44 protein-coding genes, 18 tRNA genes and 7 rRNA genes (2 of these 69 running past the window's edge) are annotated in these 57,671 nt (G+C 38.5%); 2 read left to right on the plus strand and 67 right to left on the minus strand.

The window, feature by feature from the left end:
* The 14 genes from rpmG to NGI30_RS09215 form a co-directional block, all read right to left on the minus strand.
* Positions 1-116, minus strand: partial view of a 50S ribosomal protein L33 gene (gene rpmG / locus NGI30_RS09150; RefSeq protein ID WP_251518575.1) — the 5' portion only. It extends 28 nt beyond the left edge of the window; 116 of the gene's 144 nt are visible here — the first part of the coding sequence; the start codon lies at positions 114-116; the stop codon falls past the left edge of the window.
* A 129-nt stretch (positions 117-245) separates the two neighbouring features.
* The gene (locus NGI30_RS09155) at positions 246-809 is read right to left on the minus strand and encodes a sigma-70 family RNA polymerase sigma factor (RefSeq protein WP_251518573.1); all 564 of its coding nucleotides are present in this window, start codon (positions 807-809) and stop codon (positions 246-248) included.
* 75 nt (positions 810-884) lie between these two features.
* Entirely contained in the window at positions 885-1,406 is a 522-nt protein-coding gene (locus NGI30_RS09160) for an NYN domain-containing protein (RefSeq protein ID WP_251518571.1), read from the minus strand.
* On the minus strand, positions 1,403-2,152 hold the full coding sequence (gene rlmB / locus NGI30_RS09165) for a 23S rRNA (guanosine(2251)-2'-O)-methyltransferase RlmB (protein WP_251518569.1): 750 nt from the start codon (positions 2,150-2,152) through the stop codon (positions 1,403-1,405). Before rlmB ends, NGI30_RS09160 begins: the two co-directional genes overlap by 4 nt.
* A gap of 4 nt (positions 2,153-2,156) precedes the next feature.
* Positions 2,157-2,546 carry a Mini-ribonuclease 3 gene (locus NGI30_RS09170; RefSeq protein ID WP_251519072.1) on the minus strand — a complete coding sequence of 130 codons (390 nt, stop codon included), beginning with the start codon at positions 2,544-2,546 and terminating at the stop codon, positions 2,157-2,159.
* Between the two features lies 1 nt (position 2,547).
* Positions 2,548-3,948, minus strand: a complete 1,401-nt coding sequence (cysS, locus tag NGI30_RS09175) for a cysteine--tRNA ligase (protein ID WP_251943451.1) — start codon at positions 3,946-3,948, stop codon at positions 2,548-2,550.
* Complete coding sequence (gene cysE, locus NGI30_RS09180) at positions 3,932-4,582, minus strand: serine O-acetyltransferase (protein WP_286009868.1); 651 nt, start codon at positions 4,580-4,582, stop codon at positions 3,932-3,934. The genes cysS and cysE overlap by 17 nt, the downstream gene beginning before the upstream one ends.
* Positions 4,583-4,882: 300 nt before the next feature.
* Positions 4,883-6,340: a glutamate--tRNA ligase gene (gene gltX / locus NGI30_RS09185; RefSeq protein WP_251518565.1), complete on the minus strand. Its 1,458-nt coding sequence runs from the start codon at positions 6,338-6,340 to the stop codon at positions 4,883-4,885.
* Between the two features lie 345 nt (positions 6,341-6,685).
* A complete protein-coding gene (locus NGI30_RS09190) occupies positions 6,686-7,744 on the minus strand; it encodes a PIN/TRAM domain-containing protein (protein WP_251943453.1) in 1,059 nt (352 codons plus the stop codon).
* Between the two features lie 121 nt (positions 7,745-7,865).
* Complete coding sequence (gene radA / locus NGI30_RS09195) at positions 7,866-9,236, minus strand: DNA repair protein RadA (protein WP_251518563.1); 1,371 nt, start codon at positions 9,234-9,236, stop codon at positions 7,866-7,868.
* A gap of 281 nt (positions 9,237-9,517) precedes the next feature.
* Positions 9,518-11,986 (minus strand): ATP-dependent Clp protease ATP-binding subunit, encoded by a 2,469-nt coding sequence (locus tag NGI30_RS09200; RefSeq protein ID WP_251943455.1) that lies wholly within the window; start codon positions 11,984-11,986, stop codon positions 9,518-9,520.
* A gap of 14 nt (positions 11,987-12,000) precedes the next feature.
* Positions 12,001-13,011, minus strand: coding sequence for a protein arginine kinase (locus NGI30_RS09205; protein ID WP_251943457.1), 1,011 nt, complete (start codon positions 13,009-13,011; stop codon positions 12,001-12,003).
* On the minus strand, positions 12,998-13,555 hold the full coding sequence (locus NGI30_RS09210; protein WP_251518557.1) for a UvrB/UvrC motif-containing protein: 558 nt from the start codon (positions 13,553-13,555) through the stop codon (positions 12,998-13,000). The genes NGI30_RS09205 and NGI30_RS09210 overlap by 14 nt, the downstream gene beginning before the upstream one ends.
* 16 nt (positions 13,556-13,571) lie before the next feature.
* A complete protein-coding gene (locus tag NGI30_RS09215) occupies positions 13,572-14,033 on the minus strand; it encodes a CtsR family transcriptional regulator (RefSeq protein WP_251518555.1) in 462 nt (153 codons plus the stop codon).
* 157 nt (positions 14,034-14,190) lie between these two features.
* On the opposite strand from NGI30_RS09215, the gene NGI30_RS09220 reads away from it, so the two are divergent.
* Complete coding sequence (locus tag NGI30_RS09220; protein WP_251943459.1) at positions 14,191-15,405, plus strand: NupC/NupG family nucleoside CNT transporter; 1,215 nt, start codon at positions 14,191-14,193, stop codon at positions 15,403-15,405.
* A gap of 63 nt (positions 15,406-15,468) precedes the next feature.
* Here NGI30_RS09220 and pdxT read toward each other — a convergent pair whose 3' ends face one another.
* Positions 15,469-16,035 carry a pyridoxal 5'-phosphate synthase glutaminase subunit PdxT gene (gene pdxT, locus NGI30_RS09225; protein ID WP_251518551.1) on the minus strand — a complete coding sequence of 189 codons (567 nt, stop codon included), beginning with the start codon at positions 16,033-16,035 and terminating at the stop codon, positions 15,469-15,471.
* A gap of 1 nt (position 16,036) precedes the next feature.
* Entirely contained in the window at positions 16,037-16,924 is an 888-nt protein-coding gene (gene pdxS, locus NGI30_RS09230; RefSeq protein WP_251518542.1) for a pyridoxal 5'-phosphate synthase lyase subunit PdxS, read from the minus strand.
* A gap of 98 nt (positions 16,925-17,022) precedes the next feature.
* Between pdxS and pdxR the strand changes: the two genes are divergently transcribed.
* Positions 17,023-18,399, plus strand: a complete 1,377-nt coding sequence (pdxR, locus tag NGI30_RS09235; protein ID WP_251518540.1) for a MocR-like pyridoxine biosynthesis transcription factor PdxR — start codon at positions 17,023-17,025, stop codon at positions 18,397-18,399.
* Positions 18,400-18,878: 479 nt separating this feature from the next.
* On the opposite strand, the gene rrf (NGI30_RS09240) is transcribed toward pdxR, so the two are convergent.
* From rrf (NGI30_RS09240) to rnmV, 51 genes are all read right to left on the minus strand, one after another.
* Positions 18,879-18,993: ribosomal RNA gene (gene rrf / locus NGI30_RS09240) — 5S ribosomal RNA — on the minus strand.
* A 77-nt stretch (positions 18,994-19,070) separates the two neighbouring features.
* Positions 19,071-21,992 (minus strand): 23S ribosomal RNA (locus tag NGI30_RS09245).
* A gap of 163 nt (positions 21,993-22,155) precedes the next feature.
* Positions 22,156-22,232: transfer RNA gene (locus tag NGI30_RS09250), tRNA-Ile, on the minus strand.
* A 106-nt stretch (positions 22,233-22,338) separates the two neighbouring features.
* A 16S ribosomal RNA gene (locus tag NGI30_RS09255) occupies positions 22,339-23,888 on the minus strand.
* A 139-nt stretch (positions 23,889-24,027) separates the two neighbouring features.
* A tRNA-Ala gene (locus tag NGI30_RS09260) sits at positions 24,028-24,103 on the minus strand.
* Between the two features lie 13 nt (positions 24,104-24,116).
* Positions 24,117-24,190, minus strand: a tRNA-Pro gene (locus NGI30_RS09265).
* A 26-nt stretch (positions 24,191-24,216) separates the two neighbouring features.
* A tRNA-Arg gene (locus NGI30_RS09270) sits at positions 24,217-24,293 on the minus strand.
* Positions 24,294-24,305: 12 nt separating this feature from the next.
* Positions 24,306-24,394 (minus strand) — tRNA-Leu (locus tag NGI30_RS09275).
* Positions 24,395-24,401: 7 nt separating this feature from the next.
* Positions 24,402-24,476, minus strand: a tRNA-Gly gene (locus NGI30_RS09280).
* A 14-nt stretch (positions 24,477-24,490) separates the two neighbouring features.
* Positions 24,491-24,563 (minus strand) — tRNA-Lys (locus NGI30_RS09285).
* A 6-nt stretch (positions 24,564-24,569) separates the two neighbouring features.
* A tRNA-Thr gene (locus NGI30_RS09290) sits at positions 24,570-24,645 on the minus strand.
* Positions 24,646-24,658: 13 nt separating this feature from the next.
* Positions 24,659-24,734, minus strand: a tRNA-Val gene (locus NGI30_RS09295).
* Between the two features lie 8 nt (positions 24,735-24,742).
* A 5S ribosomal RNA gene (rrf, locus tag NGI30_RS09300) occupies positions 24,743-24,857 on the minus strand.
* A gap of 77 nt (positions 24,858-24,934) precedes the next feature.
* Positions 24,935-27,856, minus strand: a 23S ribosomal RNA gene (locus tag NGI30_RS09305).
* A gap of 163 nt (positions 27,857-28,019) precedes the next feature.
* Positions 28,020-28,096, minus strand: a tRNA-Ile gene (locus tag NGI30_RS09310).
* A gap of 106 nt (positions 28,097-28,202) precedes the next feature.
* Positions 28,203-29,752 (minus strand): 16S ribosomal RNA (locus tag NGI30_RS09315).
* 139 nt (positions 29,753-29,891) lie between these two features.
* A tRNA-Ala gene (locus NGI30_RS09320) sits at positions 29,892-29,967 on the minus strand.
* 13 nt (positions 29,968-29,980) lie between these two features.
* A tRNA-Pro gene (locus tag NGI30_RS09325) sits at positions 29,981-30,054 on the minus strand.
* 26 nt (positions 30,055-30,080) lie between these two features.
* Positions 30,081-30,157 (minus strand) — tRNA-Arg (locus tag NGI30_RS09330).
* A 12-nt stretch (positions 30,158-30,169) separates the two neighbouring features.
* Positions 30,170-30,258, minus strand: a tRNA-Leu gene (locus NGI30_RS09335).
* A gap of 7 nt (positions 30,259-30,265) precedes the next feature.
* Positions 30,266-30,340 (minus strand) — tRNA-Gly (locus NGI30_RS09340).
* Between the two features lie 14 nt (positions 30,341-30,354).
* Positions 30,355-30,427: transfer RNA gene (locus tag NGI30_RS09345), tRNA-Lys, on the minus strand.
* A 6-nt stretch (positions 30,428-30,433) separates the two neighbouring features.
* Positions 30,434-30,509: transfer RNA gene (locus tag NGI30_RS09350), tRNA-Thr, on the minus strand.
* Positions 30,510-30,522: 13 nt separating this feature from the next.
* Positions 30,523-30,598 (minus strand) — tRNA-Val (locus tag NGI30_RS09355).
* Positions 30,599-30,611: 13 nt separating this feature from the next.
* Positions 30,612-30,726, minus strand: a 5S ribosomal RNA gene (gene rrf / locus NGI30_RS09360).
* Together the 16S, 23S and 5S rRNA genes with 18 tRNA genes alongside form the textbook arrangement of a ribosomal RNA operon.
* Positions 30,727-31,153: 427 nt before the next feature.
* On the minus strand, positions 31,154-32,641 hold the full coding sequence (gene lysS / locus NGI30_RS09365) for a lysine--tRNA ligase (RefSeq protein ID WP_251943461.1): 1,488 nt from the start codon (positions 32,639-32,641) through the stop codon (positions 31,154-31,156).
* A gap of 350 nt (positions 32,642-32,991) precedes the next feature.
* Positions 32,992-33,477 carry a 2-amino-4-hydroxy-6-hydroxymethyldihydropteridine diphosphokinase gene (gene folK / locus NGI30_RS09370; protein WP_251520992.1) on the minus strand — a complete coding sequence of 162 codons (486 nt, stop codon included), beginning with the start codon at positions 33,475-33,477 and terminating at the stop codon, positions 32,992-32,994.
* On the minus strand, positions 33,477-33,842 hold the full coding sequence (gene folB, locus NGI30_RS09375) for a dihydroneopterin aldolase (protein WP_251520994.1): 366 nt from the start codon (positions 33,840-33,842) through the stop codon (positions 33,477-33,479). The genes folK and folB overlap by 1 nt, the downstream gene beginning before the upstream one ends.
* Positions 33,820-34,623 carry a dihydropteroate synthase gene (gene folP, locus NGI30_RS09380; RefSeq protein ID WP_251520998.1) on the minus strand — a complete coding sequence of 268 codons (804 nt, stop codon included), beginning with the start codon at positions 34,621-34,623 and terminating at the stop codon, positions 33,820-33,822. Before folP ends, folB begins: the two co-directional genes overlap by 23 nt.
* Before the next feature lie 179 nt (positions 34,624-34,802).
* Entirely contained in the window at positions 34,803-35,735 is a 933-nt protein-coding gene (gene cysK, locus NGI30_RS09385; RefSeq protein ID WP_251521001.1) for a cysteine synthase A, read from the minus strand.
* 139 nt (positions 35,736-35,874) lie between these two features.
* Positions 35,875-36,756, minus strand: coding sequence for an Hsp33 family molecular chaperone HslO (gene hslO, locus NGI30_RS09390; RefSeq protein ID WP_251521004.1), 882 nt, complete (start codon positions 36,754-36,756; stop codon positions 35,875-35,877).
* A 169-nt stretch (positions 36,757-36,925) separates the two neighbouring features.
* On the minus strand, positions 36,926-39,028 hold the full coding sequence (gene ftsH / locus NGI30_RS09395) for an ATP-dependent zinc metalloprotease FtsH (RefSeq protein WP_251943464.1): 2,103 nt from the start codon (positions 39,026-39,028) through the stop codon (positions 36,926-36,928).
* A gap of 310 nt (positions 39,029-39,338) precedes the next feature.
* The gene (hpt, locus tag NGI30_RS09400; RefSeq protein ID WP_251521010.1) at positions 39,339-39,878 is read right to left on the minus strand and encodes a hypoxanthine phosphoribosyltransferase; all 540 of its coding nucleotides are present in this window, start codon (positions 39,876-39,878) and stop codon (positions 39,339-39,341) included.
* 1 nt (position 39,879) lies between these two features.
* Positions 39,880-41,163, minus strand: coding sequence for a tRNA lysidine(34) synthetase TilS (gene tilS, locus NGI30_RS09405; RefSeq protein WP_251943466.1), 1,284 nt, complete (start codon positions 41,161-41,163; stop codon positions 39,880-39,882).
* A 192-nt stretch (positions 41,164-41,355) separates the two neighbouring features.
* On the minus strand, positions 41,356-41,754 hold the full coding sequence (locus tag NGI30_RS09410; RefSeq protein ID WP_251521016.1) for a S1 domain-containing RNA-binding protein: 399 nt from the start codon (positions 41,752-41,754) through the stop codon (positions 41,356-41,358).
* Positions 41,755-41,854: 100 nt separating this feature from the next.
* A complete protein-coding gene (locus NGI30_RS09415) occupies positions 41,855-42,253 on the minus strand; it encodes an FtsB family cell division protein (protein WP_251943468.1) in 399 nt (132 codons plus the stop codon).
* A 20-nt stretch (positions 42,254-42,273) separates the two neighbouring features.
* Positions 42,274-42,537, minus strand: coding sequence for an RNA-binding S4 domain-containing protein (locus NGI30_RS09420; protein ID WP_251521022.1), 264 nt, complete (start codon positions 42,535-42,537; stop codon positions 42,274-42,276).
* Positions 42,528-43,727 carry a MazG nucleotide pyrophosphohydrolase domain-containing protein gene (locus NGI30_RS09425; protein ID WP_251943470.1) on the minus strand — a complete coding sequence of 400 codons (1,200 nt, stop codon included), beginning with the start codon at positions 43,725-43,727 and terminating at the stop codon, positions 42,528-42,530. The genes NGI30_RS09420 and NGI30_RS09425 overlap by 10 nt, the downstream gene beginning before the upstream one ends.
* The gene (locus tag NGI30_RS09430; protein WP_251943472.1) at positions 43,727-45,265 is read right to left on the minus strand and encodes a polysaccharide biosynthesis protein; all 1,539 of its coding nucleotides are present in this window, start codon (positions 45,263-45,265) and stop codon (positions 43,727-43,729) included. Before NGI30_RS09430 ends, NGI30_RS09425 begins: the two co-directional genes overlap by 1 nt.
* Positions 45,255-48,767 carry a transcription-repair coupling factor gene (mfd, locus tag NGI30_RS09435; RefSeq protein WP_251943474.1) on the minus strand — a complete coding sequence of 1,171 codons (3,513 nt, stop codon included), beginning with the start codon at positions 48,765-48,767 and terminating at the stop codon, positions 45,255-45,257. The genes NGI30_RS09430 and mfd overlap by 11 nt, the downstream gene beginning before the upstream one ends.
* Entirely contained in the window at positions 48,764-49,336 is a 573-nt protein-coding gene (gene pth, locus NGI30_RS09440) for an aminoacyl-tRNA hydrolase (RefSeq protein ID WP_251521035.1), read from the minus strand. Before pth ends, mfd begins: the two co-directional genes overlap by 4 nt.
* Before the next feature lie 251 nt (positions 49,337-49,587).
* Positions 49,588-50,250: a 50S ribosomal protein L25/general stress protein Ctc gene (locus tag NGI30_RS09445; RefSeq protein ID WP_251521038.1), complete on the minus strand. Its 663-nt coding sequence runs from the start codon at positions 50,248-50,250 to the stop codon at positions 49,588-49,590.
* Positions 50,251-50,379: 129 nt separating this feature from the next.
* Positions 50,380-51,345 (minus strand): ribose-phosphate diphosphokinase, encoded by a 966-nt coding sequence (locus NGI30_RS09450; RefSeq protein ID WP_251521053.1) that lies wholly within the window; start codon positions 51,343-51,345, stop codon positions 50,380-50,382.
* Positions 51,346-51,395: 50 nt separating this feature from the next.
* Positions 51,396-52,751 carry a bifunctional UDP-N-acetylglucosamine diphosphorylase/glucosamine-1-phosphate N-acetyltransferase GlmU gene (gene glmU, locus NGI30_RS09455; RefSeq protein ID WP_251943476.1) on the minus strand — a complete coding sequence of 452 codons (1,356 nt, stop codon included), beginning with the start codon at positions 52,749-52,751 and terminating at the stop codon, positions 51,396-51,398.
* Positions 52,752-53,356: 605 nt separating this feature from the next.
* Positions 53,357-53,686 carry a septation regulator SpoVG gene (gene spoVG / locus NGI30_RS09460; RefSeq protein ID WP_251521070.1) on the minus strand — a complete coding sequence of 110 codons (330 nt, stop codon included), beginning with the start codon at positions 53,684-53,686 and terminating at the stop codon, positions 53,357-53,359.
* 68 nt (positions 53,687-53,754) lie between these two features.
* A complete protein-coding gene (locus tag NGI30_RS09465; protein WP_251521073.1) occupies positions 53,755-54,129 on the minus strand; it encodes a RidA family protein in 375 nt (124 codons plus the stop codon).
* A gap of 18 nt (positions 54,130-54,147) precedes the next feature.
* Positions 54,148-54,972, minus strand: a complete 825-nt coding sequence (purR, locus tag NGI30_RS09470) for a pur operon repressor (protein WP_251521076.1) — start codon at positions 54,970-54,972, stop codon at positions 54,148-54,150.
* A gap of 17 nt (positions 54,973-54,989) precedes the next feature.
* The gene (gene ispE / locus NGI30_RS09475) at positions 54,990-55,838 is read right to left on the minus strand and encodes a 4-(cytidine 5'-diphospho)-2-C-methyl-D-erythritol kinase (RefSeq protein WP_251521079.1); all 849 of its coding nucleotides are present in this window, start codon (positions 55,836-55,838) and stop codon (positions 54,990-54,992) included.
* A 428-nt stretch (positions 55,839-56,266) separates the two neighbouring features.
* The gene (gene veg / locus NGI30_RS09480; RefSeq protein WP_251521082.1) at positions 56,267-56,530 is read right to left on the minus strand and encodes a biofilm formation stimulator Veg; all 264 of its coding nucleotides are present in this window, start codon (positions 56,528-56,530) and stop codon (positions 56,267-56,269) included.
* A gap of 99 nt (positions 56,531-56,629) precedes the next feature.
* Positions 56,630-57,523 (minus strand): 16S rRNA (adenine(1518)-N(6)/adenine(1519)-N(6))-dimethyltransferase RsmA, encoded by an 894-nt coding sequence (gene rsmA, locus NGI30_RS09485; protein WP_251943981.1) that lies wholly within the window; start codon positions 57,521-57,523, stop codon positions 56,630-56,632.
* A protein-coding gene (rnmV, locus tag NGI30_RS09490) for a ribonuclease M5 (RefSeq protein ID WP_251521084.1) crosses the window boundary here: on the minus strand, positions 57,520-57,671 show its final stretch. 400 nt of this gene lie beyond the right edge of the window; the window shows 152 of its 552 coding nt (coding positions 401-552); the start codon falls outside the window, past its right edge; its stop codon occupies positions 57,520-57,522. Before rnmV ends, rsmA begins: the two co-directional genes overlap by 4 nt.

Raw genomic sequence — 57,671 nt, forward strand, 5'->3', positions numbered from 1 at the left:
TCATTACATCTCGAACAATATTTTTTCAATTGAAGTCTTGATGATTGATTGTTATGCTTCGGAACATTGTAATTTCGATTGCCACATTTATCACAGCTTAGTGGTACTTTCTTCATTTAGTCTCACCTTACTCATTATAATACCAATCTACTATACAGAACATTGAAGTTAATTGTCAATTATCATTAATAGTGTGATATGGTCTATTTTTTCATTTTATAGTAATGTCTTCAATCATTTAAAAATCACTTATGATATTTCAAATGATGTTTCATTTTCATTTTACAACGTTGAAGTGCATTGTAAACAACTTTCACTTTAACATTCAATAATTGTGCAATTTCTTGGGGTTTGTAATCCTCCAATGTGTAAGTAATCACTGCCTGTTCCAATTGAGTAAATGAGACAGTTAGTGCTTTAATTTGGTGTCGCATTTCATCGCTTATGACATTATTTTCTAAAATACATTCTGACTTTTTATAATTATAACTCACTACAAAATCATTGACTAACATATCCTGACGATGTAACATCGCCATTTTCTTACGAATGTAATCATTTTTTACCGCTTTCACGATGCGATTAACGTAATGTTCAAATGGCGTAGGTTGCGAAAAGTCAAATTTCTTTAATGCACGAAAGAGTTTCAGTAATATTTCTTGGTATAAATCTTCTCTGTCGTTTGCATGTATTGAATAATTTCTTAAAGCTTGTTTAATCGCCGGCGTAACGGTTTCTATAATTTGTTCAATGTCGAAGTTTGAAACAGTGGTTTGTGAAGTGCAATCTTGGGTGTTATTCTTGGCCATTACTTTGTCCTTTCATCGATGTTAAATCAAGGATACAAAGTTTATTTACCAAAAATCAATGCTTCAAAATGGTGATTATTCGTCTGTACCACGTCTGAGTTTTTCAAATTCTTCTAATATCTCATTTGAAAGTTCTATACGTGTCCGTGGCTTATTTTCATTGAAACCTTCCAGTTTTTTAGAAACAGAATCTTCGCTCTCTTTTAAGTCTCTCCACATTTCTCTTGAAGAAATGCGATAGGCACCTGAGCCAAATATCGCATGTTGTTCGCTCATGTCACTCGTAACGACGGTAATATGTCGCGTATGTTTCTCGTACAAGTCATATACATAACGTTCGATATAACTATCAGCTGTTTCTTTTTCTTTCGTGAATATAACCTTCACACCATGATACGTATATTCTGAATGGGCCCCAGCTTGTTCATAAGCATCAAAGACACATACAACTTCATCTGCTATGACTGCACTGTAGTTAGCAATCGCTGTGAGGAGTTGTTCTCTCGCTTCTTCAAGATTCTCTTTAGACAGTTGACTCAACTCTGAAGATTGACCAATCATGTTATAGCCATCAATGATTAAGTGGCGTTCTTTCATGAGTCTGCTCCAATCTCATTGCGCTTACGATAGACCTCATACATCATAAGACTTGCTGCCACAGAGGCATTTAAACTATTAACATGTCCAATCATTGGAATCTTAATGTGGAAATCACATTTATCTTTAACGAGACGACTCATTCCTTGGCCCTCACTGCCAATGACAATCGCAAGTGGCATACCTGCATCAAGCTCTCTATAATCAGTAGCATTATCCGCTTCTGTACCAGCGACCCAGTACCCGTGGTCTTTTAAAGTGTCTATCGTTTGAGCCAAATTCGTTACACGTACTACCGGTACATGTTCTATCGCACCTGTCGAAGCTTTAACAACCGTTTGAGTTAATGCGACCGAACGTCTCTTAGGGATAATCACGCCATCCACACCTGATGCGTCAGCCGTTCTTAAAATAGATCCTAAATTATGTGGATCCTCTAACCCATCTAATATTAATACTGTAGATAATTTATCCTTATTTTTCTGGGTTTCGATAAACTCATCAAAATCAGCGTAATCATAAGGTGCAATATAAGCTGCAATACCTTGATGGGGTGCATCTGATAAGTTATCTAACTTTGATTTTGGTACGTTTTGGACAATGATATTTTCATTTTTCGCTTTTTTCAAAATGTCATTAATCTGGCCTTTTTTAATGCTGTCTTGAATTAAAATTTTATTGATTGTATGCCCCGTGACAATTGCTTCCTTAACGGCATGACGACCGACAATTATAATATCTTCCACAGTATCACTTCCTTTCATTTACATATTGAACGATTGTTTCTAATAAAGCATTTAGGCGCTCTTGTTGCCCTTCTAAATATAAAAATCCGATAACCGCTTCAAGCCCTGAACTCTTTCTATAAGTTTGAATGTCGGTGTTCTTAGCTTTCGTATAACTTTTTGCGTTTCTGCCACGTCTAACAATATCAAGTTCATGTTCTTTAAACCATTCCGCCTCTAACAGTTGTTCTAATGTCTGAGCTTGACTCTTCGCTGAAACATAACGTTTCGCTTCTTGATGTAATCGGTTAGGTTTCGCTTGTAATTTAGTAACAATATAGGCTCTCACATGTTGATCTAAAACGGCATCTCCCATATAGGCTAAAGTCAATGGGTTAAGAAGTTTAATGTCCATATTAGCCACGTTTAAACCTCACGCCTTGAGGTGTATCTTCTAGAATAATATTTTGCTCTTTTAACTCATCACGAATAACATCTGCACGTTCAAAGTCTTTACGCTTTCTCGCATCTTCGCGTTCTTCGATAAGTGCTTCAATCTGCTCATCTAATAACACATCATTTTCTTTGCTTTTAAGAGGGACGCCTAATACGTCGCTGAAGATTTGATACACTTCTTTAAAACGATTAATGACACGCGTAGATGTTGTATTTTCTAATACGTATTTATTCGCTAATTTCGCTAAGTCGAACCATGCAGTGATTGCATTTGCAGTGTTAAAGTCGTCATCCATCACAGTTTCAAATTGCTGAAGTATTTGATCGATGGACTCAATATATTCCTCTTGATTTTCAATATCTGTCGCAATTTCTTCACGTTCTTCAATCGCTTTATAACTATTTCTAACACGTTCTAAACCACTCTTAGCCGCATCTACCAATTCCATATTATAATTAATAGGACTGCGATAATGAACACTAATCATAAAGAATCGTAATACATCTGGGTCTATTTCTTTAATAATGTCATGAACTAAAACAAAGTTGCCTAATGATTTACTCATTTTCTCATTATCGATGTTGATGAAACCATTGTGCATCCAATAGTTAGCAAATGGGGCATGGTTATGTGCTTCTGATTGAGCTATTTCATTTTCATGGTGAGGGAATTGTAAGTCCGTTCCACCTGCATGGATATCGATCGTAGCACCCAGTTCATGGTACGCCATTACCGAACATTCAATATGCCAACCGGGTCTACCTTGACCGAATGGGCTGTCCCAACTAATTTCGCCTTCTTTCGCTTTCTTCCATAGCGTAAAGTCTAAGGCGTCTTCTTTTTGTTCACCTTGCTCGATGCGAGCGCCTACCTTTAAATCATTTAATGACTGATGACTTAACTTACCATAATCATCAAATTTACGCGTTCTAAAGTAAACATCACCACCGCTTTCATACGCATAACCTTCATCGACTAATTCCTTGATAAATTTAATGATTTCATCCATATGATCCATTACACGAGGGTTGGATGTTGCTTTTTTCACATTAAGCGCACCGACATCTTCGTAAAATGCTTTAATATAACGGTCAGCAATCGTATTTACTGATTCGTTCAATTCCTTTGAACGCTTAATCAATTTATCGTCAACGTCTGTAAAGTTTGATACGTAATTCACTTCATAACCTTTATATTCAAAATATCTGCGGACAACATCATAATTAATAGCTGGCCTAGCATTACCAATATGAATATAGTTGTAAACTGTTGGACCACAGACGTACATATTCACTTTACCTTGTTCCATTGGTTTAAATGGTTCTTTTTGTCGTGTTAACGTATTATATAATGTAATCATCTTGTATCTCTCCGTTTCTTGTTTTCTCCAATTGTCTTTCCAGGTGTTTGAGTTGTTCGTAAATTGGATCTGGTAAGTTTCGATGATCAAATGTTTTACCTATACGTTTGCCATCTTGTTTCACAATGTGGCCTGGAATTCCGACAACAGTTGAATAATTGGGAACTGATTTTAATACTACTGAATTAGCTCCGATATTAACATTTGAATCAATTTTAATATTACCTAATATTTTCGCCCCTGCTGCAATGAGTACATTATCCCCAATATCAGGATGACGTTTACCCTTTTCTTTACCTGTACCACCTAATGTAACACCTTGATAAACCGTCACATTGTCTCCGATATTACAAGTTTCACCGATGACGACCCCCATGCCGTGATCGATAAATAATCGTTTACCTATTTTTGCGCCAGGATGTATCTCAATCCCTGTAAAGAAACGAGATATCTGTGAAATGAGTCTTGCCATCACAAATTTCTTCTTTTTATATAACTCATGTGCGATTAAATGACTCCAAACTGCATGTAATCCTGCATATGAAGTAATAACTTCAAATGTTGTACGTGCCGCCGGGTCTTGCTCAAACACCATGTTCACATCGTCTTTGATTCTTTTTAAAAATTTAAACACGGACAATCCCCCTTTTTATAAAAAAAGCACCTCTAACTCACTTGTTAGAGGCGCTTTCGCACGGTTCCACTCTTATTTCAAAATAAGTCTTCACCACATGCTACGTATACATGTAGTTCAAACTTAAATTACACTCATCAACATTATTTAACTTTATAAACAAAGGTGCATTCAGCAATGTTAGTGATGTGCTCGCAGCAACCGCACACTCTCTTTACACTAGGCATTACATACTATTCCTCTGTATTTCAATTTAATCATAAGTGGTATAGTGTTATTTTTCAAGTTCTAAATATGCACTTATTTCACATATTGTTGTAAACGTGACAACACTTTTTCTTTACCTAATACTTCGATTGTATTTGGTAATTCTGGACCATGCATTTGACCAGTTACTGCAACACGGATTGGCATGAATAATTGCTTACCTTTAATGCCTGTTTCCTTTTGTACTGCTTTGATTTCTTTTTTAATTTCTGCAGCTTCAAATGGTTCTAAAGCTTCTAATTTACTATATAGATGTGTCATTAATTCTGGCACTTGTTCACCGTTTAATACTTCTTGTTCATCGTCTCCTAATGTTTGATCGTCGCGGAAGAATAATTCAGATAAAGGTACGATTTCTCCAGCATAACTCATTTCTTTTTGATAAAGTGCAACAAGTTTACGACCCCAGTCTAGGTCTTCTTCTGAAGGTTCAGCTGGTAACAACTCAGCTTTAATTAAATGAGGTAATGCTAATTCAAATACTGTTTCAGTATCTTTTTGTTTCATATATTGGTTGTTAACCCATGCTAATTTTTGTTTATCGAAAAATGCTGGCGATTTAGAAAGACGTTTTTCGTCGAATATTTTAATAAATTCTTCTTTAGAATAGATTTCATCTTCGCCTTCTGGTGACCAACCAAGGAGTGTAATAAAGTTAAATAATGCTTCTGGTAAGTAACCTAAATCGCGATATTGTTCAATGAATTGAAGGATTTGACCATCACGTTTACTTAACTTTTTACGTTCTTCGTTAACAATTAATGACATGTGAGCAAATCTCGGTACTTCCCAACCAAATGTTTCGTAAATCATCATTTGTTTTGGTGTATTTGAAATATGGTCATCACCACGAATAACATCGGTAATTTCCATATAGTGATCATCGATTGCTACGGCAAAGTTATACGTAGGGACGCCGTCTTTTTTAACAATGACCCAGTCACCAATATTATCTGAATCGAATGAAATTTCACCTTTAACCATATCTTCAAATTTATAAGTTTTATCTTGAGGCACACGGAAACGGATTGATGGTTTACGACCTTCCGCTTCAAATTGTTGACGTTCTTCTTCAGTTAAATGTGCGTGCTTTCCACCATAACGAGGCATTTCGCCACGTGCGATTTGTTCTTGACGTTCCTCTTCTAATTCATCTTCTGTCATATAGCATTTATATGCTTTATCTTCGTCTAATAATTGTTGAATTAATGGATTATAAATTTCTGCACGTTCTGACTGACGATAAGGGCCATATCCTTTATCTTTATCTACAGATTCATCCCATTCGATACCTAACCATTTTAAATTTTCAAATTGTGAAGATTCACCATCTTCTAAATTACGTTTACTGTCTGTATCTTCAATTCTGATTACGAAATCTCCATCATAGTGTTTTGCGAATAAATAGTTAAATAATGCAGTTCTAGCATTACCAATATGCAAGTATCCAGTTGGACTTGGGGCATATCTAACTCTTACACGATCGCTCATTCTGTTCACTCCTGTTTAAAAATTTATTAATTAATATATAGATGTCATCTTTATCATATCATTTAAAAAATAGACATCACCAAAAATATACTTAGTCAATCTCATAAAGTAGCAATTAAGCCTTTTTTACATTGACTTTAGTAGTTATTTCCTCGCCTAATAATCATACCACAGCCTGCCATTTTTTAAAGTGCCATAAAGCACTCCTCTTTAATTCATTGGGTATATTAATCGGTTATGTTTCAAAATACACCTTTAAAATTTATTTATCTATTGTAGCATTTTCAACAAGGAGATGATAATACCGCAGTTGTTATCGATTTTGAAACGGTGACACATATTTAACTATTGCGTCATTTTAGCAAAGATAATTCGACCTGAAGAAGACTGTAATAAACTAATAACTTCAACTTCTACTTGTTCTCCGACGTATTTTTTAGCATGATCTACGACAACCATCGTGCCATCATCTAAATAACCAACTGCCTGACCGGCCTCTTTACCTATTTTAGTTAATAATAAAGTAAAGCAATCACCTTGGTGTACATTCGGTTTAATCGCTTCTGATAAATCGTTAACGTTCAAAGCTCTTATCCCTTGCACGTGGCATACTTTATTAAGATTAAAGTCTGTAGTAATAATATGTGCTTTGTATTGTTTCGCAAGTTTGATAAGCATTGCATCAATATCGCTATGCGTAGAAGTTGGATGTATCACTTGTGTTGGATAATCAATGTCATATAACTCATTCAGCAAATCTAAACCACGCTGACCCTTTTCTCGCTTCACACTATCTTTAGAATCCGCTATTACTTGTAGCTCATTAATCACTCCTTGAGGAATGAAAAGCACCCCATCGATGAAACCACATTCGATGATATCTAAGATACGCCCATCAATAATTGCACTCGTATCTAGAATCTTAGGAACTGCATGGCTCGCATTTGTAGACATAGAACGCGCCATTTTTTCAGGTAAAAATAACAACATTTCATCTCGTTTACGTAACCCAAATTCAAAACCAAAATAACCTAATATAATCGTTACAATAATGGGTACAAAATGATTTAATACATGATTGCCTATTATTTGGAAGATGAATGAAATCATTACTGAAATGAGTAAGCCAATCATTAAACCAATCGTTGCAAATAAAATTTCTACTGCACTTTGACGCATTATCTTACGTTCTAAATCTTTTAAAGTAAATGTCACTTTTCTTATAAACCATCCGAAAATTAAAAAGAATAATGCAATCCCTATCAGTGCATTACAATAACTGTTTTTTAAAAAAGTGTAGTGACGTAAACCAAAGTCAGATGCAATTTCAGGGATTAAATAAACTCCTAAACTTGCCCCTAATATGAAATAACAAAGTATAACGATGATTTTTAATGTTTTCATTGTCACCCTCCCTTCTCATCTTTTATTAATAAATAATGTCTGAATGCTTTAATTTTACTTTTTGAATAACTTAACGCCTATGTATTATGACATATCGTTCCGTTTTACGTGTTACGTGCAATTATTTTGAAATTGCATATTTTAAAGCATCATGAACATTTTCCACTCCTATAACTTTAATATCTTCTGGGAACTGCCAGCCACCGATATTCGTCTTTGGAATAATGACTCTCTTGAAACCTAATTTAGCCGCTTCTTGCACACGTTGTTCAATACGTGACACACGGCGAACTTCTCCTGTTAAACCTACTTCACCGATGTAACAATCTAGCCCATCGACTGCTTTATCTTTGAAGCTTGAGGCTGTAGCTACAATAATACTTAAATCTACTGCAGGTTCGGTCAGTCTAACCCCACCAGCAACTTTAATATATGCATCTTGTTGTTGTAATAAATAATTTTCTTTCTTCTCCAAGACGGCCATCAATAAACTCAATCGATTATGATCAATGCCTGTAGCCATACGTCTCGGGTTGTTAAATGTCGTAGGAGTAACTAACGCTTGAACTTCTATGAGTAGCGGTCTCGTACCTTCCATCGTAGAGACGATTGTAGATCCAGGTACATTCGTTGACCGTTCTTCTAAGAACATTTCAGAAGGATTTTTGACTCCTTTCAAACCGCTTTGTTTCATCTCGAAAATACCCATCTCATTTGTTGAACCAAAACGGTTCTTAACTGCTCTTAATATACGATAAGCATGGTGCTCATCACCTTCAAAGTAGAGTACGGTATCAACCATATGTTCTAACAACCTTGGGCCAGCAATTTGTCCTTCCTTCGTCACGTGTCCAACGATAAATGTTGCAATATTCATTTGTTTTGCAATGTTCATTAGGCTTTGGGTACTTTCTCTCACTTGAGAAACTGAACCTGGTGCTGAACTGATTTCCGGATGAAAGATTGTTTGGATTGAATCGACCACGAGTAAATCCGGTTTCGTTTGTTTCACAGTTTCATGAATAATTTCCAAATCCGTCTCTGCAAAAACATTTAGATTGCTTGAGTTTTCTTCTAATCTCTGTGCTCTCAATTTTGTCTGGCTTAATGATTCCTCACCCGTAATGTATAACACATTATGAGATTGAGAAAGTGCTGCACAGACTTGTAAAAGTAAAGTAGACTTCCCTATACCAGGATCTCCACCTATTAACACAAGAGAGCCATTTACAATACCGCCACCAAGTACTCGGTTGAATTCTTCCGATTTACTCAATATACGTGGCGTCGTTTCTTGCTGTATATCATTTAACTTTTGTACTTTAGCTGTGTTTTCACGACTACGCACGCCATGTTTTGGACTAGTACTCGCCTTTTGTTCTACTATTTCTTCCATTTGGTTCCATGCGCCACAGTTAGGACATTTACCCATCCATTTCGGTGACTGGTAACCACATGCCATACATTCAAAAATTACTTTTTTCTTGGCCAAAACTGCACCTCCATCTTTAATAAGAACAAATCTATTTTAAACCTCATACAGAGTTAAAACAAATTAAAATACATTATTCTTTTTTATTGGTGTTTATAAATCACTTATTTTATTATAACCACAATTAAATCGGTCATCCTTTCCATGAAATTTTCACAAAATAAAAAGAATCTGAGACAAAAATAGATGTCTCAGATTCTTTGTTAACGAGTGGGAATACGAAATCTCTATTATAAAATTCGCTTTCTGTCCCACTCCTTATCGTTTATTTGTGTGTGAAGCTATTTAGATTCAGAAGTTGCTTTATCTTGATCTTCAGTTTCTGTACGTTCTTGAATGTCATATTTAAATTCTTCTCCATCGTAATCAATTTGAACGTCTTTACCTTCAATTTGATTACCGTCTAAGATGAGTTCACTTAAATTATCTTCTACTGTTTTTTGGATTGCACGAATTAATGGGCGCGCACCGTATTCTGGGTCATAACCTTCTTCTGCAATTTTTTCTTTCGCAGCGTCGGTTACTTTAATGTTGATGTCTTGTTCGTGAAGACGACTTGTTAATCTGTTTACCATCATCGTAACAATTTCTTTCAATTCATCTTTTGATAGTTTGTGGAATACGATAATGTCATCTACACGGTTTAAGAATTCTGGACGGAACGCATTTTTCAATTCTTTCAACATTGTCTTACGGATTGTTTCATAGTCTTCACCTTCAGCTGCGCCACCAAATCCTGCAAATCGTTGGTCTTGTAATTCTTGTGCACCAACGTTAGAAGTCATAATAATCACTGTGTTACGGAAGTCAACTTGACGACCTTTCGTATCTGTTAAATGACCATCATCTAATACTTGTAATAGGATGTTGAATACATCTGGGTGTGCTTTTTCTATTTCATCAAATAAGATTACAGAATATGGTTTACGTCTAACTTTTTCAGTTAATTGGCCACCATCATCATGACCTACATAGCCTGGAGGGGCTCCGACTAAACGACTGACAGCGTGTTTTTCCATGAATTCACTCATATCAACACGAATCATGGCATCATCTTCACCAAACATAGATTCAGCTATTGCACGTGCGAGTTCAGTCTTACCTACACCAGTTGGGCCAAGGAAGATGAAACTACCGATTGGTTTTTTAGGATCTTTCAATCCAGCTCTTGCACGTCTAACGGCTTTACTGATTGAAGTTACCGCATCTTTTTGTCCGATAACTCTGTTGTGTAGTGTATTTTCTAAGTTTAATAAACGATCTGATTCAGTTTCATTGATTTTTGTTAATGGAATACCTGTCCATCCAGCGATAACTTCACCGATGTCTTCTTCAGATAATGCTGTGTTATCACCGTTTTGAGTATTTTTCCAATTGTTTTTAGATTCTTCGTATTGTTTTTCTAATTTTGTTTGTTTATCTCTTAAGTTAGCTGCATTTTCGAATTCTTGAGCATGTACAGCAGCATCTTTTTCATTTTTAACTTGCTCAATTTCTTGTTCAATTTCTTTTAAGTTTGGTGGTGTTGTATGATTTTTCAATCTTACTTTAGAGCTTGCTTCGTCGATTAAGTCGATTGCTTTGTCTGGTAAGAATCTATCTGATACATAACGGTCGCTTAGTTTAGCAGCTGAAATAAGTGCTTGATCTGAGATGTTAATACGGTGGTGTGCTTCATAGCGATCACGTAACCCTTTTAAGATTTCAATTGTATCTTCAACTGTAGGTTCATCAACTTGAACAGATTGGAAACGACGTTCAAGTGCTGCATCTTTTTCAATATTTTTACGATATTCATCTAAAGTTGTCGCACCGATACATTGTAGTTCACCACGTGCTAATGCTGGTTTCAAGATGTTTGAAGCATCGATTGCACCTTCAGCACCGCCAGCACCTACTAATGTGTGTAATTCGTCAATGAATAATATGACGTTACCTGCTTGATGGATTTCTTCCATAACTTTTTTCAAGCGTTCTTCAAATTCACCACGATATTTCGTACCTGCAACAACCGTACCCATATCAAGAGACATCACGCGTTTATCTTTTAATGTTTCTGGCACTTCGTTGTTAACAATTGCTTGAGCTAAACCTTCTGCAATTGCTGTTTTACCAACACCAGGTTCACCAATTAATACTGGGTTATTTTTAGTACGACGACTTAATACTTCGATTACACGAGTGATTTCTTTATCACGACCGATGACTGGATCTAATGTGCCATCTTTAGCGATAACAGTTAAGTCACGTGCAAGTCCATCTAATGTTGGTGTGTTGTTTGATTTGTTTGCTTGCGCATTTTTTGTATTCATTTCAGGACTGCCTAGTGCTTTTACAACTTGTGCACGGGCTTTCGTAATGTTTAAGTCTAAGTTTGCAAATACACGTGCAGCGACACCTTCATTTTCACGAATAAGACCAAGTAAAATATGCTCAGTTCCTACGAAATTGTGATGCAATTTACGTGCTTCATCCATTGATAATTCAATAACCTTTTTCGCACGAGGTGTGTAATGTAGCGCACCCATTTGCTCTTGGCCATGACCGATAAGTTTCTCAACTTCTTCGATGACCTTTGCTTCCGTAATATCAAATGACTCTAGCACTTTAGCTGCAATACCTTCTGGCTCTTTCATAAGTCCTAAGAGTAAATGTTCTGTTCCTATATTTGAATGATTTAATCTAATTGCCTCTTCTTGGGCGTGTGCTAATACACGTTGTGCACGCTCTGTTAATCTACCAAATAACATAATAGCATGACCTCCTAATTTATATGTTCTCTCAATATTTGCGCTCTAATTTCATTTACTGATCTATCATCTTCATCATCTAATAAGAATGGTGTTTGCATCGCGATCATCATTTCATTAAATTTAAAGTGCTCTAATTCTAAATAACCTAAATCAATACCAAGCTTTACATCGCTCAGTCTTAATGAGGCCTCTTCCATATTCATCAGTCTACTATACTTTAAAATACCTAACGAACGATATACTCGATCTAGCGTTTCACTATGATTGTGCTCATTAAGCTGATCCCTTATTTGAAGTTCTTCGTTGATAATCTGTTGCACAACTTCGTTTAAACTCTCGATAATATGATCTTCGGTGTTACCTAAAGTAAGCTGGTTAGATATTTGATATATATGACCGTAGACTTGCGAACCTTCTCCGTAAATACCTCTAATTGTAAAACCAAATCGGCTGATTGTTTGAGCAATGCGATTCATCCGGTTCATAATCGATAATCCAGGTAAGTGCACCATGACACTCGCCCTCATACCTGTCCCAATATTTGTAGGACAAGTCGTTAAATAACCGAGATTTTCATCAAAGCTAATATCTAATGCTTTATCTAATTTGTCGTCAATTTCTGATGCTTTCTCATACAAACTATGCAGTGATAAATCATTTCCCATTGCTTGTATGCGAATATGATCTTCTTCATTTACCATGACACTTAAGGATTCATCCTCATTCGCTAACAATGCAGAAGCCGGTTGTTTAATTAACTCTGGGCTTATTAAATGTTTCGCCACAAGTTTATATTTACTCTGTTGGTCCATCATATCTAATCGTTGAATAGACATTTCTGGAAGTGCATCCTGTACTTCGTTTATCACTCGAAATCCTGCCTCTTCTGATGGAAACATCAACGGATGAACATGATTATTTAAATTTCTAGCTAGTCTAATTCTTGATGACATAACGACTGGCACTTCAGCTACATTACGCATCCATTCACTCATATATGCATTAATTTCACTGTTGTTCATCACGATTCACCTCGCTGTCCGCCTTCAAAGCTTTGATTTCATCACGAACAATTGCAGCTTCTTCGAAATTTTGTTCTTCTATGAGTTTGTCTAAATATGACGATTTTTCTTCTATTTTCTTTTTAAGTGCTAACTTTTTATATGAAGACTGAGGTGTTTTGCCGACGTGTTCAACTTGTCCGCCTTGCACGCGTCTAACAATATCGATAATGTCGTCTTTGAAAGTTCCAAAGCAATCCGCACAACCGAATTTACCGACGTGTGCAATATCTTTGAGGGTCATACCGCACGTAGGACAACGTTTCTCTTCTTTAAATGCAATGTTATCAAACTCTAAGCCGTGTTTTGCTGCTAAGTGCTGTAAGATTTGTTTAATGACGAAAGTATCTTCAATATCATCGTTACCTTGCATTTGCTGATCGTTCGACCAAACATTATCACTTTGTGCACATGTCGGACAAAGCCATTTTTCTTCTAATCCATCTACGCCTTTAAAAGCAACTTTATATTCAGCTTCGTTTGAATGACAATTTTCACAGAGCACGTCACATCACCTCACTTTAATAATAACTAATCACGTGTAGCAAACGTTTAAGAATATTAGCTCGAATAATATCTCGAGCCATCACATCCATGTTTAATGTTTCTCTGTCTATTACAGCTCTGATCATCTTAGCTTCTCTTTCATTGATGTAATGGTTGTCTAATAAACCATCAATAATATAGTATCCTTGTTGTTGAGAAATAGATGGTCCGATCAATTGTAATAAGTGATTAATATAACCTTTTACGTCTCTATTTTCTATCTTCGTGATGCGGATATAACCGCCTCCACCACGTTTACTTTCTATTTCATAACCGTGTTCGTTCGTAAAACGAGTCTTGATCACATAGTTTAGCTGCGAGGGTACACAATCAAAGCGTTGCGCAATATGTGCACGTTGAATTTCAACTACATCTTCATTTGCGTCCTCAAATAATTTCTTAATGTATTGTTCTATGATGTCGGACATGTTATGCATGTTCATCACCTCTTTTGACCATCTTTGACTATATTATATGACCAACTTTGACCTTTTTCAACCAATTTGATTTAAAAATTTTAAAATACTCATGTTAGTAAACTCTGTTTTATTGTATGATATAAGATAAGAAAATTTAAAAGGGACTGAAATTATTATGCATATTATCATAGGATTAATTGGGATTGCAGTATTTTTAGGCTTGGCCTATTTATTTAGTTCTGACAGAAAGAACATTCGATGGAAGTATGTCGGAATATTACTCGTAATACAACTTGTATTTGCTTTCATATTATTAAAAACAAAGTCCGGTATTACAGTTATCGGAGCGATATCAAATGGCTTTAACTATTTACTATTAAAGGCAGCTGAAGGTGTAAAATTCGTGTTCGGTGGTTTCGAATATGTCGATCCGAAGAACCCACCATTCTTCTTTAATGTATTACTACCTATCGTATTTATTTCAGCGTTAATTGGTATCTTACAATACACAAAAATTTTACCTTTAATCATTAACTTCTTAGGTTTAATCATTTCAAAAATTAATGGTATGGGTCGTCTAGAATCATACAATGCGGTTGCTGCAGCTATATTGGGACAATCAGAAGTATTCATTTCATTAAAGAATGAGTTAGCTCACATTTCTAAACAAAGACTCTATACGTTAACTGCGTCTGCGATGTCTACAGTTTCAGCTTCGATCATCGGTGCATACTTTACGTTGATTGAACCACGATACGTAGTTACAGCTGTAGTATTAAATTTATTTGGCGGTTTTATCATCGCATCTATCATCAATCCATACACAGTTGATGAAAAAGAAGATAAATTGATTTTAGAGAAAAGTGAAACAAAGAAACAATCTTTCTTCGAAGTATTAGGGGAATACATCTTAGACGGATTTAAAGTTGCAGTCATTGTCGGGGCAATGTTAATTGGTTATATTGCAATCATTGCATTGCTCAATGGTGTCGTGAGCGCCATCTTCACTGGCGTATCTGGTGGACATATTACATGGGACTTCCAAACATTAATTGGTTTTGTCTTTGCGCCGTTTGCATTCTTAGTCGGCGTACCATGGGATGATGCCGTTCAAGCAGGTTCAATCATGGCAACTAAATTACTTTCAAACGAATTCGTAGCAATGGAAAGCTTGAGAAAGGCGAAAGATATGAGCGACCATGCGGTTGGTGTTATTTCAGTATTCGTTGTATCATTCGCAAACTTTAGTTCAATTGGAATTATTTCTGGTGCGATTAAATCTCTAAATAGTGAAAAAGGAGATATGGTTGCACGTTTTGGATTAAAATTATTATTCGGTGCGACACTCGTATCATTTATCTCAGCAGCTATAGCAGGATTCTTCATTTAATAAAAAAGTGGTTCATCGCATATTTGCGACGAACCACTTTTTATTATTTTAATGGGATTTATATTATTTTTCTTGTTTAGCTACAATTTCATCTATGAAATATTGAGTAATTCTAAAATCATCTGTTAATTCAGGATGGAAAGAAACACCCAAATATTTACCTTCTTGTACTGCTACAATTTTATTTGAGATTTCACTAAGAATTTGAGCCTCGCCATGAACTTCTGTGATATGGGGTGCACGAATAAACACGCCTTCGATATCTTGCGCCACACCTTTAACATCTAATTCACTTTCAAAGCTATCTACTTGTCTACCGAAAGAATTTCTCTCAACAGTAATATCTAATTTATTGAGATAACCTTCTTCGCCAACTATATCTTTAGATAGTACAATTAAACCTGCACATGTCCCAAACATTGGAAGCTCAGATTGTTGTAAGGCTTCTTTAAAGCCATATAAATTCATTAAGCGACGTAAAGTAGTAGATTCACCACCAGGTATGATTAAGCCATCTATATCGTTTAACTGCTCTGTTCTTTTAACAGAGATACCTTCATGTCCACTTAATTCAATATGGCGTATATGTTCTCGAACAGCACCTTGAAGTGCTAATACACCTATCTTCATCTTACCAACCACGCTCTTGCATACGTTCTTCTAATGACAATTCATTAATGTCTAACCCTTTCATAGCAGTACCTAAATCTTTTGCTAAACGGCCTATTAATTCATAGTCTTGATAATGTGTTGTAGCTTGAACAATCGCTTTGGCGAATTTTTCAGGATCATCTGATTTAAAGATACCTGAACCAACGAACACACCATCAGCGCCTAATTCCATCATTAATGCAGCATCTTGAGGTGTTGCTACACCGCCCGCAGCAAAGTTAACTACTGGTAAGCGACCATGATCTTTAATATCTTTTAATACTTCATAAGGTGCACCAATATTTTTAGCCTCAGTCATAATTTCATCATCATTCATTACTGTTAAACGACTTACTTCAGCATTAACTTGTCTCATATGTCTTACTGCTTCAACGATATTACCTGTACCTGGCTCACCTTTCGTACGTAACATCGCTGCACCTTCACCAATACGTCGTGCAGCTTCCCCTAAGTTACGGCAACCACATACAAATGGTACAGTAAAGTTATCTTTACGTAAGTGGTATTCTTCATCTGCAGGTGTAAGTACTTCAGATTCATCGATATAGTCAACACCCATAGATTCTAATACTCTCGCTTCAGTAATATGACCAATACGACCTTTAGCCATGACTGGTATAGAAACTGCATTCATAACCTCTTCAATAATATTTGGGTTAGCCATACGTGCTACACCACCAGCTGCTCTAATATCAGATGGTACACGCTCTAAAGCCATCACTGCAACTGCGCCAGCTTCTTCAGCGATTTTAGCTTGTTCTGCATTTACGACGTCCATAATTACGCCGCCTTTTTGCATTTCAGCCATACCTCTTTTAACTCTTTCTGATCCAGTCATTTTACTCATAAATTATTACCCCTTTACTAAGTTGATTAAATTCATTTTAAAAGATAAACTGGTATTTAAAAAGGGACAATTCCGAATTAATTTAAGGGGTCAGTTATATGGTAAAATCACATCTCTATATCAAATTGTATGAAGATTTAAAACAACAAATTATTGAAGGTCAATATCAATCTGGAGATAAATTCCCGTCAAAACGTGCATTAAGTCAGCACCTTTCAGTGAGTAACACTACGATTGAGCACGCTTACCAATATCTATTAGATGAAGGTTATATTTACTCGAAACCACGTTCAGGTTACTTCGTCTCAGATATCGAGAATTTACCACTTATACACAGAACAGGATCACCTGTAGAATATGATGAAGATTCAAAAACGATTCAAAATGATGTTACAACTCATTATGATTACGCATTTAATTTAAGAGAAATAGATACGGAATATTTTCCAAACCAACAATTTAGAAAGTACGCACGTGACACTTTTGAAGATAATGCAGTGAATCTATTACAATATACGCACCCTAAAGGGGAGTGGAAGTTACGCCAAGAAATCGCACATTATCTGTTTTATAGTAGAGGGGTTACATGTCGACCAGAACAAATTATTGTTGGATCATCTACTGAACAGCTCATTTATTTACTAACCGATATATTAGCAGAAACAGACTACATTATTGAGAATCCAAGTTACCCACCTATCAAAAATGTACTGGATAAAAAAGAAATCTTCTATGCGCAATTCCCAGTAAACAAGACAGGTATGGATTTAAAAAACTTAAAAACCTCAAACTATCATGTTGCATATGTGACACCATCCCACCAATTTCCAACTGGATATGTCATGAATCTCAAAAAAAGAACCCAATTAATTCATTGGGCTCAACAACGAACTGATCGCTACATCATTGAAGATGATTACGATTCAGAATTTAGATATTTTGGGAAACCTATTCCTGCTTTACAAAGTTTAGACACGAAAGACAAAGTGATTTATATCAGTTCATTTTCAAAATCACTGTTCCCTAGTTGCAGAATCGCATATTTAGTCCTACCCGATAAATTAGTGGATAAATTCGATCATATGCATAATAAACCATCAAATACAGTGCCTACACACATGCAACATATCGTAGCAAAATTCATGGCTTCTGGAAGTTTTGAACGGCATTTAAATAAAATGCGTAAAGTATATAAAGCCAAACTTCAATATATTATTGATGCGCTAGAACCCTATCATAAACAGTTGAAGATTGATGACGCACTTGCGGGCATGCATTTCACTTTAACTGTAAAAAATAAATTAACAACAGAACAATGTTTAGCACGTGCAAAAGATAACCACTTAAAAATCATTCCTTATAGTATGTATGATGATACAATCACTGAAACCAAATTTATTTTAGGATTTGGAGGCATTCCATTTTCAAAAATTAAAGATCACACCGACGCTTTAATCAAATCCTTAACCGTTTAGACTCACTTGTCCAAGGCAACTTGGGCTTAGTGAGTCTTATGCAAGTGTGTAACCACTTGCGATCCTTTATCTACGCAGTCCAAGGCAACTTGGGCTTAGTGAGTCTTATGCAAGTGTGGAAGCACTTGCGTACCTATCATTCATCAGCTTCAAACGCTTTTAAAGCACTACTTGTTTTTTCAATACTTAGTAGTGCTTACGTACTCTTGCGGAACGTAAGTCGGCTACCATCGACGCTAAGGAGAATCTTCCTGATTACGAAGGCAAGCGCTCGCATCTTTCCTCATTTTCGTTCTTTCCTTATTCACTTACCTCTTGTAAGCTCTTTGCGTCTTTCTCTCAATTCGTCAGCTTCAAACGCTTTCTTCTATCAGGGACAATGCAAGGTTAGAAGTTAAGCTCTTTTTGTGCCTGCGGCACTGATTAGCGCCTTTTTTCATATAAAAAAAGAGACCTTTCGGTCTCTTTCTTGGGTTATTGCCTGGCAACGTCCTACTCTTGCGGAACGTAAGTCCGACTACCATCGGCGCTAAGGAGCTTAACTTCTGTGTTCGGCATGGGAACAGGTGTGACCTCCTTGCCATTGTCACCAGACAATGCAATGTATGAAATTATACATTCAAAACTAGATAATAAGTAAAATGAATGAAACCAAACAAAACGTTTAAAAATTGATTAAGTCTTCGATCGATTAGTATTCGTCAGCTCCACGTATCGCTACGCTTCCACCTCGAACCTATTAACCTCATCATCTTTGAGGGATCTTATAACCGAAGTTGGGAAATCTCATCTTGAGGGGGGCTTCATGCTTAGATGCTTTCAGCACTTATCCCGTCCATACATAGCTACCCAGCGATGCCGTTGGCACGACAACTGGTACACCAGAGGTATGTCCATCCCGGTCCTCTCGTACTAAGGACAGCTCCTCTCAAATTTCCTACGCCCACGACGGATAGGGACCGAACTGTCTCACGACGTTCTGAACCCAGCTCGCGTACCGCTTTAATGGGCGAACAGCCCAACCCTTGGGACCGACTACAGCCCCAGGATGCGATGAGCCGACATCGAGGTGCCAAACCTCCCCGTCGATGTGAACTCTTGGGGGAGATAAGCCTGTTATCCCCGGGGTAGCTTTTATCCGTTGAGCGATGGCCCTTCCATGCGGAACCACCGGATCACTAAGTCCGTCTTTCGACCCTGCTCGACTTGTAGGTCTCGCAGTCAAGCTTCCTTATGCCTTTACACTCTATGAATGATTTCCAACCATTCTGAGGAAACCTTTGAGCGCCTCCGTTACTCTTTAGGAGGCGACCGCCCCAGTCAAACTGCCCATCTGACACTGTCTCCCACCATGATTAATGGTGCGGGTTAGAAATCCAACACAGCAAGGGTAGTATCCCACCAACGCCTCCACGTAAGCTAGCGCTCACGTTTCTAAGGCTCCTACCTATCCTGTACAAGCTGTGCCGAATTTCAATATCAGACTACAGTAAAGCTCCACGGGGTCTTTCCGTCCTGTCGCGGGTAACCTGCATCTTCACAGGTACTATGATTTCACCGAGTCTCTCGTTGAGACAGTGCCCAAATCGTTACGCCTTTCGTGCGGGTCGGAACTTACCCGACAAGGAATTTCGCTACCTTAGGACCGTTATAGTTACGGCCGCCGTTTACTGGGGCTTCGATTCGTGGCTTCGCAGAAGCTAACCACTCCTCTTAACCTTCCAGCACCGGGCAGGCGTCAGCCCCTATACATCACCTTACGGTTTAGCAGAGACCTGTGTTTTTGATAAACAGTCGCTTGGGCCTATTCACTGCGGCTCTCCTGGGCTTGCACCCTAAAGAGCACCCCTTCTCCCGAAGTTACGGGGTCATTTTGCCGAGTTCCTTAACGAGAGTTCGCTCGCTCACCTTAGAATTCTCATCTTGACTACCTGTGTCGGTTTGCGGTACGGGCACCAGTATTCTAGCTAGAGACTTTTCTTGGCAGTGTGAAATCAGCGACTCGAGGAAACAATTTCCTCTCCCCATCACAACTTGACCTTATGAGTGTCGGATTTGCCTAACACTCAGTCTTATTGCTTGGACGTGCACTCCAACAGCACGCTTCGCCTATCCTACTGCGTCCTCCCATCGCTTAAAACGAATCATGGTGGTACAGGAATATCAACCTGTTATCCATCGCCTACGCCTGTCGGCCTCAGCTTAGGACCCGACTAACCCAGAGCGGACGAGCCTTCCTCTGGAAACCTTAGTCAATCGGTGGACGGGATTCTCACCCGTCTTTCGCTACTCACACCGGCATTCTCACTTCTAAGCGCTCCACATGTCCTTGCGATCATGCTTCAACGCCCTTAGAACGCTCTCCTACCATTGTCCTACGGACAATCCACAGCTTCGGTAATATGTTTAGCCCCGGTACATTTTCGGCGCAGTGTCACTCGACTAGTGAGCTATTACGCACTCTTTAAATGATGGCTGCTTCTAAGCCAACATCCTAGTTGTCTGGGCAACGCCACATCCTTTTCCACTTAACATATATTTTGGGACCTTAGCTGGTGGTCTGGGCTGTTTCCCTTTCGAACACGGATCTTATCACTCGCGTTCTGACTCCCAAGTTAAATTGATTGGCATTCGGAGTTTGTCTGAATTCGGTAACCCGAGAAGGGCCCCTCGTCCAAACAGTGCTCTACCTCCAATAATCATCACTTGAGGCTAGCCCTAAAGCTATTTCGGAGAGAACCAGCTATCTCCAGGTTCGATTGGAATTTCTCCGCTACCCACAACTCATCCGCTCACTTTTCAACGTAAGTCGGTTCGGCCCTCCATTCAGTGTTACCTGAACTTCAGCCTGGTCATGGGTAGATCACCTGGTTTCGGGTCTACGACCAAATACTCAACGCCCTATTCAGACTCGCTTTCGCTACGGCTCCACATTTGCTGCTTAACCTTGCATCAGATCGTAACTCGCCGGTTCATTCTACAAAAGGCACGCCATCACCCATTAACGGGCTCTGACTACTTGTAAGCACACGGTTTCAAGTTCTATTTCACTCCCCTTCCGGGGTACTTTTCACCTTTCCCTCACGGTACTGGTTCACTATCGGTCACTAGAGAGTATTTAGCCTTAGGAGATGGTCCTCCCAGATTCCGACGGAATTACACGTGCTCCGTCGTACTCAGGATCCACTCAAGAGTGAACAGATTTTCGACTACAGGATTATTACCTTCTCTGATGTAACTTTCCAGTTACTTCGTCTAATCTATTCTTTTCTAACTCCGTAGAGAGTGTCCTACAACCCCAATAAGCAAGCTCATTGGTTTGGGCTCTTCCCGTTTCGCTCGCCGCTACTCAGGGAATCGATTTTTCTTTCTCTTCCTGCGGGTACTAAGATGTTTCAGTTCTCCGCGTCTACCTTCGGATATGCTATGTATTCACATATCGATAACACGACATAACTCGTGTTGGGTTTCCCCATTCGGAAATCTCTGGATCACAGCTTACTTACAGCTCCCCAAAGCATATCGTCGTTAGTAACGTCCTTCATCGGCTTCTAGTGCCAAGGCATTCACCGTGCGCCCTTAATAACTTAATCTATGTTTTTAGTCAAAAGACTAAAAAGCAAACGTTATTAATCTGTGAGTGTTCTTTCGAACACTAGCGATTATTTTTGAATTCAAGCGTATACACGCTATTCACTCGGTTTTGCTTGGTAAAATCATTATTTTACTTATTTATCTAGTTTTCAATGTACAAAATGGTGGGCCTAAGTGGACTCGAACCACCGACCTCACGCTTATCAGGCGTGCGCTCTAACCAGCTGAGCTATAGGCCCATTTCTATAATATTTTAAATACTCTGATGAGCATTCAAAACTGAATACAATATGTCAATGTTATTCCGTTTCATCTTCGTAGAAGATGTTCCGAATATATCCTTAGAAAGGAGGTGATCCAGCCGCACCTTCCGATACGGCTACCTTGTTACGACTTCACCCCAATCATTTGTCCCACCTTCGACGGCTAGCTCCAAAGGTTACTCCACCGGCTTCGGGTGTTACAAACTCTCGTGGTGTGACGGGCGGTGTGTACAAGACCCGGGAACGTATTCACCGTAGCATGCTGATCTACGATTACTAGCGATTCCAGCTTCATGTAGTCGAGTTGCAGACTACAATCCGAACTGAGAACAACTTTATGGGATTTGCTTGACCTCGCGGTTTAGCTGCCCTTTGTATTGTCCATTGTAGCACGTGTGTAGCCCAAATCATAAGGGGCATGATGATTTGACGTCATCCCCACCTTCCTCCGGTTTGTCACCGGCAGTCAGCCTAGAGTGCCCAACTTAATGATGGCAACTAAGCTTAAGGGTTGCGCTCGTTGCGGGACTTAACCCAACATCTCACGACACGAGCTGACGACAACCATGCACCACCTGTCACTTTGTCCCCCGAAGGGGAAAACTCTATCTCTAGAGCGATCAAAGGATGTCAAGATTTGGTAAGGTTCTTCGCGTTGCTTCGAATTAAACCACATGCTCCACCGCTTGTGCGGGTCCCCGTCAATTCCTTTGAGTTTCAACCTTGCGGTCGTACTCCCCAGGCGGAGTGCTTAATGCGTTAGCTGCAGCACTAAGGGGCGGAAACCCCCTAACACTTAGCACTCATCGTTTACAGCGTGGACTACCAGGGTATCTAATCCTGTTTGATCCCCACGCTTTCGCACATCAGCGTCAGTTGCAGACCAGAAAGTCGCCTTCGCCACTGGTGTTCCTCCATATCTCTGCGCATTTCACCGCTACACATGGAATTCCACTTTCCTCTTCTGCACTCAAGTTTTCCAGTTTCCAATGACCATCCACGGTTGAGCCGTGGGCTTTCACATCAGACTTAAAAAACCGCCTACGCGCGCTTTACGCCCAATAATTCCGGATAACGCTTGCCACCTACGTATTACCGCGGCTGCTGGCACGTAGTTAGCCGTGGCTTTCTGATTAGGTACCGTCAAGACGCGCACAGTTACTTACGCATTTGTTCTTCCCTAATAACAGAGCTTTACGATCCGAAGACCTTCATCACTCACGCGGCGTTGCTCCGTCAGGCTTTCGCCCATTGCGGAAGATTCCCTACTGCTGCCTCCCGTAGGAGTCTGGACCGTGTCTCAGTTCCAGTGTGGCCGATCACCCTCTCAGGTCGGCTACGTATCGTTGCCTTGGTAAGCCGTTACCTTACCAACTAGCTAATACGGCGCGGGTCCATCCATAAGTGATAGCAAGGCCATCTTTCACTTTAGAACCATGCGGTTCTAAATATTATCCGGCATTAGCCCCGGTTTCCCGGAGTTATTCCAGTCTTATGGGTAGGTTACCCACGTGATACTCACCCGTCCGCCGCTAACGTCAAAGGAGCAAGCTCCTTATCTGTTCGCTCGACTTGCATGTATTAGGCACGCCGCCAGCGTTCATCCTGAGCCAGGATCAAACTCTCCATAAAAATTTATGATGTTTGATTAGCTCATAATACTAAATGTGTTTCTTCAACACTTGTTAAATCAACAATAAATTGTTGTTTTTCGGAATTAACGTTGACATATTGTCATTCAGTTTTCAATGTTCATTTGATATTTCAAAAATGGTGGAGACTAGCGGGATCGAACCGCTGACCTCCTGCGTGCAAAGCAGGCGCTCTCCCAGCTGAGCTAAGCCCCCATTATTTAAAGAGTCGGGAAGACAGGATTCGAACCTGCGACCCCTTGGTCCCAAACCAAGTGCTCTACCAAGCTGAGCTACTTCCCGTATATAATTAAAGGGTTCTATTTAAATGGCGCGCCCGATAGGAGTCGAACCCATAACCTCTTGATCCGTAGTCAAGCACTCTATCCAGTTGAGCTACGGGCGCAATATTAAAAGATGGTGCCGAGGACCGGAATCGAACCGGTACGGTGATCTCTCACCGCAGGATTTTAAGTCCTGTGCGTCTGCCAGTTCCGCCACCCCGGCAAAATAATGGAGCAGAAGACGGGATTCGAACCCGCGACCCCAACCTTGGCAAGGTTGTATTCTACCGCTGAACTACTTCTGCTTAATGAAACTGTATGAGCCATAGAGGATTCGAACCTCTGACCCTCTGATTAAAAGTCAGATGCTCTACCAACTGAGCTAATGGCTCAAAACATGGTGCCGGCCAGAGGACTTGAACCCCCAACCTACTGATTACAAGTCAGTTGCTCTACCAGTTGAGCTAGGCCGGCTAATGTATTTAAATGGTGGAGGATGACGGGTTCGAACCGCCGACCCCCTGCTTGTAAGGCAGATGCTCTCCCAGCTGAGCTAATCCTCCGAATAATTGCCTGGCAACGTCCTACTCTTGCGGAACGTAAGTCCGACTACCATCGGCGCTAAGGATCTTAACTTCTGTGTTCGACATGGGAACAGGTGTGACCTCCTTGCCATTGTCACCAGACAATGCAATGTATGAAATTATACATTCAAAACTAGATAATAAGTAAAATGAATGAAACCAAACAAAACGTTTAAAAATTGATTAAGTCTTCGATCGATTAGTATTCGTCAGCTCCACGTATCGCTACGCTTCCACCTCGAACCTATTAACCTCATCATCTTTGAGGGATCTTATAACCGAAGTTGGGAAATCTCATCTTGAGGGGGGCTTCATGCTTAGATGCTTTCAGCACTTATCCCGTCCATACATAGCTACCCAGCGATGCCGTTGGCACGACAACTGGTACACCAGAGGTATGTCCATCCCGGTCCTCTCGTACTAAGGACAGCTCCTCTCAAATTTCCTACGCCCACGACGGATAGGGACCGAACTGTCTCACGACGTTCTGAACCCAGCTCGCGTACCGCTTTAATGGGCGAACAGCCCAACCCTTGGGACCGACTACAGCCCCAGGATGCGATGAGCCGACATCGAGGTGCCAAACCTCCCCGTCGATGTGAACTCTTGGGGGAGATAAGCCTGTTATCCCCGGGGTAGCTTTTATCCGTTGAGCGATGGCCCTTCCATGCGGAACCACCGGATCACTAAGTCCGTCTTTCGACCCTGCTCGACTTGTAGGTCTCGCAGTCAAGCTTCCTTATGCCTTTACACTCTATGAATGATTTCCAACCATTCTGAGGAAACCTTTGAGCGCCTCCGTTACTCTTTAGGAGGCGACCGCCCCAGTCAAACTGCCCATCTGACACTGTCTCCCACCATGATTAATGGTGCGGGTTAGAAATCCAACACAGCAAGGGTAGTATCCCACCAACGCCTCCACGTAAGCTAGCGCTCACGTTTCTAAGGCTCCTACCTATCCTGTACAAGCTGTGCCGAATTTCAATATCAGACTACAGTAAAGCTCCACGGGGTCTTTCCGTCCTGTCGCGGGTAACCTGCATCTTCACAGGTACTATGATTTCACCGAGTCTCTCGTTGAGACAGTGCCCAAATCGTTACGCCTTTCGTGCGGGTCGGAACTTACCCGACAAGGAATTTCGCTACCTTAGGACCGTTATAGTTACGGCCGCCGTTTACTGGGGCTTCGATTCGTGGCTTCGCAGAAGCTAACCACTCCTCTTAACCTTCCAGCACCGGGCAGGCGTCAGCCCCTATACATCACCTTACGGTTTAGCAGAGACCTGTGTTTTTGATAAACAGTCGCTTGGGCCTATTCACTGCGGCTCTCCTGGGCTTGCACCCTAAAGAGCACCCCTTCTCCCGAAGTTACGGGGTCATTTTGCCGAGTTCCTTAACGAGAGTTCGCTCGCTCACCTTAGAATTCTCATCTTGACTACCTGTGTCGGTTTGCGGTACGGGCACCAGTATTCTAGCTAGAGACTTTTCTTGGCAGTGTGAAATCAGCGACTCGAGGAAACAATTTCCTCTCCCCATCACAACTTGACCTTATGAGTGTCGGATTTGCCTAACACTCAGTCTTATTGCTTGGACGTGCACTCCAACAGCACGCTTCGCCTATCCTACTGCGTCCTCCCATCGCTTAAAACGAATCATGGTGGTACAGGAATATCAACCTGTTATCCATCGCCTACGCCTGTCGGCCTCAGCTTAGGACCCGACTAACCCAGAGCGGACGAGCCTTCCTCTGGAAACCTTAGTCAATCGGTGGACGGGATTCTCACCCGTCTTTCGCTACTCACACCGGCATTCTCACTTCTAAGCGCTCCACATGTCCTTGCGATCATGCTTCAACGCCCTTAGAACGCTCTCCTACCATTGTCCTACGGACAATCCACAGCTTCGGTAATATGTTTAGCCCCGGTACATTTTCGGCGCAGTGTCACTCGACTAGTGAGCTATTACGCACTCTTTAAATGATGGCTGCTTCTAAGCCAACATCCTAGTTGTCTGGGCAACGCCACATCCTTTTCCACTTAACATATATTTTGGGACCTTAGCTGGTGGTCTGGGCTGTTTCCCTTTCGAACACGGATCTTATCACTCGCGTTCTGACTCCCAAGTTAAATTGATTGGCATTCGGAGTTTGTCTGAATTCGGTAACCCGAGAAGGGCCCCTCGTCCAAACAGTGCTCTACCTCCAATAATCATCACTTGAGGCTAGCCCTAAAGCTATTTCGGAGAGAACCAGCTATCTCCAGGTTCGATTGGAATTTCTCCGCTACCCACAACTCATCCGCTCACTTTTCAACGTAAGTCGGTTCGGCCCTCCATTCAGTGTTACCTGAACTTCAGCCTGGTCATGGGTAGATCACCTGGTTTCGGGTCTACGACCAAATACTCAACGCCCTATTCAGACTCGCTTTCGCTACGGCTCCACATTTGCTGCTTAACCTTGCATCAGATCGTAACTCGCCGGTTCATTCTACAAAAGGCACGCCATCACCCATTAACGGGCTCTGACTACTTGTAAGCACACGGTTTCAAGTTCTATTTCACTCCCCTTCCGGGGTACTTTTCACCTTTCCCTCACGGTACTGGTTCACTATCGGTCACTAGAGAGTATTTAGCCTTAGGAGATGGTCCTCCCAGATTCCGACGGAATTACACGTGCTCCGTCGTACTCAGGATCCACTCAAGAGTGAACAGATTTTCGACTACAGGATTATTACCTTCTCTGATGTAACTTTCCAGTTACTTCGTCTAATCTATTCTTTTCTAACTCCGTAGAGAGTGTCCTACAACCCCAATAAGCAAGCTCATTGGTTTGGGCTCTTCCCGTTTCGCTCGCCGCTACTCAGGGAATCGATTTTTCTTTCTCTTCCTGCGGGTACTAAGATGTTTCAGTTCTCCGCGTCTACCTTCGGATATGCTATGTATTCACATATCGATAACACGACATAACTCGTGTTGGGTTTCCCCATTCGGAAATCTCTGGATCACAGCTTACTTACAGCTCCCCAAAGCATATCGTCGTTAGTAACGTCCTTCATCGGCTTCTAGTGCCAAGGCATTCACCGTGCGCCCTTAATAACTTAATCTATGTTTTTAGTCAAAAGACTAAAAAGCAAACGTTATTAATCTGTGAGTGTTCTTTCGAACACTAGCGATTATTTTTGAATTCAAGCGTATACACGCTATTCACTCGGTTTTGCTTGGTAAAATCATTATTTTACTTATTTATCTAGTTTTCAATGTACAAAATGGTGGGCCTAAGTGGACTCGAACCACCGACCTCACGCTTATCAGGCGTGCGCTCTAACCAGCTGAGCTATAGGCCCATTTCTATAATATTTTAAATACTCTGATGAGCATTCAAAACTGAATACAATATGTCAATGTTATTCCGTTTCATCTTCGTAGAAGATGTTCCGAATATATCCTTAGAAAGGAGGTGATCCAGCCGCACCTTCCGATACGGCTACCTTGTTACGACTTCACCCCAATCATTTGTCCCACCTTCGACGGCTAGCTCCAAAGGTTACTCCACCGGCTTCGGGTGTTACAAACTCTCGTGGTGTGACGGGCGGTGTGTACAAGACCCGGGAACGTATTCACCGTAGCATGCTGATCTACGATTACTAGCGATTCCAGCTTCATGTAGTCGAGTTGCAGACTACAATCCGAACTGAGAACAACTTTATGGGATTTGCTTGACCTCGCGGTTTAGCTGCCCTTTGTATTGTCCATTGTAGCACGTGTGTAGCCCAAATCATAAGGGGCATGATGATTTGACGTCATCCCCACCTTCCTCCGGTTTGTCACCGGCAGTCAGCCTAGAGTGCCCAACTTAATGATGGCAACTAAGCTTAAGGGTTGCGCTCGTTGCGGGACTTAACCCAACATCTCACGACACGAGCTGACGACAACCATGCACCACCTGTCACTTTGTCCCCCGAAGGGGAAAACTCTATCTCTAGAGCGATCAAAGGATGTCAAGATTTGGTAAGGTTCTTCGCGTTGCTTCGAATTAAACCACATGCTCCACCGCTTGTGCGGGTCCCCGTCAATTCCTTTGAGTTTCAACCTTGCGGTCGTACTCCCCAGGCGGAGTGCTTAATGCGTTAGCTGCAGCACTAAGGGGCGGAAACCCCCTAACACTTAGCACTCATCGTTTACAGCGTGGACTACCAGGGTATCTAATCCTGTTTGATCCCCACGCTTTCGCACATCAGCGTCAGTTGCAGACCAGAAAGTCGCCTTCGCCACTGGTGTTCCTCCATATCTCTGCGCATTTCACCGCTACACATGGAATTCCACTTTCCTCTTCTGCACTCAAGTTTTCCAGTTTCCAATGACCATCCACGGTTGAGCCGTGGGCTTTCACATCAGACTTAAAAAACCGCCTACGCGCGCTTTACGCCCAATAATTCCGGATAACGCTTGCCACCTACGTATTACCGCGGCTGCTGGCACGTAGTTAGCCGTGGCTTTCTGATTAGGTACCGTCAAGACGCGCACAGTTACTTACGCATTTGTTCTTCCCTAATAACAGAGCTTTACGATCCGAAGACCTTCATCACTCACGCGGCGTTGCTCCGTCAGGCTTTCGCCCATTGCGGAAGATTCCCTACTGCTGCCTCCCGTAGGAGTCTGGACCGTGTCTCAGTTCCAGTGTGGCCGATCACCCTCTCAGGTCGGCTACGTATCGTTGCCTTGGTAAGCCGTTACCTTACCAACTAGCTAATACGGCGCGGGTCCATCCATAAGTGATAGCAAGGCCATCTTTCACTTTAGAACCATGCGGTTCTAAATATTATCCGGCATTAGCCCCGGTTTCCCGGAGTTATTCCAGTCTTATGGGTAGGTTACCCACGTGATACTCACCCGTCCGCCGCTAACGTCAAAGGAGCAAGCTCCTTATCTGTTCGCTCGACTTGCATGTATTAGGCACGCCGCCAGCGTTCATCCTGAGCCAGGATCAAACTCTCCATAAAAATTTATGATGTTTGATTAGCTCATAATACTAAATGTGTTTCTTCAACACTTGTTAAATCAACAATAAATTGTTGTTTTTCGGAATTAACGTTGACATATTGTCATTCAGTTTTCAATGTTCATTTGATATTTCAAAAATGGTGGAGACTAGCGGGATCGAACCGCTGACCTCCTGCGTGCAAAGCAGGCGCTCTCCCAGCTGAGCTAAGCCCCCATTATTTAAAGAGTCGGGAAGACAGGATTCGAACCTGCGACCCCTTGGTCCCAAACCAAGTGCTCTACCAAGCTGAGCTACTTCCCGTATATAATTAAAGGGTTCTATTTAAATGGCGCGCCCGATAGGAGTCGAACCCATAACCTCTTGATCCGTAGTCAAGCACTCTATCCAGTTGAGCTACGGGCGCAATATTAAAAGATGGTGCCGAGGACCGGAATCGAACCGGTACGGTGATCTCTCACCGCAGGATTTTAAGTCCTGTGCGTCTGCCAGTTCCGCCACCCCGGCAAAATAATGGAGCAGAAGACGGGATTCGAACCCGCGACCCCAACCTTGGCAAGGTTGTATTCTACCGCTGAACTACTTCTGCTTAATGAAACTGTATGAGCCATAGAGGATTCGAACCTCTGACCCTCTGATTAAAAGTCAGATGCTCTACCAACTGAGCTAATGGCTCAAAACATGGTGCCGGCCAGAGGACTTGAACCCCCAACCTACTGATTACAAGTCAGTTGCTCTACCAGTTGAGCTAGGCCGGCTAAAATTTTTAAATGGTGGAGGATGACGGGTTCGAACCGCCGACCCCCTGCTTGTAAGGCAGATGCTCTCCCAGCTGAGCTAATCCTCCAATTTAAGTTAATGCCTGGCAACGTCCTACTCTTGCGGAACGTAAGTCCGACTACCATCGGCGCTAAGGAGCTTAACTTCTGTGTTCGGCATGGGAACAGGTGTGACCTCCTTGCCATTGTCACCAGACAATTAACTTACTTTATACATACTACACTGTTTAATTAACGTTTGCAACAGTTAATTTTACACTTTTTTAAAATTTCTTTTACAGTATATTTACAGTGTTATTATTTTTTCACGTCCTGTTTTTGACGACTTTTTTATATTACTTCATTTTTCTCTATGCGTCAACACTTTTTTAAATATTTTCTAAGATAATCAAAAGACAATTGCTACTTTACAATAATAGTTTGTAAAATTTCTATCTCTTTACATTCAATTCAAAAAGTATTTGACATCTAATTAAAAAGATTTCGTAATCACTTAATTATCTTTAGATAATTAATCGTCTGTTTTTAAGGCTTTAAAAAATATCATAACAAAACATGGACAACTTCACAATAGTAAAAGTTGCCCATGTTCAAATTCTTTAAATTTAATTGTTTATACTTAATTATTTTTGTCTCATGTATGGGAATAATAGTACATCTCTGATTGATGCTGAATCAGTTAATAACATAACAAGACGATCGATACCGATACCTAAACCACCAGTTGGAGGCATACCGTACTCTAATGCTTCAATGTAATCTTCATCCATATCATGCGCTTCGTCATTACCTTGTTCTTTTTCTTCTAATTGGCTTTCAAATCTTTCTCTTTGATCAATTGGGTCATTAAGTTCTGTAAATGCGTTACCATGTTCTCTACCAACAATGAATAATTCAAAACGGTCTGTAAATCGTGGGTCTTCTTCATTTTTCTTCGCTAATGGAGAAATTTCGATTGGGTGACCATATACAAATGTCGGTTGAATTAACGTTTCTTCTACTTTTTGTTCGAAGAATTCATTTAAGATATGACCATATTTCATGTTGTCAGTAATTTCGATGCCATGTTCTTTGGCAAGAGCTTTAGCTTCTTCATCGCTCTTAACTTCATAGAAATCTACACCAGTTGCTTCTTTCACTGCATCTACCATATGCACGCGTTTCCAACTAGATTCTAAGTCTACTTCTACTTCACCGTATGTTAATTTAGCTGTACCACGTACTTGGTTAGAAATATGTCTAATAAGGTTTTCTGTTAAATCCATGATATCTTCGTAATCGGCGTATGCTTCATATAATTCAATCATTGTAAATTCAGGATTGTGGCGTGTAGATACACCTTCGTTACGGAATACACGTCCAATTTCATATACTTTTTCCAATCCACCAACAATTAAACGTTTTAAATGTAATTCGATTGCGATTCTCATGTATAAAGTAGCGTCTAATGCATTATGATGCGTTACGAACGGTCTTGCTGCTGCACCACCTGCGATTTGGTGCATCATAGGCGTTTCTACTTCTAAGAATCCGTTTTGATTTAGATAGTTACGCATTTCTTGTAGGATTTTACTTCTATTAATAAACGTTTGTGTACTATCTTGATTTGTAATTAAATCTAGGTAACGTTGACGATAGCGTTGTTCTACGTCTTGTAGACCATGGAATTTATCTGGTAATGGGCGTAGTGATTTAGTTAGTAACGTGAATGATTTAGCTTTTACAGAAAGCTCACCCGTGTTTGTTTTAAACATTACACCTTCAATGCCGACGATATCTCCTAAATCAGCAGCTTTCCATAACTCAAATTGTTCTTCTCCAACTTGGTCTTTTCTTACATAAATTTGAATTTGTCCTGACAAATCTTGTACGTGAGCAAATCCAGCTTTCCCTTTACCACGTTTTGTCATTAAACGACCAGCGATACTTACTTGGCTCTCATCTTCTTTTTCTTTCAATTCTTCTTTTGAAAATTGATCCCAATCTTCGTGTAATGGAGCCGCCATTGATGATCTATCGAACTTTTTACCGAACGGGTCAATCCCTAAATCGTAAAGTTCTTGTAATTTTTGACGACGGACTTGCATTTGGTCATTCATTTCTTCTGACATATTTGCCTCTCCTTTATGCTTTTTGGTCTATTTTTTGAGATTTCCATTTGGAAATTTTTTAAAATCTCTAGCATGTGTTGCTTCGCACTTCATGGTTAATGCTATTCTCACTTTAAAATTATCTCTTACACTTTCAAAGTATCCTGAAGCATATTTCCACACTTCAGTTGCGACAACTCTCTCACTTATTAATTCTACTAGACGGCGAGAATGTAATAAAGCAATTTATACTTTTTGTGCTGAAAACACCTCAATAATTACATTTGTGAGTTATTCGATTTCTTTCGCACTCTCCAATCACAATTGCCACCACGCCTTATGTCATCTACTATTATTCCGAACAGGAATCCTTAAACGTCACTCTGATACTGCTTAACAGTATCGTCAGTTTTCACTAGTTGACTAATCTTTTTGTGTGATTGTGGCTCAATCACGTCAGATGCTATATCATTTAAAGGTATAAGAACAAACGCGCGTTCCAACATACGTGGATGTGGAATGATTAAATCATCTTGTTCTACAGTGAGATTACCATAAATTAATATATCAACATCTAGTGTTCTAGGTCCCCATCGTATATCTCTCACACGATGCAGTTGTTGTTCTGTATCGAGACAAGCCTTCAATAAGTCTGAAGGCGGCAACACTGTTTGAACCTCTATGCATTGATTTAAAAATTGTGGTTGGTCGGTATAGCCAACCGGATCTGTTTCATAGATTGGCGATGTTTGTGCAACTTGTATCCCTTCTTTATTATCTAAAATACGAATGGCTTCTTCAAGTTGTGTTTCACGATCACCAATATTACTTCCTAAACCTAAATATGCATTAACCATTAGTGATTCACCCTCACTATTTCAACACCTACGCCTTTGTAATGTCCAGGTATCGGTGGATTTGTTTTAGTGATGCTTACTTTTGTTTCCATTACACGATTATAGTGTGAATTTATACGTTTTGCAATACGTTCAGCAAGATGCTCTAGCAATTGCACAGGTTTGCCTTCCATAATTTCTTTAACGTGTTCATATACTTCACCGTAATTCACTGTATCATTAACATCGTCTGTCTCCCCTGCTGTAGATAAGTCCAGTTTCATAGCCACATCTACGCTGAAGATTTGCCCTATTTCATTTTCAGCAGGAAGAACCCCATGATAACCATAAAAATCCATACCATTAAGAAAGATTGTGTCGTTCATTTTCATTCTCCTTTAATATATCCATACTTTCAGCTATACGTGCATTCAATTGTACATTATGAACGCGAACACCTTGCACACCTTTCATAATCCCGTATGCCGTTGTTGCTGCTGTAGCTTCATCTCGCTCCTTAGCAGGTAAATCTTCATGCATGATGGTTTTTATAAAGCGTTTACGACTGGTCGCTAAGAGGACAGGATATTCTGTAGCAACTAGTTCATCAAGTCGCTTCATTACTTCATTCTCTTCCTCTCTAGACTTAGCAAAACCAATCCCCGGATCTATCCAAACATGTTCTTTTGGAATACCTTTCATTTCAGCTCTATGCGCTTGTTTTAATAAATAAACTAACATTTCTTCAACAACTGGTTCATCCCGTGTTCCATCTCCATTATGCATCAGTACAATCTCGCCTTTATATTTGGCAACTACATCAAATATACGTTCATCAAATAGGCCTGCCCATTGGTCATTTATCATCGTAACGCCTTGTTCCATCGCCGCTTCAGCAACTTCACTACGAAATGTATCAACAGATAACTGGACGTCAAATTTCGACAGAGCTTTAACAATAGGCATTACACGGTCTAACTCTTCTTCTAAACTCACTTCAGAGTGTCCGGGACGTGTAGATACACCTCCGATATCGATGATGTCTACGCCTTCTTTAATCATCTCTTCAGCACGTTTAACTGCATGTTCAATTGTTTGATACTGTCCACCATCAGAAAACGAATCTGGTGTTACGTTTAGAATACCCATTATTTTTGTATGTGTCATAGTCGGTCGTCTTCCTTTCACTTTCAGGACTTATTATTTATACACTTACATTCTATAATAACGTTAAATAATATTTTTTTCAGTATGTATGAACCATTTTCCTAAGTCACCAGTAGTTATTTAAAATAATAAAAACCGATCACACAACTATTTGTGTGACCGGCTTCAATATATAATGATTAATCATCAAAAGAATATAGCGGTGTTGATAGGTAACGTTCACCATTACTTGGTAATACAGTAACAACTGTTTTACCTTTACCTAATTGTTTAGCTTTTTCAAGCGCTGCGTAAATTGCTGCACCAGATGAAATACCACCAAGGATACCTTCTGCTTTAGCTACTTTACGCGCCATTTCCATCGCTGTTTCATTTCCAACTTTGATAATTTCGTTATAAATGTTTGTGTTTAATGTGTCAGGAACGAAACCTGCACCAAGACCTTGTAATTTATGAGGACCTGCTTCTCCACCACTTAATACTGGAGAATCTTCAGGCTCAATTGCGATAATGTCGATATCTGGATATTTTTCTTTTAACACTTTACCTGCACCAGTTAAAGTACCACCAGTACCAACACCTGCTAAGAATGCATCAATTGTTTTACCTTCAAATTGTTCAACGAGTTCAGGGCCAGTTGTTAATTCGTGCACGCGAGGGTTTGCTTGGTTTTCGAATTGTTGAGGTTCGAAATAACCGTGCTCTTCTTTTAATTCTTTGGCTTTTTTAATCGCACCTTTCATCGCTTCTGAACCTGGTGTTAACACGACTTGAGCACCATAAGCTTTCAATAAGTTTCTTCTTTCTTGACTCATTGTTTCTGGCATTGTGAATACAGCATTATATCCTTTCGCTGCACATACAAATGCAAGTCCAATACCTGTGTTACCACTTGTTGGTTCTACAATCGTATCACCTGGTTTAATCTTTCCTGATTTTTCAGCGTCTTCAATCATAGCTAATGCAATACGATCTTTAACTGAACCGCCTGGATTTTGATATTCAAGTTTTACGTATACGTCTGCTGCATCTTCATCTACAACATTATTTAACTTAACGACTGGTGTTTCTCCAATGATTTCTACAATATTATTTACTGGTTTTTTAGTCATGTATATTACCCCTTTTCAAAAAAGTGTTAAAACCTAGTTCTCTAATCGGATATACTTTGTATTTTATCAGATTTTTCTGTAAATACAACTATGACCACTTATATTTTAAATATCTCGTTTAAAAATAAGCTCAATTAAATTATTTCATGCTTTGCAGTAATTCTTCAAGTTCTTCTTCTGAGTAGTGATATTTACTGCGACAGAAATGACATTCAGCTTCTGCGCCATGGTCTACTTCAATCATATTTTGGATTTCTGCTTCACCTAATCCTTTAATCGCTGTTAAGAATTTCTCATGGCCACAATTACATTCAAATTGTGCTGGCATCTCTTCAAGAATTTGAACATTGTCTTTTCCTAATACTTCATACAAAATTTCCTCAGGCGTTAACCCTTGATCAATTAATTTAGAGACTGGCGTCATATTAGTGATAGATTCTTCTAATTGACGGATTGTTTCATCTTCTGCACCAGGCATAACTTGTATAATAAAGCCGCCTGCAGCTTTTATCGTATTATCAGGATTTACTAGGACCCCGAGACCAACTGATGATGGAACTTGTTCACTTTTTGCAAAATAGTAAGTGAAATCATCGCCTAATTCACCTGAAACTAATTCACTTGAACCCGAAAAGTAATCTTTCATTCCAACATCTTTAATGACAGTAAGCGCCCCTTGTGTCCCTACAGCGCGACTAACGTCTAATTTACCAACACTATTTAATGGAAAGTGTGTTTGAGGGTTAGTCACATAACCACGTACGTTACCTTGTGCATCGGCATCTGCAGTGATCTTACCAATCGGGCCGCCACCTTCTACGGTTACTGTTAATTTTTGATCACCACTTAACATCGCTCCCATCATGACAGTAGCAGTCATTGTTCTACCTATTGCGGCAGATGCTGTTGGCCAAGTGTAATGCTTTGTTTGTGCTTCTTGCACAGTATTTGTTGTTAACGCACTATATGCTCTGATTTGTCCACCATAAGCAAGTGCTTTAATCATATAATCATTTGCCATCACTTATAACTCCTTTATCCTTTCATTCATTTAACGCATTTTTTGCTAACAATGTTTATGCTTTATTTTACTTTTTAACTGTTAAAATTGCTAAGCATTTGTTTTAGCATAGCAAAAATAAACAACCCCTTACTACTGATATTCAGTAATAAGGGGTTGATTGAAAGCATTAGTCTCTATTGCTTGGATCGTTTGGATCACTTGGGTTGCTCGGTTTATCAATGTTTGGAGCTTGTTCGTGACCAGTGTCCTCACTTGGTTCTGAACTTGAATCATCGTCTTGAGAACGATCTTGATCATCATTACGGTAACCTGGTTGTTTTTTACCTAATTCAGATTGTTCTCTGCGAACATCTTCATATGACTTACCATATTTACCATCTTCAAATTCAGTGTCGTCTTTACTTACAACTTCTGCTGAATCGTAATCTACATCTGGTAACACGCCATCGTTGAATAATGATTTAATTTGTTCAGCAACCAATGTTTCTTCTTTAAGTAATGCTTCAGCAATTAATAGTAATTGTTGTTTATGTTCTAACAAGATATTCTTACAACGTTCATATTGTTCTTTAACGATACGTTGTACTTCTTTGTCAATTTCATATGCAATTTGACCTGAGTAATCAGGGTCGTCTTGCATGTCTTTACCTAAGAATACTTGACCACTGCCACCGCTTGAGAATTGAAGAGGTCCAAGTTTCTTACTCATACCATATTCAGTAACCATTTGACGTGCAATTTTAGTCGCACGTTCGAAGTCATTTGAAGCACCTGTTGATACTTCGTTAAAGTTAATGTCTTCTGAAACTCGACCACCTAATAGACCACAGATTTTATCGAGTAACTCTGGTTCTGTCATTAAGAAACGGTCTTGTTTAGGTAACATCATCGCATAGCCACCAGCTTGGCCACGAGGTACAATCGTTACTTTGTGTACGACTTCTGCTTCATCAAGTACCATACCAATAATTGTATGTCCTGCTTCGTGGTGTGCCACGATGTTACGTTCTTTATCAGAAATAACACGTGATTTTTTAGCTGGACCTGCGATAACTCTGTCTGTCGCTTCTTCTATATCACGCATGTCGATTTTCTTTTTACCTTCACGTACTGCAACTAATGATGCCTCGTTAAGTAGGTTTTCTAAATCTGCACCTGAGAAACCAGGCGTTCTTTGTGAAATTGCTTTAAGGTCAACTGTTTCATCAAGTGGTTTATTTCTTGAATGAACATGAAGAATAGCTTCACGACCTTTAACATCAGGTCTGCCGACTTGAATTTGTCTATCAAAACGACCTGGACGTAATAAAGCTGGGTCGAGAATATCTGGTCTGTTTGTAGCAGCAATCATAATGATGCCTTCATTTTCACCAAAGCCATCCATTTCAACAAGAAGTTGGTTAAGCGTTTGTTCACGTTCATCGTGACCGCCACCAACACCTGCGCCACGTTGACGACCAACTGCATCAATCTCATCAATAAAGATGATACATGGTGCGTTTTTCTTGGCATTTTCGAATAAGTCACGTACACGGCTCGCACCGACACCCACAAACATCTCAACAAAGTCTGAACCACTGATTGAGAAGAATGGTGTACCAGCTTCACCTGCAACTGCACGTGCTAATAACGTCTTACCTGTACCTGGTGGGCCGACTAATAGCACACCTTTAGGTATTCTAGAGCCCATCTGTTTAAATTGCTTATTATCTTTTAAGAAATCGACTATTTCTACGAGTTCTTGTTTTTCTTCATCTGCACCAGCAACATCTGAGAAGCGAACGCGTTTTTTCTGGCTATCGTACATCTTCGCTTTGGATTTACCAAAGTTCATCATACGGCCACCACCGCCGCCACCGCCTTGAGCTTGGCTTAAGAAGAAAATAAATAATAAAGCGATAACTAAGACTGGGATAAGTGATGTTAGAATACTAACAAATACACTTTGTTTTTCTTCCTCTTTAACTGTAAAATTTAATCCATTTTGACTACGTGCTTTATCAGTTATTTTTTCAAGTTCTTTATCATTATTATATAAAATGGTTGAAGAGTAATCTTCACCTTTTTTCGTTTCACCACTTACCATATATACGTTTTGTTCTGGTTGGATTTTAAGTGATTTTAATTCACCTTTATCTAACTGCTTAACAAATTGCTTATATGTAAGTTGTTTCGGCATATTTCCATTACCGTTTAACCATGAAAATAAGCCAAATATAATAACACCAATGATTGCGATAACTAGCACATTACGAAAGGCCTTCTGCATGCATTGTTTCCTCCTACTTCAATAATAAAACTAACAAAAATTGTAACACAAATCGCCTTGAATAGGCTAGTATTTCAACTTTTGTATTTAAGTTACAATTCTCTATAAATTTTAAAATAGAGTTATTTAAATTTCCTACTACATAAGTTTCATGTCTTAAAACTATTGTCTACAATTTCCCAAAAACATCAACTATATCCCAATTCGCTTAATTACGACTAATGGTATACTATTCTATCATCAATTTATATATAATTAAACATAAGCGATTTACTAAATATCACAAAGTAATGACACTTTGTAAAATAAGTTATTTAGAATATATTTCTGGTTTCAATGTACCAATATAAGGTAGGTTTCGATAATTTTCCTTGTAGTCTAAACCATATCCTACTACGAATTCGTCTGGGATTTTCTTACCTACATATTTCGCTTCAATATCTGCTTTACGACGATTTGGTTTATCTAATAGTGTTACAATTTCAATTGAATTGACACGTCTTGATTGTAATAATTCAGTAATAGACTTCAATGTCGTACCTGTTTCTAAGATATCTTCAATAATTAATACATCTTTGTTTTCAATAGAAGAACCTAAGTCTTTAAGGATTTGTACTTCACCTGTAGACTCAGTACCTCCGTGATAACTAGACACATCCATGAAATCTATTGATAAATGTGTGTTGATGCGCTTAATTAAATCAGCCATGAACATTACAGAACCTTTTAAAATACCTACACAAACAAGTGGCTTACCGTCATAATCTGTTGTTAGTTGCTCTCCTAATTCTTTACAAATCTGTTCAATTTCTTCTTCTGACAACAAAATCTCTTTTAAATCGTCTTGCATTTTATTCCTCTCCCATTTTTAATATTTTTATATGTTGATTAAATTGCTGTGATAAAAATAAGATGCCTACTGCTAATATTTCATCGTTCGAACCTACGACTACCGGCATTTCATCACGCTCTTGTTGCACAATCTTCTCATCAATCAATAACCTGCTTACTTTCTTATGACCATGCGCACCGTTCAGTTGAAATTTATCACCATTGTTTCTCGTACGGATTGTAATGGGAAATTGTTGTTTCGAAATTGTATGATTAACTACAATTTGGTACGCACCAAAAATGTATGTACCTGGCTGATTGACGCTTATAGGATTAAGTTTCGTTACATCATTTGCCATTATGGCCAATTTATCATAAGCAACTTGAATAATCCATTTATCTGTAGTGTGTAATGTGCATTGAGCGATATTGGACGAAATCTGTTCGAACCATGCGTTATATGTTTTTTCGGGAATTGCATCACCCAATTGAAACTCCCGTAAAATTTCATCTAACACTGTCATTTTAACGGAATGTGATAATTCTACAAAATCTTTTCTTGAAATTTTAATATTTTTACCGTTGAAGTCAACTTCATTTTTAATAAACTGGTGTGCTTCGTTTTTTAACTTTTCACGTTGTTCATCATGCCAGTCTTTCAGTTTTAACAAGTGATGTCTCGACAAATGGTCATTAGACTCAATCTCAGGTAAGATGCGATTACGAATATCATTTCTTACGTATTGATTATCTAAATTAGATTGATCTTCGAAATATGTAATTTTATGTGCGGATTGATATTGTCGAATTTCAGATTTTGTAGTGTTTAATAAAGGTCGGCACAATTGATAACCTGACCGAGAACTTATATACGACATACCTAAACTACTGCGTGTAGAACGGCCTGTGAACAATCTATAAAATATCGTCTCAATTTGATCATCTAAGTGATGTGCAGTAATTAAAACGTCGGCTTCAAGTTTCTGCATCATCTTATCAAACCATTGGTAACGTGATGTTCTTGCTTGATTCTCGATGCTAATTCCTTGTTGCACCACTTCAGATAAATCTAAATCATGTGTATAAAGGGGGATGTGATGCTGGTCACAGTATTGTTCAATAAATAAAGCTTCTTTCTCAGATTGTGGTCGAAGATGATGATTGACGTGTAAACAAGTGAGCGATGCATACGTGTCTTTTAATTCAGTTTGTAGACAATGGAGTAATGTCATACTATCTATTCCTGTAGAAACCGCGAGCACAAGATGCTGGTGATGATTCCAACCTGTACTATTTGCTTGCAATCATGACACCTCCTAAAGATTGTATGAAAAACGCTATCGAACTAGCAATAACCACAAAAAAAGAGACTGTTTCAACAAAAGCAAACAGTCTGCGGTTGCGACATATAGCCTCGTCTTAAAATCTATCTTGAGTTATACCTCAACAATACAGTTATTTCCTTTGAAACAGCCTATTATTTAACTAAGTTATAATTAACGTCTCGCACCTTTACCGCCGCGTCTTGATTCAGTTTGGCGTTTGATAGAAGTAAGTTTATCTTCACTATCTTTCAAGAAATTTGTTAGTTTCTTTTCAAAATCTTCACCTTTTGGTTGAGCTTGTTTTTGGTGTGATTTGTTTTGTGGTCTACGTGGTCGATCTTTTGCCTTTTTAATTGATAAGCTGATTTTCCCATCTTCTGCAATTGAAAGTACTTTTACTTCAACTTCATCACCAACAGACAAGTGATCTTCTACGTTTTCTACGTAATTATCGGCAACCTCACTTATGTGAACTAAGCCACTTTTCCCTTCAGGAAGTTCGACGAATGCGCCAAACTTTTTAATTCCAGTGACCTTACCTTTAAGTTTGTTTCCTACTTCGATTGACATATTGTAAATAAATCCTCCCGATTCGTTTCGATTTTAACCTTATTATATGCCTGTTTTGACAATTTAACAATGGTATATTGCTTCAAAAAATTAAATTTTCTTATTTATCGTCTTTGGACGCTTTCTTTTCAGATTGTGATTTTTCGCCTGGTAATTTAAATACGACTTCGCCATCTTTACTTAAATAATACTCATCACGCGCCACTTTTTCTACGTAACTTTTGTCGTTCAAATTATTTAATTTTTCTTTTAAGGCAAGTTCTTCATTTTGTTGTTTCTCGTATTTATGCTCTTTTTGTTGACGTTCTACCGAGGCTTGTTCGTTACTTTGTTTCTGTGTGACAAGCATACAGCATAATATTATGATTATTGCGAGTAAGATACCACCAAACACAGTGATACGCCGGCGTACAACCCGTTTTCTCGTCTGCATTTTTTGCTTTTTCTTATTTTCATCTGACGTATACGTATTGCCGATATTTTCTATTTTTTTACTCACTTGCTTGTCACCTCCTTTAATTAATTTTCTGATACCTTTTCTTCTTTGATTAGTTCGTACATACCTTTTGCATTTTCTTTTGTAGCATGTTCACTTAAACCAGTGACTTTAATCGTAATAACCTTTTGTCCAAAGCGGATCACTAACTCGTCCGATTCTTGAACGTCGGTTCCTGCTTTGGCTACGTTACCATTCACTGTAATGCGACCTTGATCGCTGATTTCTTTTGCCAATGTACGACGTTTTACTAATCTAGATACTTTAAGATATTTATCTAGTCGCATGTTTCATGACCTCCTCGTTCTAATTTGCGCTTCAATTCTGTTTCGTTTAAGGGCATATTTTTTGTTTCATCATACAACTTCAAGAAATGCTCTGCAAATACTTTCTCAAACTTCACACGCTCTACCTTTCCTTCTTTAGCTTTAGCTGTCGACCAAATATTTTCCAAGTCTTCCATGTTCTGCGCATCAGCTTCTCCGAAAATGTGAGGATGACGTCGTATCATTTTATCTGAAAAGCTATGGATGATTTCGTTGATATCAAAATAGCCTTCTTTTTTACCGATACTTGCATGTAATAAAACTTGTAGTAGCACATCACCTAGTTCTTCAATCATATGCCAATCATCTTCGTTATCAATAGCTTCAAATAGTTCAAATGTCTCTTCTAACAAATAACGTTTCAATGATTCATGTGTCTGTACTTTATCCCACGGACATCCGGTCTCGTCATCAACTAAGCGATCCATAATAGAGGCAGCATAATAAAAATCACTGTAGTAATCTTTTTCTGATTGCGCTTTAGGGACAAAGACACTTGTAAGATTGTTAAATACACTATCATCACGATCTAACTCATATAAAGGGAGTTGTATCAATTGATTACCACTGTGGTGTGCACCACTTACAATGTAGACCTCATGTTCGTCATTAAATCTTTCCATGAGTGTAACCTTTAAATCTCCAGCAACTAAATGACTATATACTTGGGTGATTAATGTATGATTTCGAATGTTGATTTGGTCTTCATGAATATTGGTCGCATCTAACAGTGCAAACCCATCATTCGGATCTACCTTTACCGCTTCAAACACATCATCTATGAAACTTTTCCCACCTAGTACTTTAACTTCAACATCACTATGTTGCTTAGCATATAATTCTAATTTAGTCGTGGTAGTTTCAGCAACACGCGGATGTCCAGGTACTGTGTAGATAACGTCTTCTTTATGGGCAGCTTCAATTAATTGCGTCACAATATTTTCATATACTGCTTCAAAATCCTCATGTGCTTCATATACTTCATCAAAACTTTGAAACTTCAGGCCTTCTGACTGCAATGATTCAACAACCGGATGATCTAAAGTTCTTGTATACAGATGCGTATGTTGTGTTAAAAATTTATAAATACCTAGAGGTAAATCATCCAGGCTATGATTTCCTAATCCTACAATTGTAATTTGGTGTGGCATTATTGTCTCCCTTTCTTCAACTCATAAAGCTTGTCACCGAGTGGTAAGTGTTTTAATTCGTCATTTTTTAATAGAGATAATTTTACGATAGCAAACACGACTACGAGTACGCCAACAATGGCAGCGATTAGCAATTCAATTAAACCACCTAAACGCCCCGTAGCTGGAATAATAAATAACATAACTTGAACAGCTATTGTTAACAAGGCCATGATACCTATCAGTTTAGCGACAAATAGAGCAATATCTTGGAATTGATAGATTTTCACTACTGAAACATGTAATATCGTTACGAAAATCACTAAAGATAAGACGGTACTCATACTGCCACCTAGCATCTCGATATATGGAATGAGAGCGACGTTTAAGATTGTTTTAGCTATGATACTGATGGCCAAGGCGATAAAAATAGGACGAATACGTTCGCGCACTTGGAGTAATGCAATATCTAACATAATTAATGATACACAAATTACCGTCAACATATAAACTGATAACGTAACTGTTAAACTATCATGCTTGAAGAACACAGCGTTCATCACCGGTAGTAGGTTGATTAAACCGATGCCTGCAGCGACACTAAATGTCACTGTAATCTTTAAAGAAGTATTCGCATAGTGATTGGCTAGATGCGATTCGCCTGATTTAATTGCTTCCGTTAATAAAGGAATCAATACAAAACAAAATGTGGTAGTTACTATAAGCCCCATTTGAATAAAGGAAGCACCTCTATCATATACGCCTTTCTGTGCCATAGCTTGATGTAAATCTAACCCTGAAAACTTTAGCGCATGTATTACTGTAAAACTATCCACAACTTGCCATAAAATGACTATCAACTGACTGACTGCAAAAATCACGACGGCTAATAGAAATTTACGCCCTTCAATTGATGTTTGTTTAGAATACATAGTTATCTTGAAAGGCTTTCGCAACATAAGAAATAATGTTGAAGCCAGAAAGCCAATCGCAGAACCTGTAATGGCCACCGTGCCTGCCGTATAAACAGTCCAATGTTGCGACATGAAGCCTATTATTGCGCCCATAATGATAGCTACGCGAACGAATTGTTCTATAACCTGGGAAATAGCTGGGGTATTCATGGCATGCTGAGACTGATAATACCCTCGATACACACCGAGCAACCCGACGAGTAAGAAACTGAAACTCGCTGCACGTAACATCGGAGTCAACTGAATATCTCCCATTAACATCGCAATCCACTTAGCAGCCAAGAGTACAATGATAAAGAAACAAACTCCGACTAGCTGTAATCTCACAACAAGTTTCGAATAACGGTCATGTTGTGTGTCCGATGCAAATGTCTGGGTTACCGCACTTGGTATGGCATTCATCGATAGAATCACTCCAAGTGCCACAATTGGGTAGATTTGTTGGTAGGCATATAGCCCCGCATCACCTAATATGTTTTGATAAGGAACCCGGTATAATGCACTCAAAACTTTGACTATAACGAGTGCTATGGTTAAAACAATAACCCCATTGAATGCGGGCGTTTCTTGTGATTTAGACTTCATCAGCTATAACCATGCTTTCTTCTAAACTTTTCGCAAGGAATTTCAAGTTATCTAACCATTTGCCTGACTTATTTAACGTCACTTTCATTTTACCATCTTGGACCCCAACTTTCATTGATCGACCAAGGGGTTGTGTTTGTTTAAATAACGCTTCACCGTTAACTTCTTGAGTACCTTTTTCTGATAGGTAAATTTCGATTTGTTTACCTTTGTCTTTTATCAATGTCACTCCTGCATGTAATGCGTGAACTTTCACTTCCATCATATCGAGTAAACGTTCAACTTCAGGAGGATATTCATTAAAGCGATCAATAAGTTCGTCTTTGATATCCATCAACTGGTCAAGCGATTCAATCTTACGCAGTTTCTTGTAAATTTCTATCTTCGCTTGTTCATTTTGAATATATTGAGCTGGTAGATAAGCATCGATATTCAGCTCTATTTCCACTTCAAGTGCATCGTCTTGTTCTGGTGTAATACCTCGTTTTTCGTTTACTGCTTCTTCAAGCATTTGAGAGTATAAATCGAAGCCGACTGAATCAATAAATCCGTGTTGTTGTTTACCTAATAGATTACCTGCACCTCGAATATTTAAATCTCGCATCGCAATCTTAAAGCCTGAACCAAGTTCTGTGAATTCTTTGATTGCTTGTAAACGTTCTTCTGCAGTTTCTGTTAGCACTTTATTCATTGGATGTAAGAAATATGCATAACCGATACGACTCGAACGTCCTACACGACCTCTTAGTTGATATAGCTGACTTAGTCCAAAGCGGTCGGCATTTTCAATAATAAGTGTATTTGCATTTGGTACATCCACGCCTGTTTCGATAATCGTAGTCGTCACTAAAATATCAAATTCATGGTTGATAAACCCAAGCATTGTTTCCTCTAAATCTCGTTCAGTCATTTGACCGTGAGCTACTGCGATGCTAGCATCAGGCATCAACATTTGTAACTGTTCACGTTTCTCATATATTGATTGAACTTGATTGTATAGATAGAACACTTGACCATCTCGTGATAATTCTCTTTCTAATGATTCTTTGATAAAGTTGCTATTTTGTTCTAGTACGTAAGTTTGCACCGGGAATCTATTTTCTGGAGGTGTTTCAATTACTGATAAATCTCGTACACCTAGCATACTCATATGCAACGTACGTGGTATCGGTGTGGCTGTGAGTGTTAAGACATCTACGTTAGTCTTTAATGTTTTAATACGTTCTTTGTGACGGACGCCAAAGCGTTGTTCTTCGTCTACAATTAACAAGCCTAGATCTTTATATTTAATGTCTTTACCTAATAATTTATGTGTACCTACGATGATATCTACTTCGCCAGATTTTAATCGTTCTTTCGTTTCTTTGACCTCTTTCGGTGTCTTAAATCGACTGATTAATTGCACATCAATAGGAAAGTCTTGCATACGTTCTATTAAAGTTTCGTAATGTTGTTGCGCTAAAATCGTCGTCGGTACTAGAAACGCTACTTGTTTTCCTTCCATTACTGCTTTAAATGCAGCTCTTACCGCAACTTCAGTCTTACCGTAACCCACGTCACCACATAATAAGCGGTCCATCGGTTTTTGTTGTTCCATGTCACCTTTAATTTCTAAGATTGATTTATCTTGGTCTGGAGTGAGTTCATATGGGAAATCCAGCTCAAAGTCATTTTGCTCAGCTGTGTCTGGTCCGTATTTATAACCAACTGACATTTCACGTTCTTTATATAATGCAATAAGTTCGTCAGCGATATCTTCAACACTTTGTTGTACTTTCGCTTTTGTCTTCTTCCATTCACTACCGCCTAGCTTATTCAGCCTAGGTGATTTATCTTCTGAGGCTACATATTTTTGAACTTGATCCATTTGATCTACAGGTACAAATAATTGGTCTGTACCTTTATACTGCAACTTAATGTAATCTTTATGTACGCCACCAACTTCTAACGTTTCTACACCTAAATAGCGTCCGACACCATGATGTACGTGAACGACATAATCTCCAACCTTAAGGTCTTGATAAGACTTGATTTTTTCTGCGTTCGTTAACGTTTTTTGACGTTTTGGTTTTTTCTTCTGCTTAGATTTAAAAAGTTCTCGTTCAGTCACGACTACTAGTTGCATATAAGGGAGTTCAAAACCTTCAGATAAACTACCTTCCACGATAATAGCACTACCTTCAGGGTTTTGATCCCCAACTGTATCAACGAATGTCGGTATGTGCATTTCATTCAACATTGATTGGATTCGTTCTTTCTTGAGTTCTGTCTCCGCTAGTACAACAACTGTATAATCATTTTGTACGAAGCGCTGGAATTCTGAGCGCATAATATCATATTGGCCATAAAATTGTTGAACCGGCTTACATGAAAATTTAATTATTTCATCTAATTGGACGGACATCGTAGCTGTAAAGAGTGTGAAATACGTTACAGGACGGTCTTTTATTAATGTTTCGAAACCATCATATTGTAAAAAACTTTGCCCAATAAAGCCTTTACCACTTTCAATTAGGTTTTGGATAAATTCATCTACTTCTGTAGTTAAAGTTGATTCTGTTTCTTTAACTCTGTTATATTCATCCACCGCAATAATCGCATCATCGTTAAAATAATCCATGATTGTAGCAGGTTGATCATACATAAAAGCAATTAAACGACGTAACACTTGGTGGTCAAACATATCTGATTCAAACAGTTGGAAGCTTTCATACGTTTCTTTTAAATCATTACGTACTGATTTATCAATTTTCGGACGTGTCGTCTCATACGCTTCTTTTAAATACTTTTTAGTGCGTGCTATCACTTCATCCGTAATAATATAATCGCTTGCAGTTGTTATATTAACTTGTTCAATATTTTGTTCTGAACGTTGTGTCTCAACATCGAATTGACGAATAGAATCCACTTCTGTATCAAATAGTTCAATTCTAACTGGATCTCCGATGAGAGGGTATATATCTATAATCCCCCCGCGTAATGAGAATTCTCCGATATGAGAGACTACGCTTTCTCTTCGATAGCCCATACTTACTAACTTATTTAATAATTCGTCAACGTCAATATCATCTCCAAGTGATAAAGTGAGTTGATGTGATTTCCAAATATCTACAGGGGTTAACCATTTCTTGAACCCGTTTAACGGTACGATAAACAACCCTCTCATTCCTTGAGCCAGTGCAGTTAAAGTACGTACACGTTCGCTCATAAATTGAGGGCTTTGTGTGGAAAATTCTTCCGTCATTATGTCTTGCATTGGATATTTATAAATTTGATCGTTGTCTACGTATTGTTGAATGTCGCTTTCTAATTTGTCGGCTTGATACATATTATTTGTAACAACTAATAATTGCTCTGAACTGTTTAAATACTTTTCAGAAAGTATTGTTGCTTTCGCCGAAGAAGATAAGCCACTTACCAATACGTTCTTATGGCCGAATACTTGATCTAGTTCTTGATAACGATTATCTTCGTTTATTAATTCTGTAATTATTGATTTCAATTGACTTCACCATTATATTCATTCATCACACGATCAAATCTAGAACTTTCGATATAAGCCTCGACCGCGCGGGCTGAATGTTCTATTACTTTATCCATTGTTTTCATTTCTTCTTTCGAAAATTTCTGCAATACATAATCGGCTATAGACATACCATTAGATGGACGATCAACGCCTATTCTTATACGTTTAAAGCGATCAGTGCCTAATACTTGGATGATGGATTTCATGCCATTGTGACCGCCTGCACTACCTTTCTGTCTTAAACGAATTTCACCTTGTGGTAAATCAAGATCATCATATAACACAATTAAATCTTCCACATCTATATCATAATATTTCATAAGTGGGCCTACAGCCTCACCTGATAAATTCATCATTGTAAGTGGTTCAATAAACATAACTTTTTCATTACCGATACGTTCTATTGTATACGCACCTTTGAATTTTTGTTTATCTAATGTAAAACGGTGTTGGTCTAACATATAATCGATAACTTCAAATCCGATATTATGTCTCGTTTGTTCGAAACGTTTACCTACGTTACCTAGGCCTACGATACATTTCATTATGTAACCTCCAATTGTTGTTATCTATATTAAAAATTGTACTGAAATTAATCTGTACAAACGATTTATATCAATCACTATAATAACATAAAAAAGCACCTGCTTAACGTATTAAGCAGAGTGCTTTTATTAAATAGTATATCCTTATCAATACGACTACTATTTTAATCATATTAGGCCAAAATGCTCATATGTTTCTTTGGCGTAGATGAGCATTTTAACAGTTATCAAAACTTCCTAATATCTCTAAATTATTCTTCGTTTTCTTTATCTTCGTTGTCGTCTTCTTTGTCTTCACCAACAACTTCAGGTTCTTCAGTTTCTGATTCGCCTTCCATTGCTTCTACTTCTTCTTCTGAAGGTTCGTCAGTTGGTGGTACAACCGTTACTACTGAGTCAGTAGGTTCGTTTTCGATAGTGTAGTCACCATCTGCTTTAAGATCTTCAACAGAAATACTATCGTTGATTTCTAATTCGCTGATATCAACTTCGATTGATTCAGGGATGTGATCTGGTGTAGCTGTGATTTCTAAGTCGAATAATGGTTGTTCAACAACGCCGCCTTCTTTAGCACCTACAGCTTCACCTACTAAGTGTACTGGTACTTCTACAGTACGTTCTTCAGTCATATTGATTGCTAAGAAGTCAATATGAGTGATTTGGTTTTTAAGTGGGTCGAATTGGTAATCAGATACCATTACTTTGATGTTTTTTGAACCTACGCCTAGTTCGATAACACCATTACGACCTACTTCACGGATTACTTTGATAAATTCTACTTCGTCAACTTTAACTGAAGTATTTTTAGTACCGTAACCATAAACTACAGCAGGTACTTTACCAATGTTTCTTAACGCTTTTAATTCTGAGCGTGTTTGTTTACCTTGACGAATAATTGACTTTAATGAAGCCATATTCATTTCCACCTTTCATATTTGCTCTCAAATAAGAGCCCCTCACTTGCCCATCAACATATTGTTGCTTGCAAGTGTTTATTTGTCCGTAAAATCACGAACGAAACCATTATACACAGGTGTAACGGATTAGTCAAATAACACACTAACTGATTCACGTTCATATACACGGATAATAGCTTGTGAGATTAAGCCTGCTACTGATAATTCTTTAGTGTTTTCCGGCTTGCGATCTTCGTCTAATTGAATTGAATTTGTTACTACTAATTCTTTGATAGCTGAATTTTCGATACGTTCTTTAGCTGGACCTGAAAGTACTGGGTGAGTACAACAAGCATATACATCTTTTGCGCCTTTGTCTTTCAATGCTTGAGCCGCTAAAGTAATCGTACCCGCAGTATCGATAATATCATCAATGATAATTGCCGTTCTGCCTTGAATTTCACCAACGATGTTCATTACTTCTGCAACATTTGGTTTAGGTCTACGTTTATCGATTATAGCGATTGGTGTTTTAAGAATGTCGGCTAATTTACGTGCTCTAGTAACCCCACCATGGTCTGGTGATACAACCACACATTCCTCAGGGTCGATATCTGTACCATTTTGGAAATATTCAGCTAAGATAGGTACTCCCATTAAATGGTCGATTGGAATATCGAAGAAACCTTGGATTTGTGGTGCGTGTAAATCTAATGCAATCATGCGATCCGCGCCAGCTTTTTCAAAAAGGTTAGCTACTAATTTAGCTGTGATAGGTTCACGGCTGCGTGCTTTTCTATCTTGACGCGCATAACCATAATAAGGCACTACAATGTTAATGTTTGCAGCTGATGCACGTTTACAAGCATCAATCATGATTAATAATTCCATTAAATGGACATTTACAGGATTAGATGTTGGTTGGATGATAAACACATCACAACCACGGATACTTTCTTCTATATTTATTTGAATTTCACCATCACTAAAGCGCTTAACTGAACATTTACCTAATTCAATTCCTACATGGTCTGCTACTTCTTGGGCTAACGGTTCATTACCTTTCAAAGAAAATATTTTCAAAGCAGAATTCTTATACTCATTGTTTAACATTTATAGTCCTCCAATTAATTCATTCAATTCATTCTATTAATATTTACAAGCTATTTATCAAAATATCCTTTTTTCGTCGTCTGTCTATTACGTGCGATTGCAAAGCTATTGTGTGGTACGTCATCGGTGATGGTTGATCCTGCAGCTGTAAATGATCCATCGCCTAAATTTACAGGGGCAACAAGGTTTGAATTACAACCTATAAATGAGTCACTACCGATTACAGTCTTGAATTTGTTCTTACCATCATAGTTTACTGTTATTGAACCACAGCCGATGTTTGTTCGCTCGCCAATTTCAGCATCGCCGATATAACTTAAATGAGGAACCTTAGCACCTGCTTTAATTTCTGATTTTTTAATTTCTACAAAGTTACCAACTTTAACTTTATGTCCTAAGTTCGCACCTGGGCGTAATTGAGCAAATGGTCCAATCTTCACATCATCATCAACAACTGCTTCATTAATCATAGATTGTTTAATAATGACATTATTGCCAATGCGACTATTCGTAATTTCTGTATATTGACCAACTTCGACTTCACTACCAATTTGTGTGTCACCTGCAAGTTTCACACCTGGTTCTATCGTTGTATCTTCACCTATCGTAACGTCAACATCGATGTAAGTCGATGCAGGATCAACGATTGTAACACCATTTCTCATATGAGATTCATTGATTCTCTGTCTAAACACGCGTGCTGCTTCACTTAGCATTACACGGTCATTTACACCCATAATTTCTTCAAAATCATTTGTATGGTGTATTTCTACAATTCCCTGTTCCTCTAAAATTAATGATAGCACTTCTGGTAAATAGTACTCATTTTGCGCATTATCGTTGCTCACATGTTGAAGTTTTTCAAATAATACTTGGTTATCAAATGCAAAAATACCTGAGCTTATTTCACTAATTTGTTGTTCTTCTACAGTAGCATCTTTCTGTTCTACTATTTTTACTAATCGATCATTCGCATCACGCACGATGCGTCCGTAACCCTTTGGATCTGGAGCAGTAGCAGAAAGTACTGTTGCTTGTGCTTCTTTCTCTTCATGGTGATCAACTAATGATTTCAACGTTTCTGGCGTAATAAGCGGCGTATCACCACAAACCACTAATGTCGTCCCTTGTTGATCCTCTAAATGTTCGCTTGCCATATTAACAGCATGCGCTGTACCTAGTTGTTGTTCTTGAAAGCTATAAAGTGACATGTCTCCTAAAGTTTCTTTGACACTTTCTGCGCCATGCCCAACGATTGTTACAAGTTGTCCAACACCTGATTCACTTACGCTTTTAACCACGTGTTCAATCATGGACTTACCTGCAACTTCATGTAGTACTTTGTATTTCTTTGATTTCATACGCGTACCCTTACCCGCTGCGAGTACTATTGCATGTCTTTGCATGTATGCTAACCCTCCATTAAAATATACACTTCTATATTATTATAATTTAACGCAACTGCCACTTTCAAGGCTGAAAGGCTTATTATTAATTAATGTAAACATATTGTTATGATTTATTTAATTTCAAAATCACAGAATTGTCATCATTCATTCAAAAATATTTATTAGGTAACAATAGAAGTAATCTAGATAAAATGTTGTATTTTAGCCATTAGTAATACTCATATTTTAAAAATTAAATCTATATAGCGTAACTTTGTCTTAATGTAAATTTTGTAAATCATTCAAATTGTCACCTTTACAAAAAATTAAACATTTCAATTATTACAATGTTTTACTAGAATAATGAATTGCTATTTTATAATTTCTTGCATACTCTATTAAACCGTAAAAAAGAGTCTGAGACAAAAATAGGTGTCTCAGACTCGTTATCAATTTGGCAGTAGATGTCTGAATTGAAAATGCGCTTAGAACAAGCTTTTTTCAATCCTAGTCATCCTCGCCAGGGTGGGACTACGAAATCTCTATTAGAAAATTCGATTTCTGTCCCTCTCCCAAATATATATCAGTTGTGTTTACACACAGTATTTTATTTTAACTATTAATTAAGCTTCTTCTTCTGAATCTTGTTCAGTTGTTTCTGATTCTTCAGATGATTGCGCGTTTTTATCTGGAATCACTTCATCCGTTTCGTCATAAACTTTCATGACTGCATCTTGAATTTCTTGTCTCATTTCTGAGTTGATTGGATGTGCGATATCGCGGAATTCACCATCTGGTGTGCGTTTACTTGGCATAGCCACAAATAAACCTGTGTTGCCTTCAATCACGCGTAAATCATGTACAACGAATGATTCGTCTAAAGTTATTGACACAAGAGCTTTCATTCTGCCATCTGTTTGTATTTTTCTAAGTCTTACATCTGTCACTTTCATGTAGTGAGCCCCCCTAGTATCTATCTCTTTGTTAGAAGCTTAACAAGTTTATTAAAAATTATAAATCCTTACTTGACTTGTGCTATGAGTTCTATCTTCACCTTAACATCTTTAGGTAATCTAGCGACCTCAACGCAACTTCTCGCTGGTTGATTGTCAGTGAAATATTCACCATAAACTTCATTGATATCTTTAAATTCATTCATATCATTTATGAAAATCGTTGATTTAACAACTGAATTTAAATCTGCACCAGCTTCATCAAGTACAACTTTTAAATTTTCAAGCACTTGTTTAGTCTGTTCTCTTACATCATCACTGACAATCTCACCATCTGTATTTAATGGAATTTGTCCTGATGTAAATACTAGACCATTAACTTCAGTTGCATGTGAATAAGGCCCTAATGCTTCAGGCGCCTTTGTTGTATTTATAACGTTCATGCTGTCGTATCGCTCCTTTTATGAAAATTTAGTTAAACTGTTGCCTTTTTCCACTTTAAATTCCTGATTGTATTCATCTACATCAGATAATCTAACTAAGGAAGTATAATCTTCAATTAATCTTTGCTTTACTTCTTTTGATTCTACTAATACAGATACCCCTTTTACCTGCGCTTTAAACTCATTCATTAAATTCATCACACCGTTGATTGAGCCTCCCGCACGCATGAAATCGTCGACTACAAGCACATTAGAGTGTTCAGGTAACGTACGTTTTGAAAGTACCATTGTCTCAATTTTACGGGAAGAACCAGAGACATAATTGATGGAAACTGTTGAACCTTCAGTAACTTTATTATCTTTACGAATTACTACAACAGGTAAGTTCAATACATTCGCTACTGCGTTTGCTAAAGAAATCCCTTTCGTCGCAATGGTTACAATTGCGTCTAACTCTTCATCCATATATAAAGTAGCAATCAACTTACCGACACGGTTCAATAGCGTTGGATTTCCCATTATATCTGATAAAAACAAATAGCCACCAGGAAGTAAACGATCTCTCTCTTGCAGATGTTCAATAATATCGTCAATTACTTCACTGGCTTCAGCTTTACTCATTTGCGGTTTGTAAGTGACACCACCACTTGCGCCGGCAGTCGTTATCACTGTACCGAGTTGTTCTTTCTGGAATGTAGTCTTAATTATTTGTACATCCTCACTTATGGACGATTTCGCTTGTTTAAACTTTTGCACAAAGAATGTAAGTGGTATCAATTTATTCGGATTATTCATTAAATGCTGTGTCATGAAAACAATTCGTTCACTTCTTTTATAACGCATCTTATCCTTCCCTTCTCCTATCCTAGTAATCTTACGATATATACTTCTTTACAACAGCCGTTAACTGCATTATAAACGTGTTTTGCTTGTCGTTCTTTTTGTGTGAGTCCATAAACAGTTGGTCCACTTCCACTCATCACTGCGCCGTCAGCACCATTTTCTAACATATTACTTTTGATTTTTAAAATTTCAGGGCACACTTTACTTGAAATGGGTTCTAATCGATTTGAAAGACTTTCGCATAACAATTCATAATCTCCTGCTTCTATAGCTGATTTACATTTATTTGTATACACATTATGTGAGACAGACAAATCTAACTTTTTAAAAATGTCAGGGGAAGAAATCCCGATATCAGGTTTCGCTACTACGACCCAAGCACTCGGTGGTTTGTTGAGAAATTCAATTTTTTCACCTTTTCCACCACATAGCGCCGTTTTTCCTAATATACAAAACGGGATATCTGTACCTATTGTCAAACCTAATTCACATAATTCTTCGAGTGGTCTATTCAACTTAAATAGTCGATTCATACCTCTCATCGTCGCCGCAGCATCTGTTGAACCACCTGCAAGACCTGCTGATACAGGAATATTCTTATCAATCGAAATTGTAACGCCTTGCTTTAACTGATAGTGTTCTTTCATCAACTGTGCAGCTTTGTATGCTAAGTTATCGCTATTCGAGGGTACGTAATTTTGTTCTACTTCTACAACAATCTTATCATCTCGTCGTTGTTCAAGTGTCAGACGATCATTTAAGTCGATTGTTGTCATAATCATTTCAACTTCATGAAAACCATCATCTCGTTTAAAGAGTGCGTCTAATGTAAGATTTATTTTCGCTGGTGCAGTTTCATAGATCATTTCGCCACCCTCTTTCCGTTTCGATATGGTAATACAAAGATTTTAACATATAGTTAACTTATGTTTCGCTATGAAAAAGTACAATATTTATATTCTTTAGTGATTAAAGACTGATTGTTATCCTAGAAAATGTCATACTCATTTCATTATTTTATAATATTCATTGAGTTTAATAAAATTATAGCACCTGGACATATTCCTTTAAATTCCCGCATACGTTATCTGGTTAATATTGTAATTTTATTGGTTAAAAAAATGTGATAAAGACTATAAATAAACATAAAAATAGCCCTTCACAAAATTCTATTAGAAGAACCTTTATGAAGGGCAATTAAAGTAAAATGAATGATACTTTAAATTTATCGATAAAATATAACTTGAGTATTGATAAGAGTCTGCTTATAATCAAGCATCTTTCTTATATAAGTTTACTGTGCAATGACCTCTTGGTGTTTATCTTCTTCGAATGAGACTTGTACGTTCTCAGTTAATACATCAGTATATGTATAAGATACGCGTTCGAAGTTATACTTTTCCTGATCTAGTTCAACAATGAAAACAGAAGGATATGTTTCTCTTAACACTCCAGTACGTTCGATTGTTTTCTTACGTCCACCATTCGCTTTCAGTACAATACGGTTTCCTAATTGACAATCAAGACTATTTTTGATGTCCCCAATTGATTTTGGCATATTGCTCCACCTCGCTACAAATTGTATAATAACACAAATTGAGCGATTTTGTCAAATAAAATTTCAATTTTAGCAAGGTGTAGCGCTGTTGTCAATGATTTAAAGTTCCAATTCTGGGAATTTTTTCAATTCATTATAAAGATGTGCAAATTCTTGTATTGAAAGCGTTTCTCCGCGTCGTCTTGGATCGATGCCACTTGTATCTAACCAGTTTTTAATAATATCTTTTTTAGCTTTTCCATCCATAAATAAACTTTGATAATTGTTACTTATCGTTTTTCTACGTTGACTAAATGCTGCTTTCGTCATTTTGAAAAAGGCCTTCTCATCATCAACTTCAACTTGTGGTTGCTCTCTTTCCATTAATTTAACGACAATAGAGTCCACATTAGGTGGTGGGAGAAATACAGACTTTGGCACATTTAATACTTTACTCGTATCATTATAGTATTGAGCCACAATAGAAAGTGAACCATATGCCTTTGTTCCAACTTGTGCGTTGAGTCTTTCGCCGACTTCTTTTTGCATCATTACAACATAACCATCAATAGGGAGGGGCTGTTGCATTAAATTTAATAAAATAGGTGTTGTGATATAGTATGGCAAATTTGCTACAACCATAATCTTATCGCAATCACTAAGATTTTCAGTCACATGATGTGCAATATCAGCCTTTAATATATCTTCATTGATTACCGTAACATTATTAAATTCTGATAATGTGTCGCCTAATACCGGTATTAAACGTTGATCTATTTCGAAGGCAATGACTTTTTTAGCCTTTTTCGCCATCTGTTGCGTCAGTGAACCCATGCCTGGACCTACTTCAATAATACCTGTAGTTTCATCGATATCACTAGCATCAATTATCTTATTTATTATATTTACATCTACTAAAAAGTTTTGACCTAAACTCTTTTTAAAGTTAAAACCGTGTTTTTGTAATAGTGCTTTTGTACGTGTAGGTGTAGCAATATCACCATTGACCATTATTCGTCACTCCCTTTATTATCACTTAACGCTGCTCTGACATCCGCTTCTGTATAGCCAAAAGCATTTAATTTATTTATCAATTGTTTACCGTTTGAATGTCCAATATGTAATTTCCGTCCTAAGATTTCTCTTTTTCTGCGTGCATCTT

It is taken from the genome of Staphylococcus sp. Marseille-Q5304 (genome assembly GCF_943737015.1).
GTDB classification, from domain to species: domain Bacteria; phylum Bacillota; class Bacilli; order Staphylococcales; family Staphylococcaceae; genus Staphylococcus; species Staphylococcus hsinchuensis.

What these genes read in the sequence shown, in the direction of transcription:
- NGI30_RS09155 (WP_251518573.1), bottom strand. Translation starts at nt 809, where the DNA reads ATGGCCAAGAATAACACCCAAGATTGCACTTCACAAACCACTGTTTCA.
- NGI30_RS09160 (WP_251518571.1), bottom strand. Translation starts at nt 1,406, where the DNA reads ATGAAAGAACGCCACTTAATCATTGATGGCTATAACATGATTGGTCAA.
- NGI30_RS09170 (WP_251519072.1), bottom strand. Translation starts at nt 2,546, where the DNA reads ATGGACATTAAACTTCTTAACCCATTGACTTTAGCCTATATGGGAGAT.
- cysS (WP_251943451.1), bottom strand. Translation starts at nt 3,948, where the DNA reads ATGATTACATTATATAATACGTTAACACGACAAAAAGAACCATTTAAA.
- gltX (WP_251518565.1), bottom strand. Translation starts at nt 6,340, where the DNA reads ATGAGCGATCGTGTAAGAGTTAGATATGCCCCAAGTCCAACTGGATAC.
- NGI30_RS09190 (WP_251943453.1), bottom strand. Translation starts at nt 7,744, where the DNA reads ATGAAAACATTAAAAATCATCGTTATACTTTGTTATTTCATATTAGGG.
- NGI30_RS09200 (WP_251943455.1), bottom strand. Translation starts at nt 11,986, where the DNA reads ATGTTATTTGGTAGATTAACAGAGCGTGCACAACGTGTATTAGCACAC.
- NGI30_RS09205 (WP_251943457.1), bottom strand. Translation starts at nt 13,011, where the DNA reads ATGAACAACAGTGAAATTAATGCATATATGAGTGAATGGATGCGTAAT.
- NGI30_RS09215 (WP_251518555.1), bottom strand. Translation starts at nt 14,033, where the DNA reads ATGCATAACATGTCCGACATCATAGAACAATACATTAAGAAATTATTT.
- NGI30_RS09220 (WP_251943459.1), top strand. Translation starts at nt 14,191, where the DNA reads ATGCATATTATCATAGGATTAATTGGGATTGCAGTATTTTTAGGCTTG.
- pdxT (WP_251518551.1), bottom strand. Translation starts at nt 16,035, where the DNA reads ATGAAGATAGGTGTATTAGCACTTCAAGGTGCTGTTCGAGAACATATA.
- pdxS (WP_251518542.1), bottom strand. Translation starts at nt 16,924, where the DNA reads ATGAGTAAAATGACTGGATCAGAAAGAGTTAAAAGAGGTATGGCTGAA.
- pdxR (WP_251518540.1), top strand. Translation starts at nt 17,023, where the DNA reads ATGGTAAAATCACATCTCTATATCAAATTGTATGAAGATTTAAAACAA.
- lysS (WP_251943461.1), bottom strand. Translation starts at nt 32,641, where the DNA reads ATGTCAGAAGAAATGAATGACCAAATGCAAGTCCGTCGTCAAAAATTA.
- folK (WP_251520992.1), bottom strand. Translation starts at nt 33,477, where the DNA reads ATGGTTAATGCATATTTAGGTTTAGGAAGTAATATTGGTGATCGTGAA.
- folB (WP_251520994.1), bottom strand. Translation starts at nt 33,842, where the DNA reads ATGAACGACACAATCTTTCTTAATGGTATGGATTTTTATGGTTATCAT.
- folP (WP_251520998.1), bottom strand. Translation starts at nt 34,623, where the DNA reads ATGACACATACAAAAATAATGGGTATTCTAAACGTAACACCAGATTCG.
- cysK (WP_251521001.1), bottom strand. Translation starts at nt 35,735, where the DNA reads ATGACTAAAAAACCAGTAAATAATATTGTAGAAATCATTGGAGAAACA.
- hslO (WP_251521004.1), bottom strand. Translation starts at nt 36,756, where the DNA reads ATGGCAAATGATTATATGATTAAAGCACTTGCTTATGGTGGACAAATC.
- ftsH (WP_251943464.1), bottom strand. Translation starts at nt 39,028, where the DNA reads ATGCAGAAGGCCTTTCGTAATGTGCTAGTTATCGCAATCATTGGTGTT.
- hpt (WP_251521010.1), bottom strand. Translation starts at nt 39,878, where the DNA reads ATGCAAGACGATTTAAAAGAGATTTTGTTGTCAGAAGAAGAAATTGAA.
- NGI30_RS09410 (WP_251521016.1), bottom strand. Translation starts at nt 41,754, where the DNA reads ATGTCAATCGAAGTAGGAAACAAACTTAAAGGTAAGGTCACTGGAATT.
- NGI30_RS09420 (WP_251521022.1), bottom strand. Translation starts at nt 42,537, where the DNA reads ATGCGACTAGATAAATATCTTAAAGTATCTAGATTAGTAAAACGTCGT.
- NGI30_RS09425 (WP_251943470.1), bottom strand. Translation starts at nt 43,727, where the DNA reads ATGCCACACCAAATTACAATTGTAGGATTAGGAAATCATAGCCTGGAT.
- NGI30_RS09430 (WP_251943472.1), bottom strand. Translation starts at nt 45,265, where the DNA reads ATGAAGTCTAAATCACAAGAAACGCCCGCATTCAATGGGGTTATTGTT.
- pth (WP_251521035.1), bottom strand. Translation starts at nt 49,336, where the DNA reads ATGAAATGTATCGTAGGCCTAGGTAACGTAGGTAAACGTTTCGAACAA.
- NGI30_RS09445 (WP_251521038.1), bottom strand. Translation starts at nt 50,250, where the DNA reads ATGGCTTCATTAAAGTCAATTATTCGTCAAGGTAAACAAACACGCTCA.
- NGI30_RS09450 (WP_251521053.1), bottom strand. Translation starts at nt 51,345, where the DNA reads ATGTTAAACAATGAGTATAAGAATTCTGCTTTGAAAATATTTTCTTTG.
- glmU (WP_251943476.1), bottom strand. Translation starts at nt 52,751, where the DNA reads ATGCAAAGACATGCAATAGTACTCGCAGCGGGTAAGGGTACGCGTATG.
- spoVG (WP_251521070.1), bottom strand. Translation starts at nt 53,686, where the DNA reads ATGAAAGTGACAGATGTAAGACTTAGAAAAATACAAACAGATGGCAGA.
- NGI30_RS09465 (WP_251521073.1), bottom strand. Translation starts at nt 54,129, where the DNA reads ATGAACGTTATAAATACAACAAAGGCGCCTGAAGCATTAGGGCCTTAT.
- purR (WP_251521076.1), bottom strand. Translation starts at nt 54,972, where the DNA reads ATGCGTTATAAAAGAAGTGAACGAATTGTTTTCATGACACAGCATTTA.
- ispE (WP_251521079.1), bottom strand. Translation starts at nt 55,838, where the DNA reads ATGATCTATGAAACTGCACCAGCGAAAATAAATCTTACATTAGACGCA.
- veg (WP_251521082.1), bottom strand. Translation starts at nt 56,530, where the DNA reads ATGCCAAAATCAATTGGGGACATCAAAAATAGTCTTGATTGTCAATTA.